The organism is Ruegeria sp. Ofav3-42, from assembly GCF_022347725.1.
Taxonomy (GTDB): Bacteria; Pseudomonadota; Alphaproteobacteria; order Rhodobacterales; family Rhodobacteraceae; genus Ruegeria.
Genome location: NZ_JAKRGB010000011.1, coordinates 112,175 through 167,827 on the forward strand (window position 1 = coordinate 112,175; position 55,653 = coordinate 167,827).

The window sequence follows — 55,653 nt, forward strand, 5'->3', positions numbered from 1 at the left end:
ATCGCCGCCTGCGCCCAGCCTGCCGGGCCAACGCCCTGCACCGTTCTGTCGGCCAGCACATAAGCGCGCCACTCCTCGGGCGGCCCCTGCACCTGCGCGCCGACCACCACGATCCCGCAGGCATCCGCATTCGCCCCGGCCGTCACCGCCGGGTCCAGCGCCACCACAATCCGATCCAATTCAGGCACAGTCTCAACCCGCGCCGCGTCCAGCATAGACCCGGTCCACAGCGCCCCTTCGGCGTCCGACAGCAGCACACCATCCAGCTCCTGCCGCCCCAGCCGTGTGCCGGCATAGCGCGCGCGCACCTCCTCTAGGAAGGACGCGGCCAGATTGGCGCGGTTGGCCTCGGTCGGCGCATGGGTCTGCACGGTCGAGGGGGACGCCAGCAAGTCTTTCAGAACCTTCACATTGCGCGGCGTGGTCGTCACGCAGACACGTGGACGATCCCCCAACCGCAACGCAAATTGCAGCATATCCCAGGTTTCCCCGGCCTTTTTCCACTTGGCCAGCTCATCCACCCAGGCTGCATCGAACTGCGGCCCGCGCAGCCCCTCGGGATCATGTGCCGAAAACGCCTGCGCCTCGGCCCCGTTGGGCCAGATCAGTTTGCGTTCAGATGCTTTCCACTGCGGTCGCCGATCCGGCGGCGAGCATTGCAATATTCCGCTATCTCCAAAGATCATCACGTCGCGCACCTGATCAAAGGTCTCTCCGACCAGTGCAACCCGGCTGGCCTCGCCCCTGTCCAAAGGCTTGGCCCCTTCGACCACCTGTCGCACCCATTCGGACCCCGCGCGTGTTTTGCCAGCCCCACGCCCGCCCATGATCACCCAGGATCGCCAGTCTCCCTCTGGAGGCAACTGATGCGGCAACGCCCAAAACTCAAACAGGAAAGGGAGGGCACACAGCCCTCCCTCCCCGATCTCACTCAGAAATCTCTCCCGAACCGCAGCATCTGCGGAGGCGAGCCAGCCTGCACCCGATTTCAAATCGAGCGCGCTCAAGGTCGAGCGCATACCCCCCTTGGGCAATTCCGGCTTGTCTGTGATGTTGTTCGACAAAGCTTGTCTCCACTTTCTGACAACTTCGGATCAGCCCCTCTAACTGCCCGAGTTGCTTGGCTGAACCAGCAAGATCTGCATCCTCCCCGGTTCCGATCTGCCTGCGCAGTTCTTCCGCTGCCTGGCGCAAACCGCGAATGGATGTCTCAAGCGACTGCAAAAGTTCCGCCGTCTGGGACATCCGCTCTTCCGGGGTAATCAAAGTCATGTTTGCCTGTGACCTCATGCGTGAGTTTTCTCCGCACGAAAGAAACGAAAAACGGCCACCGGGTCGCCCCGGGGCCGTTGCCCACCTCTTCTAGCATGACACAACTTATACGAGAGGCGGCACGCAAAGTCAATGTTTTGCGCAACAGGCACGCAACGGGCAACGTTCGCAAAACACTAAAACTTCATTAGAAAATCAGGGGGTGCCCGGCAACTACGTGTTTCGCATCGTACCACGTCACAACGCAAGCCCACAAATTTCGATTGATGCCGATACCAACTTGGTGACCGTCTAACCATCAAAGTCAGAGCTTACCAATCTTCGATAAGGTAATCGTGAATAAGTGCGAAAGTACCCGGGCTGTTGTGCTTGACGAGCAAGTCCACCGCTGTTTCTGAAAGGGCCTTCGGGTATTGAGATGGAATTTCACGCGCAAGGCTCCAGCGGATGACCCAATCCCTAACATATTGATCCTCCAGGCCTTCAACTTCACTCATTACGGTGATTGCTTTGTCAGCTACTCGCAAGTCATCTTGCCATTCAGTAAAATGTCCCCCGGCTTCCCAGTTCTTTCTCAGAGATTCGATATCAGGAACCTTGCCTCGCCAAGATTGGCGATATTCCTCGGTAAATTTGTAGCTCTTTGGGTCTGCAGGTGGAAAGGGCGCTATGACTTGATCGAGTATTAGATTAGGGTCTTCCAAATCCAACGAGGGTAAAATTTCAAGAATGATCGCTTTCCGGTCTGGGTCAGCGGCCTCAAACGCGCGTGCGATATCCGCCTGGTATATTCCGACTTCCTGATAAGATTTGTCTTCAGAGTAGTTACCCCATCTCTTCAGCCGGTTGCGAAGTGTCCGAAATTTCTGATCATTACTTATACTTGCAGCTGCATGTCTGGCGAGCTGGTGCCGTCCCGAAGAAAAAACAGTCATCAGGATGCCGGCGTTTTCAACCCCAAGTGGACGACCATCCGTAAGCAATCCCAGTATCAATCCCTGGCGTTCTTCCACGGCCACATTGGCGTTCAATTGATCAATAAACTCAGAAACCCAAAGCAGTTCATCGCTAGAATACCGCGGTCTGATATCATCAGACATCGGTTGTTCCAGAATGCGACCGATGGCCGTGTCCACGATGTGGGGTGAGTTCAGGGTGGGTGATGCAAGCTCGACCGAAATCTGCAGACCGAGTTCACTGAGGTCGCTCGCCAAACTCCGCGTAGGATCAGCGGCTACCTCAGCCCGTTCAGTACGTCGAAGCGACAATGACGTTTCTCCGGACATGTTCATATCAAGAAATAGATGTGCGGTATCCGAAACGCCATTCATGCTGGCCGAAAAGTTTCGCGCCACTATCCGGTTCAGGCGCGTATCTTCAATAACGTATCCCTGCGGGCGGTCAGACAAAGCCCAAACTGAGAAAAATAATGGCGGTGGCACTGCCGCACCTTCATTATAGTCAGACACGATCAAATCAGCAGGACGACCGCTATCAGGTTTCAGGGCCAGACCATCCGGTCCACGTACGTAGAGTTTTGTTTTACCCCGCGCAGGACGCAGCCGAACCCAATCCAAATTGGAATCCTGCAAGACCCTCAGGCACAGATCCAAACACGGCAGATGGGCTTTGCGTCTGATACTCTTAACCGTCAGGTCAACCGATTTCGGTGACGCATAGGCAGTTGCGGACAGCGGTGGTTGCAAGAAATACTGCTTCTGTTTGGAAATCTCGCGCAGATACCCTGGACCGAAAACGGCTAGCGCCACCAAAGCGACGCCCATCGCAACGGCAGCAGGTATTGATATTCTGCCAAGCCAAACAACGGGTATGAGAACGATCAGAATTACTAATAAATTGACCAGCATCTGCGCCCCAATGAACGCCAATCCGAAAGTCAGAAAGCTTGCCATAAGCAGAAGGCCGGGCAGCATAAGAACCAGCACAAGCGCGCCAATTACAGCAACAGAAATCAAGTAAATTCGCACTGAAACTCTCAAATACTCGAGGATAAATCAGCGAACACTGAGCAAATAATTGTGGCGAAAACGAGAAACGCACGACCGCCCGGGCAGGAAAATCAATAAACGGCACCAGAAACGTGTCTCCAAAAGGGCTCTGTGAACAACATCAGCCACAAGCATTAACTTGACAAACTCGTCTTGACCCCTCATGTGCCGCCAGAAAGCGCTGAAGCGTGAGCATTGGCGGGTCCTACAGACCCCACGGCGCACCACATCACTCCAGTTCCCATTCACGCAGGGTTCTTGTTGCGACGGCCGGATGCCGCAGGACTCGCCTGCACGTCCCGAGGTCTCGCGGAAACCCGGCCGGTCACGCGCTGCGTGGCCTGACATGACTCGTCCGCGTGGGAGTGTCCCCGTGGATCGCAAAGGATAGTTGTTTGTTCGACTTTGATATGCTTGGCCTTGCGCCAGCCCTGAACGACGCGCTGAAACGCGCCAATTTCTCACAACCCACCCCAATCCAGAACCAGGCCATCCCGTTGGCCCTGAACGGGAACGATATTCTGGGCCTCGCGCAGACCGGCACCGGCAAGACGTTGGCCTTTGGCCTGCCGCTGATCGATCACCTGCTGGCGCAACCGGGCAAGCCAGCACCCAAAACAGCCAAAGCGCTGATCCTCGCCCCCACCCGCGAACTGGTCAACCAGATCGCCGAAAGTCTGCGCAACCTGACTCAGAAGACCAAACTGCGCGTCGCCACCGTTGTCGGGGGGCAGTCCATCGGCAAACAGATCTCGTTCCTATCGCGCGGAACTGACATTCTGGTCGCCACGCCCGGTCGCCTGATCGACCTGATGGAACGCGAGGCGGTTGACCTCAGTTCGGTGCGCCATCTGGTTCTGGACGAGGCGGACCAGATGCTTGACATGGGTTTCATCCACGCGCTGCGCAAAATTGCACCCAAACTGGGCACACCGCGCCAGACCATGCTGTTTTCGGCAACGATGCCGAAACAGATGGAAGAGATCAGCCAGGCCTACCTGAACAACCCGCAACGAGTGCAGGTTTCGCCTCCGGGCAAGGCGGCGGACAAGATCGCTCAATCCGTGCACTTCCTGAGCCGGGCTGAGAAACCCGCAAAACTGCGCGAAATCCTTTCTGCGGACATGGGCGCGCTGACTTTGGTTTTTGCACGTACCAAACACGGTGCGGAACGCCTGATGAAAGACCTCGTCAAAGACGGTTTCAACGCCGCTTCAATTCACGGCAATAAAAGCCAGGGGCAACGCGACCGCGCCATCAAAGCGTTTCGTGCCGGAGAGATCAACGTGCTGGTTGCCACCGATGTCGCCGCGCGCGGCATCGACATTCCGGGTGTCGCTTATGTGATCAACTATGACCTGCCCGAGGTGCCGGACAACTATGTTCACCGCATTGGCCGAACGGCCCGTGCCGGGCGCGAAGGCGAAGGAATAGCGTTCTGCGCCCCCGATGAGCTGGACCAGTTCCGTCAGATTCAGAAACTGATGAAAATCGAAATCCCGGTGGCGAGCGGCACGATGCCGGAAGTCGCTGAACCCAAAAAACCTCGCGGACGTGGCGGTTTCCGAGGCCGCGGGTTCAAACCAAAAGCTGCGAACGCGGCGTCCAAGCCTGCGCCGTCCAAGCGTCGCCGGCCACGTCGACGCCCCGCTGCTTAAGCCAAATATAACAGGGCACGTTTGCAACCAAGCCTCTTACCGGGAGTGTTGCAAACTCAAAAACAACCCAAGGTGCAACGGGCTCTTACAAGGAAAACACCCTCGCAGAAATCTGCGAGGGTGTTTTGGCTTCAAGCGTCGGTTGTGCGGATTTAAAGCGGACCTTTGCGCCCCGTCAATTTATCCACTTTGAGCAAAAAACAGGTGTCGTGAATATGTTTCAAACAACTAAGTATGAGAACCCGTAAGGTCTTCCTTCGTAATTCTTAGCATTGGCCCAGCAGTTTTAGGGTCCCATCCCATCTGAACTGCCATTGAAATCCAACGGGTGATATCGGCGGGTGTGACGGGTTCAACCTTAAGCGTACCCCAGTCTTTAGGGTGCGGGCGGTCTGTTTCAATGTGAAGTTTAGCGCCTTTTACCGTGGCATTTTCAATCGCAATGTGAATTTTTCCGGATCCATAGTCCGTTTGGGAAAAGGTCGCCTTTCTCCTTACCAACCAGCGAAAATCTTCGCCCTCAACTGTTATCGTACGAGTTCCTTTTCTTGGTATCGCCATCAGGGTTCTCGATCCGTCACTATAAGGTCCCGGCCATAGTGCCCCCCACGATACACGGCCTCAAATCGATTGAAAGGGCTAGATATGGCGCTGGCTGAGACTCCCATTCCAGATTTTTAGGGCCGCATTCGCGGGGCGTTTTGCGCTCCGAATCTGACACTAAGGTGCCACTGATCGCGCAACCGCTGTCACGTGATCAGCAACTCTTCTGGCAAGAGGCTTAGTTTCCGACTCCGCTCTTACCTTAATTGCCCGAACTTTGCCGCTCGGCCTCAATCTCGCGCCACTTGGCGACGTTACGATTGTGTTCTTGCAGGGTTTCCGCAAACGCGTGCCCACCTGTTCCATCCGCAACGAAGAAGACGAAATTGGTGTCTTCGGGCGCGACGGCTGCCTCAAGGCTGGCCAGTCCCGGGTTTGCAATCGGTGTCGGTGGCAAGCCATCGATCACGTAGGTATTCCAGGGCGTTGCTCGGCGCAGCTCACTGCGACGAAGACCACGGCCCAGCGTGCCCTGCCCCTTGGTGACGCCGTAGATGACCGTCGGGTCCGTTTGCAGCTTCATACCCTGTTCAAGGCGGTTCACAAAGACACTGGCAACCTGGCCGCGCTCATGCGGGACGCCGGTTTCCTTTTCGATGATTGACGCAAGGATCAGCATCTCTTCCGGGCTGCTGATGGGCAAATCGTCCTGACGGCTTTCCCAAACAGCGTTGACGCGCAGTTGTTGTTTGTCCTGCATCGCCTGCAAGATTGCGGCTCGGTCGTCCCCGGGGGCCAGTTCATAACTATCCGGGGCCAACATGCCCTCGGCTGGGATTTCCCCGATTTCGCCGGTCAGCGTGTCAATTCCTTTAAGCCCTTCAGCCACCTGCCAGGATGTCACACCCTCGGCCACCGATACGCGATACCGGGTGTCGGCGTCGCCGCGCTTTTCGGTGTATTCGGCGGGAATATCCTCGTCAGTCGCATCAAACGAGGCGATTTCGACAAACTCCAGCGTCGCAGGATCCAGTTCGCGCACGCGGGTCTGGATGCGGGTTACGCCGATACGGTACTCGATCTCGGACCCACAGGTGCTGGCACCGCTGCTGGTGATTTCGTCGATGATCTGCTCCATCGACGCACCTTCACGAACCAGAAAGCTGCCAGCCTTCAGTTGCTGGGCTTTGTCGGTGTAGTCCGCACCCATCCGGAAAATCGTCGCGTTGCTGATTGCGCCCTGATCTTCCAGTTCACGGCTCACCTTTGTCATGTTCGAACCGCTTTTGACCTGCAGGCACATCGCGGTTTCCAGCGGGCCCTCGGCCTTATATTGCGACTGGCCCCACAGGATCAGCCCGCCCATCAGGAACAGACCGACGATCAGCAGGGTCAACGCATTCGAAGCAAGAGCCCGGAACATTTAGCTGACCTTTCCGAAGATCACGCTGGCGTTGGTGCCGCCAAAGCCGAACGAATTTGACAGAGCCACATTGATCTCACGTTCGCGTTTTGCATTCGGCGCAAGATCGATCGGCGTTTCAACCGCAGGGTTGTCCAGATTGATCGTCGGAGGCGCAACCTGATCGCGGATTGCGAGGATCGAGAAGATCGCCTCAATCGCACCAGCCGCACCCAGAAGGTGGCCGGTGGCCGATTTGGTCGACGTCATGGTCGCCTTGCTGGCGTGATCGCCAAGCAGGCGTTCCACAGCGCCCAGCTCAATCGTGTCGGCCATGGTCGAGGTGCCATGCGCGTTGATGTAATCCAGATCCTTCGGCTCCAGACCGGCGCTGCGCAGCGCGGCTTTCATCGAACGTTCTGCGCCATCGCCATCTTCGGACGGAGCGGTGATGTGGTAAGCGTCGCCGGACATGCCGTAACCCAGAACCTCGGCATAGATCTTCGCGCCGCGCGCTTTGGCATGCTCGTAGTCTTCCAGAACAACGATTCCTGCGCCCTCACCCATGACAAATCCGTCACGGTCCACATCATATGGGCGGCTCGCTTTCTTCGGATCGTCAGCATATTTGGTCGACAGCGCCTTACAGGCGTTGAAACCAGCGATGCCGATCTCGCAGATGCAGCCTTCACCGCCACCCGCAACCATGACGTCCGCGTCACCAGCGCGGATGATGCGGCTCGCGTCGCCAATGGCGTGCGCGCCCGTGGAACACGCGGTCACGACCGAGTGGTTCGGCCCCTTGAACCCATGACGGATCGAAACCTGACCGGATGCCAGGTTGATTAGCGCGCCAGGGATAAAGAAGGGCGACACGCGACGCGGACCCTTGTCCCGGATCAGGTTCGCGGTTTCCGCAATGGATCCCAGACCTCCGATGCCAGATCCGATCAGGACACCTGTACGCAGGCGGTCCTCTTCATCCTCCGGCAGCCAGTCCGCATCCTTGCAGGCCATCTCGGCAGCCGCGATGGAATACAGAATGAAATCTTCGATCTTGCGCTGCTCTTTTGGTGGCAACCAATCGTCGGGGTTAAATGTTCCATTGGTCCCATCGCCACGCGGAACTTCGCAGGCATAGGTCGTGGTGACACCGCTTGCTTCGGCATCAAACTGCGTGATCGGGCCCGCACCGGATTCTCCCTCCAGCAGCCGCGACCAAGATTCCTCGACCCCGCTGGCCAAAGGAGTGACCAATCCCAGACCGGTTACAACGACTCTGCGCATGAAATGCCTCTTGCCTGCTTCCTATTTGAGAACCGCTCATACCCCGGCCCGGGGTCCGGGGGCAAGAGCAACGGCACATTCCGCACCGGCACCATTTCGCCGGAAGTTTCTGCAGACGGCTTTGTGCCGGAACGAAAAGCCCCGCCCCTTCCACGGATTTGAAAGGGACGGGGCGCGATAATCAGTCTTGATTTTACTGGAACTCGGCAACCGGCTCGTGGGCATGCGCTGCGACTTCGAGCGCATCCGACAATTCGATTGTCTTGCGGAACAAAGCCCGCCCGACCAGAGCACCCGAGATATTGTGCACATAGGCCAGACGCGAGATGTCATCTGCGGTCCGAACGACACCGCTGGCGATCACGGGGGTCCGGGATGCCGCTGCCAGACCAGAAATCAGACCCAGCTGCGCGTCGACGTCCTCGATATCGCTGTCGATGTCAGTGACCAGAATCGCCGCGAACGGTGTTCCTTCAAAGGCTTCGATGAACGCTTCGGGTGTAAACGCGCTCTGGCTGCGCCAGCCCTCAGTCATCACCTGGCCCTGCCAAACGTCAACGGCCAGCACGATCTGGTCCGGGTACAGCTTGGCCAGTTCCTTGACCAAATTGGGATCCCAGGCCGCCAGAGTACCGATCACGATCCGTCCGACACCTTTGTCGATCCAGTACTCAACCTGTTCCCGTGTCCGCATACCACCGGCCAGTTGAACCGACATTTCGGACGTACGGATAATTTCCTCGACCAACTCGGTGTTGGTATCGCGGCCTTCGATCGCATCGAAATCCGTCAGGTGCATCCAAGTGGCACCGGCGGCCGACCAACTGCGTGCCGTTTCCGTCGGATTCACATGCCAGATCATCGCGTCGTCCAGACGGCCCTTGTCCAGCGTGACGCACCGGCCGTTCTGCAATTCCATTGTGGGGTAAATCCTCATGAGCATTCTCCTCCGCTCAATCGCTTTGCCAATCCAGAGTACCATACACGCGGAAGATCAGCGCGATTTTACCAAGATCGGCAAACTACGGCCAGTTTGCGGCATCACGAAGTCTCAAATTGTCAGTGACGGGCGGGCGGTCCGTTGCGGCGAAGCAGCGTGACTTCGCTGCCGTTGAACTCACATTCCCGCAATGGGATGTATCCCAGCTTGTCCGCCAGCTTTTGCGAAGCCGTATTTGCCGAGTTCACCATCGCGACAAGCGGACCCGGCATGATCCTGTCAAACCAGTCATGCGCGGCCTGCGCGGCCTCCAACCCCAGCCCCTGTCCTTGGGCTTCGGGCACCAGAATCCATCCGGCCTCGGGGAAGCTGTCGAAATCCTCGCCGATCGAACGATTGCCGTAGAAAAACCCGGCCTGACCGATCATTTGCCGATTCGACTGCTGGACAACGGCCCATTGGCCAAACCCGGCCATCTGCCAGTGACCCGCATTGCGAAGAAAAGAATCCCACGCCTCTCCACGAGATCGCGGCATGCCGCCTATATGGCGCACGATGCATGGGTTGCGCCAAATCTCGGCGAACCGATTGAAATCTTCTGGCCGCATGGCGCACAACGTCAGGCGTGCCGTGTTTATCATCGGGGTGGATCGTATCATGCCCTGCCCGCTTGGAATTTTGTGCCTCACGTAAATGGTTGCGAACGATTGACGCACCTTGCAAGCCCGAATTCCGTGCAGGCAATAAAAAACGGCGCCTCCGTTGCCCGGAAGCGCCGCTTTAAACGACTTAGAAGCTCTTAGGAGGCTTCCGAGATGAATTTGACGGCGTCGCCAAACGTCTGGATGGTCTCGGCTGCGTCATCGGGGATCTCGATGCCGAACTCTTCTTCGAAGGCCATAACCAGCTCAACAGTGTCCAGGCTGTCTGCGCCCAGATCGTCGATGAAGGACGCGTTTTCGGTCACTTTGTCTTCTTCAACACCCAGGTGCTCAACAACGATCTTTTTAACGCGATCTGCGACGTCGCTCATGTCTATTCCTCATTCCGTTTTCAGGGCCTATTGCCCGGTTCTGCCCTTGCCCGCTCAGGCTGGCTTTGATTTGCCCGGTGCGGGCGGTTGGGTCCCGGATGACCGGGAAAGTAGAAGGCCGACCGTTTGGTCGACCTCAGCATTTATGCGCCGCCTATAGCATAGACAACGCGCGAGGCAAACGCTTTCGCATCTGCCCCTGTCCGCGCTCACAACATGGCCATACCGCCGTTAACATGCAAGGTGGTTCCGGTAACATATCCGGCTTCGGGGCTTGCAAGATACAAAACTGCGGCAGCAATTTCTGATGCATCGCCCATGCGCCCTGCCGGAACCTGCCCCAAAATGCCTGCTTTCTGATCGTCGGTCAGCTTGTCGGTCATGGCCGTGGTGATGAAGCCTGGCGCAACCGCATTGGCAGTGATCCCGCGGCTGGCGACCTCGTAGGCCAGCGATTTGGTCATGCCGACCATACCCGCCTTGGATGCCGCATAGTTCGCCTGACCGGGGTTGCCGGTGGCGCCAACCACGGACGAGATATTGATGATCCGGCCCCAACGCGCCTTCATCATGCCCCGCAAGACGCCTTTGCACAGCCGGGCAGTCGAGGTCATGTTCACGTCGATCACGCTCTGCCACTCGTCGTCCGACATACGCATGAACAGGTTGTCGCGCGTGATCCCAGCGTTGTTGACCAGAATATCAACCGATCCCATCGCCTCGGCCGCCTGTTTCGGCAGCGCGGCCACGGCTTCGCCGTCGCTCAGGTTGCATGGCAGGACATGAGCCCGGTCGCCCAACTCAGCCGCCAGCGCCTCCAGCGGCTCAACGCGCGTTCCGGACAGCGCAACCGTGGCACCAGCGCCATGCAGAGCGCGTGCAATCTCACCACCAATCCCGCCGGACGCACCGGTGATCAGCGCATTCTTACCTGTCAAATCAAACATTCGATCTTCCTTTTACAGCGCAACTTGCGTCGCACATTGTCCTTACGATTCGCTCTGAACCACATTCTGCACGTCATCTGGCGTACCAACAGCTTTACCGGCAATCGAACGGTCGATCTTTCGGATCATGCCCGACAGCGCCTTGCCCGCGCCAATCTCCCACGTCTCAGTGACGCCCTGCGCGGCCATGTACTGAACGCTCTCGCGCCAGCGCACGGAACCGGTGACCTGCTCGATCAGCAACTGGCGGATCAGGTCGGGGTCATTCACGGCCTCGGCGCGAACGTTCGCCACCAGCGGCACCGCCGGAGCTTGGATTTCCACCGCAGCAAGCGCCTCGGCCATCACATCCGCGGCAGGCTGCATCAATGCACAATGGAACGGAGCACTAACGGGCAGCATAACGGCGCGCTTAGCGCCTTTTTCTTTGGCAATCTCCGCAGCGCGTTCCACAGCGGCTTTTGCGCCCGAAACAACAACCTGCGTTGGGTCGTTGTCGTTCGCGGCCTGACAGACCTCACCCTGCGCGGCCTCGTCTGCAACCGCGCGCACGGCCTCAAGATCCAACCCGAGGATCGCAGCCATCGCGCCCTCTCCAACGGGTACTGCGCTTTGCATCGCTTGACCACGGGTACGTAACAAACGGGCCGTATCAGCAACGGTCAGCGCACCGGCGGCGGCCAATGCCGAGTACTCACCCAGCGAGTGACCGGCGACAAATGCCGCATCCGTGATCGAAACGCCTTCAGCCTCCAACGCGCGCATCGCGGCCATCGAAGTTGCCATCAGGGCAGGCTGCGCGTTCTGCGTCAGCGTCAGTTCGGCAATGTCACCATCCCAGATCAGGCTGCTCAGCTTTTCGCCCAACGCTTCGTCGACCTCATCGAAAATGGCCTGAGCGGCCGGATAGGCCTCGGCCATTGCTTTGCCCATACCGATGGTTTGGGCGCCCTGCCCCGGGAAAACGAACGCGCGTGTCATTGCAACCTCTTGGATGACGTTAGGTTGCGATGGGGTGTAAACCGAGTGAACCAGCGGCACAAGCTTTGCATCCTGACACGCATTCTGTGCGCTAGACGCTATTGTGTCCGCGTTCTGTGCAATTAGGGTGGCACCAGCAAACAGACCGGAGCTTTTTTAATGTCCCTTGCCAACACCGCCCAAAGTTATGGGGGCGTTACCAAAACCTTTCACTGGCTGACCGCCTTGTTGATTCTGGCGGCCTTCCCGGTAGGTTGGTTCGCAAACCGGCTGGCACATGCCATTGAAGACCCGGCCATTGCCACCACGCCGGAAGACCTGCAGCAAGCCGCGCAGCTATTCTCGCTGCACAAGACAATCGGTGTTACGGTCTTCATCGTTGCCCTTGCGCGCATTCTGTGGGCGCTGAGCCAACCCAAGCCTGGTCTGCTGAACGCCGAAAACAAACCCGAAGCCTTTGCAGCAGAAACCGTGCATTGGCTGCTTTACGGTTCGCTGGTTCTGGTCCCTCTGACCGGCTGGATTCACCATGCCGCCACCGAAGGATTCGCCCCGATCCTCTGGCCGTTTGGGCAAAACCTGCCCTTCGTTCCCAAATCCCCCGAAGCGGCCGAAGTGACCGGCGGCTTACACAAAGTACTGATGCTGGTTTTGCTGGGTGCCTTGGTGCTGCACATCGCTGGTGCCCTCAAGCACCACGTGATCGACAAAGACAGCACGCTACGCCGCATGCTGCCGGGTCGCATCGAGTTGCCGGAACCACCGCAGCAATGGCACTCCACCGCCCCTGCATTCGCCGCAATTGTGATCTGGGGCGCGGCGCTGGCCATCGGTTGGTTTGACGGAGCCTATTCTGCGCACCCCACCGCAGATCACGCGTCAACCGAACTGGAAGCGGTGCAATCCGACTGGCAGGTGCAGGAAGGCACGCTGGGCATCACGATCACTCAGTTGGGCAGCCCCGTAAATGGCGGATTTTCCGAATGGACCGCCGCAATCACCTTTGACGATCCGGTTGAACCCGGGCCTGCAGGGTCCGTCGACGTGACAGTCGCAATCGGCTCTCTGAGTATTGGCACTGTGACAGATCAGGCATTGGGAACCGATTTCTTTGACAGCAGTCAGTTCCCCACCGCGCAATTCACAGCCGACCTTTTCAAGACCGACCTGGCCTATGAGGCGCGCGGCACATTGAACATCCGGGACAAATCCATGGACGTCGTGCTGCCGTTTGAACTGGACCTGCTGGACGGCACAGCCAAAATGCAAGGCGAACTCGAGCTGAACCGGCTGGACTTTGACATCGGAAAGTCACAATCGACCGAAGACTCTCTGGCATTTGGCGTCAAAGTAACGGTCGCACTTACCGCAACACAGGCAGAGTAAAGACGACCAAACGAAAAAACGCCGGGGATAAATACCCCGGCGTTTTCATTTTAATGGTTAGACCTGACTTATTCAGCCTGCCGGGCCTTCAGCCTTCTGTGCTTCGATCGAAATCCGAATCTGGACCTCATCGCTAACGAATGGGGCGAACTGGCCCAGATCGAAATCACTGCGGATCAGAGTGGTGGTCGCATCGAAACCGGCCCACGGCTTGCCGGCCATGGGGTGCTCGCCAACCTGGTTCAGTTTTGCATCCAGAACGACGGATTTGGTCACACCGTTCATGGTCAGATCGCCAGTGATGTTGGCGGTGTTCTCACCAGTCACCTCGATAGCTGTCGACGTGAAAGTCACCAGATCACCTTCTGTCACACCGAAGAAATCTTCGGTCATGAAGTGATCATCGCGCGGCTTCCAACCAGTGATCATTTCGACCACAGGCATAGACACGGTCACGCTGGATGCGGCGGGATCTTCCTGATCGAACATGATTTCGCCCTCAAATCCCGAGAACATGCCGGTTGTGGTCGAATAGCCCAGGTGGTTGTAGGTGAAGACAACCTGGCTGTGGCTGGGGTCCAAAACGTATTTCTCGGCGCTGGCAAATGCCGACGTCGCCGACACGGCAAGAGCAGCAGCAAGAAGAGTGGATTTCATGACAATCTCCGCATTGTGTTTGAGTGTGCTTATGAGCAACCCGTTTGGTTTGCTCATAAGTAAATGTGCCGTGTGCCTGCAGCACACAAGTCCACTTGAGACACAATCTCTGTTCTTTTTTGAACAGAAGCGTAACTTGGCAATATTGTTGCGCTTTGACTCAATTAGGCACTAACGCGCAACAGGAATCCGCCGAAGATTGAGGCAACACAAAAAGACAACTGCCCTCAACGTTAAACGAACTCGTTTAGTACTCCGTGAAACATGCCGCACACAGAGGCGAGAACCGGACTCGATTACTGAGCCTTTAGTTCCGCGTTTATAACAATTTCAAGCTCATCGCCATTGGGAGGAAAGAATGCGCCCATCTCCCAATCCGAGGCTTTGATCATTGTGGTCGCTGTGATCCCCAGCCACTGCCCCTTGTAGTAATCGAGAAACTGCCCAACCGGATGATCGCCGTATCCATTGACCGTAACTTCGAAAGTTGCCGGTTTCGAAATATCCTTGATTGTCAGATCACCAACGACATTAAGCGTATTGTCGCCTGTCTGCTCTACCGAAGTGGAGGCGAACTGAACAATAGGGAAGTTCGCCTCATTGAACAGTGCCTCGCCCACTATGTCCGAATTGAACTGATCGTTCCCTGTTACAACGCTGCTTACCGGAATGCTGAAATTGGCTTTCGCGTCAGCAACTGCACCTTCCGAAAATTCCAGTTCACCTTCAACGGCACCAAACTCGATGGATTGCCGTGAAAAACCGGCATGGGAGTAATAAACCCGAACTTCAGTGTGACCCGGATCTACCTTCCAAGTTTCTGCTGACACCGTTGAAGCCATGGCCGCAGCTGCGAATAGCGTAGTAGCAAGAACTTTAGTTTTCATGACAATCTCCGCAATTTTGTAAATGCATTCCAATTGGAATGCTCGGTAACGAAAATGTGCCGCCCAAGGGCGGCACACAAGACTTAATCTCTCACATTTTCTGTTCTTAAATGAACAGAATGGAAATCAGGCAAAGATTGTTACACTTCCGCTGAGTTGCCCCTTCAACGCTCGGCTGACATCCGCCGATTCCAGCGGCAGTTTCATCAGCAGGCTGCCATCGACGTCGTACAGTTCGACCTGGTCATCCGCAAACCGAGCACCGCCCAGGGTGTCATAGCTGCGACGCAACACCGTCTGAGGGCGTCCGTTTTCATTCTTTTGCAGTACCCGAACCTCGCGCCGGATCGGATCGAAATAGGCGTCAGGGCGCGGATCCAGAACCTGAATGGTCAGCAGGCTGACGCCAACAAGAAGGAACATGAGCGACGCGGCCAGCTTGATCGGCCAGACCTCGGTTGCCATCACCGCACCGGACATCAGCCACATCGAGAATGCAACTACGATCAGAAACGCGCCTGCGACACGCGCAAGAATAATCCTGGCCGGCCAGTTTGGCGCGAATGCTATAAGAACTGGCACTGATTGTTCATAGGTCCCGGTGGTCGCGGACTTGTCGAAGGTGTTCGTGTTCATCGCGGTCATTTCACTGTACCCTGTTTCAGGTTGCCGTCTTTGGTTCTGTCTGTCCGGCTAGTCCCCGGTATGCAAAACAACTTTGAGCCGAAAAGCGTCAGGAATTGGGCGGCGCAGTGGAAATAGCACGACTTCACCAAGGCATATGTGTCGGCCCTTGCTCCCTGCGCGTAATCGTGTATATGGGGCCATCCTTCGCAAGAGTTATGAATCGCGCAGCCTCTCGTGGCAGGGTCGCGAAGGACCGGACAGCCCCGCCTTTGAAATGCGCCTTGATATAAACAGGAGTGCACATGCCACTGTATGAGCATGTAATGATCGCGCGTCAGGACCTGTCCAACGCGCAGGCAGAAAGCCTCGTCGAACATTTCGGCACCGTTCTGGCTGACAACGGCGGCAACGTCGTCGAAAGCGAGTACTGGGGCGTCAAGACGATGGCCTACAAGATCAACAAAAACCGCAAAGGCCACTATGCCTTCCTGAAAACCGACGCCCCCGCTGGCGCCGTTCAGGAAATGGAGCGTCTGATGCGCCTGCATGACGACGTTATGCGCGTTCTGACCATCAAGGTAGACGAGCACAACGAGGGCCCCTCGGTCCAGATGCAGAAGCGCGACGAGCGCGAAGGCCGCCGCGAGCGCCGCTGATCAACGCCTGACGAAAGGACATTTACCATGGCCGCAAAACCATTTTTCCGCCGCCGCAAGGTTTGCCCGTTCTCGGGCGACAACGCGCCGAAGATCGACTACAAAGACACCCGTCTGCTGCAGCGCTATATCTCTGAGCGTGGCAAGATCGTTCCTTCGCGCATCACTGCCGTTTCGGCGAAAAAGCAGCGTGAACTGGCCCGTGCTATCAAGCGCGCCCGTTTCCTCGCCCTGCTGCCCTATGCCGTGAAGTAAGGAGAGACTGACATGCAAGTTATCCTTCTGGAACGCGTTGCGAAACTGGGTCAGATGGGCGACGTCGTTGACGTCAAGCCCGGCTACGCCCGCAACTTCCTGCTGCCCCAGGGCAAAGCGCTGAGCGCATCGAGCGCCAACATTGCGTCATTCGAAGCCCAGAAAGCGCAGCTTGAGGCGCGCAACCTGGAAACGAAGAAAGAAGCTGAAGCACTGGCTGAAAAGCTGGACGGTCAGCAGTTCGTCGTAATCCGTTCGGCATCGGATGCTGGCGCTCTGTACGGCTCGGTCACCCCGCGTGACGCCGCAGACGCCGCGACCGAAGCTGGTTTCACCGTCGACAAGAAACAGATCGCCCTGATCGCACCGATCAAGGAACTGGGTCTGCACTCGCTGGCGGTCAAACTGCACCCCGAGGTCGAAGTCGAGATCAAAATGAACGTTGCCCGTTCGGAAGAAGAAGCCGAACTGCAGGCTTCGGGCAAATCGATCCAGGAACTGGCTGCTGAAGAAGAAGCTGCCGCTGAATTCGAAATCGCCGAACTGTTTGACGATATCGGTTCCGCAGCTTCCGACGACGAAGATCTGGTTGCCGAAGAAGCCCCGGCAGAAGAAGACGAAGCCAAAGCCTGATCCGCTTGCTGGAATCAGGAAAAGGCCGCGCGTTTCGTGCGGCCTTTTTTCATGCACGTGCAGAACGGCAAAATTCAGCCAGATTGTTAACGTATGCTTGCAGCCAGATCGTCATTTCCTATCATCGCGGCCTGATACTCGGAGTTCCCTGATGAAACATCTCTTGCGCCGCGGCTTTATGGTCATGTTGCTTGCCGCACCTCTTGCTGCGTGTGGTGGCCCGGACATTTCCACCGGCGATACATTCAATCCCCCTCTGTACCCCAATGAGACGCCGGAGCTGCGCGCATCAATCAACAAGTGGGCCGACCACTACGAGTTGCCGCGTGAGTTGGTCCACAAACTGGCCATCCGCGAAAGCACGCATCGGCCTTGGGCGGTGAACCGCCCTTATTACGGCCTGTTGCAGATCCTTCCGGCAACCGCGCGTTCCATGGGATATAAGGGGAACGCAAAGGGCTTGCTGGACGCGGACACCAATCTGGAATTCGCCGGAAAATACCTTCGCGGCGCGTGGCTCTTGTCGGATGGCGACCAGCAACGCGCGATCTTTCTGTATGCCAAGGGCTATTACCCCGAAGCAAAAGCCCGCGGCATGCTGGTTGAAACTGGACTAAGATCGGAGTGACGCTAGGTTAACCTCTGACTTGAAAAAAGCGGAGAGAACCTAATAATGACTTAGGCATTCGCTCGGGTACTATGTTGCCATAACCACGCAATATGCCTAAGCGTTTTGCACAATTAGCTTGCGTCAGATGATAAAGTTGACGCAACGTATGCAATGAAATGGACAGATTTGGCACTTCTTTGGGGAAAGATTTGCCGCCGTAAGGGTTGGACAGGTGAAACTCATAGACTTGGCCGCTATCGACCACGAGGAGAAGTCGGCAGCCGACATTATCAACGCTGTCTGCGAGGAACTCGGCTTTGACTATGCGTCTTATGCCACCTTCAATCCCGTGAAAGGTGACGTCCAAGGCTATGCAAACTACCCGGACGAATGGAAAATTCACTATGGAAGTCAAGGCTTTCACCATTTCGACCCGACCCTCTACCAATCTGTTCTCAGCATCGCTCCGGTTGATTGGGGGCGCTTCAACCACGACGAAAAATTCCACTCGGTTTTCCGGGACGCGCATGATTTTGGCATAACTCCGAGGGGTTTGACCGTACCTGTACGCGGCCCCTACGGAGAGTGTGGCCTGCTGAATGTGACACGCGATTGCACGGATTCAGAGTGGGAAAAGCTCAAAAAACATGTCATGGGGGACCTGCAGATGGCGGCAGTTCAGGCGCATGATACTGTGATGCAGTCTGGCCTGCTGGCCAAGGCGCTGTATCTTCCGGCCCTTTCGACACGGGAAAAAGAGATCCTGCAATGGGTCGCTGACGGCAAATCTCAGCAAGATATTGGCGACATCCTGTCGATTTCTCACCGAACTGTCGAAGTTCACATGCGGTCCGGGCGGGAAAAACTCGGTGCCCTGACCACGCCTCAGGCTATCGGACGGGCCATCGGACTGGGCTTAATTGCCCCAGGATAATCAAAAAAAACAAAAAATACGGGAAACCCCCAATAGTCTCAGCTCAAAACTTAGTTAACTTATTCTCTACGGTAACCAGACTGTAGGGGGATGGAAATGATCATCGTAATTGATGGTATCAACCAACATAAGTTTAATGACGTCTTGGACGAGATGTTCAAACTGCGCGCACGCGTTTTTGGAGACCGTCTTGGCTGGGAAGTCAACATCGTTGATGGGCGCGAGCGCGACCATTTTGACGATCTGCATCCTGCACACGTAGTCAGCATCAACGACGAGGGGGACGTTGTTGGGTGCATGAGACTGCTGCAAACGACTGGACCGCACATGCTGTCCGACGTCTTCCATTCAATACTGGACGATGAACCGCCGATCCGAAGTGCTCAGGTCTGGGAAGCGACCCGGTTCTGCGTCGACACCAAAAAGCTTGGCCGCGGACGCGGAGAAAACTCGGTATCCTATGTCACCAGCGAGGTTATGATCGGTTCGTTCGAATACGCCAAAACAGCGGGCGTTTTGGACTCGATCGCCGTGATCGATCCGGTGATGAACCGTGTTCTGCAACGGTCAGGCAACGCGCCGTATGACTATCTTGGATCCGCCAAGCCGATGGGCAAGGTGGTCGCGATGGCCGCTCTTATGGACTGCTCGGATGAGAGAATTTCGGGAATTCGGGATTATGCTGGCATTGAGCATGATGTCTTTCTGACCGACGAACAGGCTCTGGAGCGCTTCGAAGGCGCGAAGGCAAATCCAAGTGCCGCGAATTACGACCATCAGCCGCTAACGCAGCTGGAAAAATACTTTGTCGAACAGATGAATTCGGCAACATCGAAGGCCGAAGTAGATTCAGTGTTGAAACTGATCGAAGCGCTTTCGGACCGTTTTACGCCAGAGCAGAAGACCGCTCTGCTACGCACCCCCCGTGCTTTTGCTCATGAGGCCTGACCCCCTCACCTCATAAGTTGAAGCCACCCACACGGAGCCGTCTAATTTCAGACGGCTCCGTTTTTTTTGCCCATGGGGATGGGCGGAAGAGGATTACTCCTCTTCCAGTGCCTCTACGGCTTTCTGCAGGTCGTCCTTGCTGACTTCTTTGTCCGCAACCTGCGCCAGTTCGAATACGTAGTCGACGACCTTGTCTTCGAAGATCGGCGCACGTAGCTGCTGCTGCATCTGCGCGTTCTGCTGAACGAACTCAAAGAACTGACGTTCCTGACCCGGGTACTGACGCGCCTGGTTCATGATCGCTTGTGTCATCTCAGAGTCGGTCACTTCGACCTCGGCCTTCTGACCCAGCTCAGCCAGCAGCAGGCCCAGACGCACGCGGCGTTCGGCCAGCTTGTTGTGCTCGTCGGTGGGCTCGATCTCGGCGTGGTCGTGGCCTTCCACTTCCGGGTTTTCCTCGTGCCACAGCTGGTGTGCGATCTGCTTGGCTTCGGCTTCAACCAGCGACGGCGGCAGGTCGAACGACACTTTCTCGTCCAGCGCATCCAGCAGGCCACGCTTCATGACAGCGCGCGACGCACCGGCATATTCCGCTTCCAGACGCTCAGCGATCTGACCCTTCAGCGCTTCCAGGTCTTCCGCACCGAACTTGGTGGCCAGCTCGTCATTGACCTCGGCAGCAACAGGCTCTTTGACTTCTTTGACGGTGCAGGTGAAGACAGCGTCTTTACCGGCCAGATGCTCGGCGCCGTATTCCTCGGGGAACTTCACCTCGACGTCTTTTACCTCTTCGGCTTTCACGCCAACCAGCTGCTCTTCGAAGCCGGGGATGAAGCTGTTCGAGCCCAGAACCAACGGATAGTCTTCGGCGGAACCGCCTTCGAACTCTTCGCCGTCCACTTTACCAACGAAGTCGATCACAACCTGATCGCCATCCTTGGCTTTCGAACCCTTGCGGCGCGCTTTGAAGTCCTGAGCGGTTTCGGCCAGATTGTTCAGCGCTTCTTCGATGGCCGCGTCGTCTGCTTTGACAACCAGCTTTTCCAGTTCAACCGATTTCAAGTCAACTTCTGGGATCTCGGGCAGCGCCTCATAGGACATTGCGACTTCTACATCGTCGCCCTCTTTCCAGTCCTCATTGGTCATTTTGACCTCGGGCTGCAGCGCAGGGCGCTCGCCACTGTCTTCAAAGTGCTGGTTCATTGCGCCGTCGATGCTTTCCTGCATCGCTTCGCCCAACAGGCGCTGGCCGAACTGCTTTTTCAGCAGCGCCATCGGCACTTTGCCTTTGCGGAAACCCTTCATCTCGATTTCCGGCTGCGCTTCGACCAGTTTCTCGTTCACTTTGTCGTCCAGCTCAGCCGCGGATACGACGATGTTGTAACCGCGTTTCAGACCTTCGTTCAGCGTCTCGGTAACCTGCATTATGGTAGTCCCCATAGGATTCGGGGCGCGCAAAACGGCGCGCCGGGCAAATTTGACGCCTTCTATTTGCCCTGCCGCCCGCGTGCAAGGGGCAATGCCCAAGTCAGCCTTGTTTTGCCGCCGATTTGAACAAAAAAACGCCCCGAACCAAGTCGGGGCGCGTCCAGTTCACGGGGAAGGTCGTCAGAACTTCCAGAGCGCACCCAGCACCCAGGCTTCGTTCTTGTCAAAGTCGACCGTATCGTCGAAATCGTGGTTACGGTATTTCAGGTAGGCATCCGTGTTGATCGCATCGATCCGCTGAACAACTGCGATACCCCAGGACTTGGTGCTGGACCCCTGATTTTCGAAATCCGAACCGTCGAAATAGTCGATACCAACACCGGTTTTACCCCACGACACCCAATCGCCTTCGTAGGCAAGCTTGGTGTACCAGTAGTCCGGATCGCTTGCCCCGGCCGAGGTATCGTCCCGCGTCCCCAGAGCCGCGGTGAAGCTAAAGCCGCTTGGCAACAAGACCGAGGCCGACCCGATAGTATCCTTGCGCTCACCGGGTTGGCCGTCGAAATCGCGCACCGCGTAGGCGATACTCGCGGCAAACTCGACGCCGTTTGTAAAGGTGTTCCGGTACCGGACCGCGATGTCGTAGTAATCGTCATCATCGCTGCTGGACAGGATGTTCTGGCCGTAAGCGATCGCGGCAGAGAAACCGTTAAAATCAGGCGTATCGTAGCGCACCCTACCCCGGCGAGCTCCATCAAAGTTGCTGGCCGAGTCACCAACGGTGATGTCACTTAGAATTCCATCGGGTGCACGGTAGAAGAATGCGCCGTTTTCGTCGTTCGTGAACGAATACAATGCGGTCCCGACGTAAGACAGATCCGTTTCGGCGGCTCCGTCCGACGCCATGCTTCCCTGACCGGCGGAAAACTTGCCGTATCCACCCTTGAGCGAGAAATCGACGTGGCGAATGTCCTCGCGGGTCCAACCGTTGGTGTTGGTGCCGTCCTGGTTGGCCGTCCCGGTACTTGGCAGACCCAGACCCGTCTCGAAGCGGAACATGAACTCGTTGCTGCCATAAGGCTGCATCACGCGCAGGCCCACGCGGCTGTTGGACAGGTCATTGTCCAGCAATCGGGTCTCGGTCTCCTGGCCGTCATCGACCGACACGATCACCGGGTCAAACTGGCCATACAGCAGCACATAACCGCCACTGTTGTTGTCGTACTTCAACTCGGCTGCGGCGGGAATTGCCGTGGTAACGGCCAGAACTCCGGCAATTGAAAGGATGCTTAATTTCACTGTCATTTCTTTCACCATGAACGTTTATTTTCTGGATACTGCCTGTGGGCTAATCTCATGTGACAGATCCATCACGCGTAGAACCGGCTTTTCTGACTCTGAGGTTCCGCCTTACGGCTCTAAATCGGCAGAAACTAAATGGCAAATATATCAACATGTTGTTCGCGCACCCTCAAGAAGTTCAGGGCTCCTGTGTCAAGTCTGCCACTCCGCCACCCGTCTTTCAAAAGAATGACATGCAATGATGCAGATGCTTGCGGCCAATTCTTGCCGAAAGCCGCGGAAAGCGGCCAGATTCCGCGCATGCGTCAACTGGACATTTGCTGAAACACCTGAGGCAACTGCTCGGGCAAATCCTCGGCGATCAGACCCGGACCGAAAGAGCGCGCGCATTCCACATGTAGCCAAGCCGCAGTTTCCGCAGCCGGCATGGGATCAAAGCCCCGCGCCATCAAGCCGGTGATGAACCCCGCCAAAACATCGCCGGAACCCGCCGTTGCCAGCCACGGTGCGGAACGTTCGTAATGGGCCGAGTTGACTGCGCAGCGCCCATCCGGCGCGGCAATCACCGTATTCGGCCCCTTGAACAGCACGACGCACCCTGCTCTTTTGGCAGCATCACGGGTCGCGTCGACCTTTGAATAGGCCGGGCCCTTGATCAGAACAGCTTTCAGCTTTTCAGAGATATCCGGAAATAGTCTTGCGAACTCACCCCCATGGGGTGTCAAAACGCAATTCTCGTGCAGCATGTCAAACAGCACCGATGGATCGTCTGCAAAAGCCGTCAGCGCGTCCGCATCCAGCACGGTTGACCGACCAACGGCCAGAGCAACCGGCACCAGATCACGCGCTCTGTCCAACCCTAAACCGGGGCCAAGACATAGGGCATTCAAACGCTCATCCTTAAGGGTTTCCGTCAGTACGTCACCATCCTCAAGCCGCCGCAACATGATGGCTGTGACTTCCGTCGCAGCTTCCAGCTGGGCCGCCGGAGGAACGCCGAGCGTCACCAACCCTGCCCCGATGCGCAAAGCGCCCCGGGCAGCCAAACGCGCTGCTCCGGTCTTGCCCGAGCCCCCCGACAAGATCAGCGCGTGTCCGTGAGAGTACTTGTGATCCATCGTGGCCTTGGTCCACGGAACAACTCTATCGGAAACAAGCTGAACCACTTCTTTTGATGTTTGACGTTGAAGCCCGATTGGCTTGGTTCGAACCAGTCCGCAGGTTTCGGGGCCAACGCCAATCAAATGACCGACCTTTTGGCCATGAAACGTAACCGTTAGATCAGCCGTTATCACATTCCCAAGAACTCGGCCGCTATCGGCGCATAAGCCGCTGGGAACATCGATTGCCACGACACGCGCGCCGTGTTGCCGCATCAGGCACCTTGCATCTTCAGACGCCAAGAGTGTGAATATCCCTTGGAAAGGACGCGTCAGCCCAGTTCCGAACAACCCATCAATAAGAAGGTCAAATTTTGGCGGAAACTTAAGGTAGTCATCGACCAACGGAGGTGGATTGATCTTAAGAACATTGACTTCGTATTTCCCCTTCCATCGCTCATAGTTCGTTCGCGCGTCAGGCGGCAGTTTTTTCGGGTCGCCATACAAGTATACCTCAACCTCCCAACCCCACTCCTTCAGCAACCGCGCGACGACAAACCCGTCACCGCCATTGTTGCCGGGGCCGCACAAAACCACGGCCGTTCCGGACGTTTTTGACAGTTCGGGCCACTCCTCGAAAACGGCCTCGACGACCCCTCGACCGGCGCGCTCCATCAGCTCCAGGCCGGTGACCTGACCGGACTCGATGGCGGCCTGTTCTACCGCCCGCATTTGCGCCGCTGTCAGTAATTCTGCCATCTCAAATCCCCTGACGATTCAATTTCGATTACTTTTTGTGCAAGTCGATCAAAAAATGACCTGCCGCCTGATTTATCAGCGCCCAACCCGGACCATTTTCGCAATCACATTGCCGACCGATTTTAGACGTGGTCAGTGCCTCAGTGACAAGAGTTAAAAGGAGCCCGGGATGAAGAAGATCGAAGCGATCATCAAGCCGTTCAAACTCGATGAAGTTAAAGAAGCGCTGCAGGACGTCGGCGTCCAGGGTCTCAGCGTGATCGAGGTTAAGGGTTTTGGCCGTCAGAAAGGCCACACCGAACTGTATCGCGGCGCGGAATACGTCGTTGATTTCCTGCCCAAGGTGAAGGTCGAGGTTGTGCTGGACGACGATCAGGTCGATGCGGCCATCGACGCCATCGTTGCGGCAGCCAAAACCGACAAAATCGGCGACGGCAAAATTTTTGTCTCGCCCGTAGAACAAGCCATTCGCATCCGGACCGGCGAAACCGGCCCGGAAGCCCTGTAACAGAACAATCTCAAAGCAGAGGAATAATAAGCTATGAGCAAGGACGCAGTTCTTCAGCTGATCAAGGACGAGGACGCCGAATACGTCGACGTTCGCTTTACCGACCCGCGCGGCAAACTTCAGCACGTGACGCTGATGGCAGATCAGGTTGACGAAGACTTTCTGGAAGAAGGCTTCATGTTCGACGGTTCGTCCATCGCGGGCTGGAAGTCGATCGAAGCATCGGACATGAAGCTGATGGTCGACACCGAAAGCGCTTATGTCGATCCGTTCTACGCGGAAAAAACCATCTGCGTGCACTGCTCGGTTGTCGAGCCCGACACCGGCGAAGCCTACGAGCGTGACCCGCGTGGCACTGCCCAGAAGGCCGAGGCCTACCTGAAAGCATCGGGTATCGGCGATGTTGCCTATATGGGCCCCGAAGCCGAATTCTTCCTGTTTGACGATGTTCGTTTCTCAAACAGTATCAACAAGGTATCGTACGAAGTTGATGCAACTGACGCGTCGTGGAACACCGACACCGAGTACGAGATGGGCAACATGGGCCACCGTCCGGGTGTCAAGGGCGGTTACTTCCCGGTGAACCCGATCGACGAAGCGCAGGACCTGCGTTCGGAAATGCTGTCGACCATGAAGCGTCTGGGCATGAAGGTCGACAAGCACCACCACGAGGTTGCGTCGTGCCAGCACGAGCTGGGCCTGATCTTTGACAGCCTGACCAAGCAGGCGGACGAGCTGCAGAAGTACAAGTACGTCATCCACAACGTTGCACACGCTTACGGCAAATCGGCCACTTTCATGCCGAAGCCGATCGCAGGTGACAACGGCACCGGTATGCACGTGAACATGTCGATCTGGAAAGACGGCAAGCCGCTGTTCGCGGGCGACAAATACGCCGACCTGTCAGACGAGGCCCTGTGGTTCATCGGCGGTGTTCTGAAGCACGCCAAGACTCTGAACGCCTTCACCAACCCGTCGACCAACAGCTACAAGCGCCTGATTCCAGGCTTTGAAGCACCTGTTCTGCGCGCCTATTCGGCACGTAACCGCTCGGGTTGTGTTCGTATTCCTTGGACCGAAAGCCCGAAAGCCAAGCGCGTCGAGGCCCGTTTCCCCGATCCGGCCGCAAACCCGTACCTGGCGTTTGCCGCCTTGTTGATGGCCGGTCTGGACGGCATCAAGAACAAGATCGATCCGGGCGAAGCCATGGACAAGAACCTGTACGACTTGCCCGCCGAAGAACTGGCCGACATCCCGACCGTCTGCGGCAGCCTGCGTGAAGCTCTGGAAGCTCTGGCATCCGATCACGACTTCCTGCTGCAGGGCGACGTGTTCACCAAAGACCAGATCGACGGCTACATCGCACTGAAGATGGAAGAGGTGGAAACCTACGAGCACACTCCGCATCCGGTTGAATACGGCATGTACTACAGCTGCTAAACCAAGGGTTAGCGGAACGACTAAACAAAAGGGCGCCTGTTAGGCGCCCTTTTGTCATTCCGGACATCCGCATCACAAGCGTCTTGACTGACAGTTGGTATCGTCAGAGCCTGCTCTGAAGTATTGGCTTAATCACTTTGGGAGGAAACGATGCGCCTGATGTTGAAGTTCACGATACCTGTTGAGAAAGGTAATCAGGCCGAGCGGGACGGCACACTTGGAGCAGCGATTGACGCTCTGGTAAAAGAAGTGAACGCAGAGGCCGCATATTTCGCGCTGGAGCACGGCAAACGGATGGGGATCGTCATATTTGAGGAAACCGATCAGGCCCGCATGCCCGCGATCAACGAACCGCTGTTTGCGGCGCTGAATGCCAACATAGAAATCCAACCCGTCTTGACCTCCGAAGACCTGCAGCGTGCGCTGTAAATGATCGCAACTGCTTAGATTGAACCGATTGAGGGAATGAAAACCATGCGGCGCCTCGCCATTTTGATTGCTTTCACAGTATCCATGCCCGCGCTGGCGGCAGCCGCCCCCTGCGGCAATACTGGCAGTGGATTTGAGGCGTGGAAAAGTGACTTTGCCAGACAGGCCAAACGCGCCGGCGTGAAAAAGAAGGGTCTGCAAGCACTGGCGCAGTCGCAATATGCCACGCGCACAATCGCGGCGGATCGTAATCAAAAGAGCTTTAAGTACTCCCTGGAAAAGTTCATGCGCGTGCGCGGCGCGGACACCATCGTAGCACAGGGCCGCAAACGCAAAGCGCGAAACCCGCAATTCTACGCGGCACTTGAGCGCCAATATGGCGTGCCCGCCGGCGTCTTGATCGCCATACACGGCATGGAAACAGGCTTTGGCAATTTCATGGGTGACAGTCAGGTTGTTTCCGCGATCACAACACTGGCCTACGATTGTCGCCGGTCCGAGTTCTTCATCCCTCACGCCATCGGGGCACTGAAACTGGTCGATCAAGGCAGCATTACGACGGCCACAAAGGGCGCGAAACATGGTGAACTTGGGCACACTCAATTCCTGCCCGGCAATGCCATGACATACGGTGTCGATGCCACCGGCGATGGTCGCGTTGATTTCTACAATATGACGGATGCACTGGCCTCAACCGCCAATTTTCTACGTAAGAAAGGATGGAGACCGGGGCGCGGCTATCAGCAGGGCCAGCCAAATTTTGCGGTCATTCAACAGTGGAACGCCGCTTCGGTATACCAGCAGTCCATTGCGATCATGGCCGCCCGAATCGACGGCTGAATGTGGTCGGGAATTCGGACCAATGCACCAAATTTCAGCCACATTATCGCCACAGAAATGAAACGGCCCTTAAAATGCCTAGGTTTCCATAGCGTAATCAATCCACGCGATTTTTCATTTTTTTCCATTTTCGCCCAAATCTGCCCCAGATCGCTTGCTAGATTGTTTCCAACGACAGGATGCGACAAAGGACAGCGCAGTGACTCCGAAGCACAGCTATCACGGTGGTCTGCAATTCAACGGTAAGGCCGAAGGCGCGATTGAGCGGTTTGGAAAAATCGTTGCGACGACGCTTCAGGACTATGGTCACCTGGTCGAACGCAGGGCCCTTCTGAGCGCCACCGAAGCCAGTATTGTTTCCAGCCAGTACCTGGTGCGCCTGACTCTGGACACTCAGGCGGCCGAGACTGAAGACCGGTTCGGGCGTCTGGACCGCGCAGCAGGTCTGAAAACAATTCCCAGACCGATTGTGAGCAAGCCGCAAAACCGGCTGACAATCTCGGTTTCCCCGGTTTCGCCGCTGCTGGACGACAGCGAAGTTTCCGAGCTGATGCTGGTGGTGATCCTTTACAGGATGGTCGACATCTGCGCGACGCAGAGGATTGAATGGCTATCCCCCAATACCGTTCTGACGCTCGAACAATTCATGAGCGCGTTTGACTCCCTGACCCCCGGAAAAACGCGGAACAGAAAGCAGATATTCGAGGCAGTAACAGGCCCGTTTGCAGGGCTGAACATTCCTGACGCAGAAGACCTGGATGAGCCAGAAAAATCGGCGCTGAAACCAGCAGCCCGGCCGATCCAGCTGTCCGATGAGCAGTTGCTCAGCATCGCTTTTCGGACAGAAGAACCTATCGAGCAGCCTACCGATCGGGACGACACGCCCCCCCTCGACCACGAAAAACCCAGCGATATCCTGCGACTGACCAGTTGGGGATTGACGGGTGCCGTGGCAAGCGTGTCGGTCCCGATTGCGGCCTCATTGGCCGCTGTAAACCTGATCAAGGGCGAAGACTTTCGCCTTAATACTCAGGTGCTGGCCTATTCCGTTGCGATCTCCGCTCTCAGCACAAGCGGTGCATTCGCGGGCGTAGCCAGCGCGTTGGGCATGTAGTCCAGCATCAAGTGACCCTCCTTGGAGGCCCCGCCATTAGGCGGGGTTTTCCATTTTGGCCACCTGATGCGCCGCAAGCACATATGTATGGATCGAGAAGATGACGGCCCGCGTTTCCGGCAGGCGCAAAAGTGTCTGCCGTTCACTTCGCAGGAAACTTGCTGATCCCGGATCCGTTATGTCACGGGGCTCGCCTGCGCTGCGGGGTTGATGAAGCTCGGCGTCCTCATACCACAGCGCGTTGAACCGCCACAGCGGGCGCCCCGGCTGTATCCCGTCGAACAATCGCTGAACGCGACGGGCGACGTTTTCGTCATAGCTGTCCACAGGAACATGAATGCCGACGAGGGGACGCATGAATTTCTCGGACAACCGCCAACTGGCGGGAAAGCACAGGATAGCTCCGGTCAGAACGTGTTCATCCCCTTGCTTTTGCAGAATGCAGAAATCTTCCTGCACCAACTGGCATAGCGTGTCCAATGGACGATCCCGATCAACCTGCACCCCCTGCCCGTCGGGCCGGATCACATGGTCCGTGCTTCCCGGATGGGTATATTGCACAACCAGCTCCAGCAATTCCTGTGCGGCAGGCATCGCGGCCGGGTCCAGCGCAAGCACATCCGAGCGCCGTTCCGCCAACAGCGTTGCTCGTCTTTTCATTTGGGCCGCGAACGCGTCATCGCAGTGCAACCAGTCATCCATGCTGGCTGGCTGAATACCCGGCAAGGGACGTTGGTCCAGCGGATTGTATGGGATAGAAGTTTGAAGAATGGTCGTCATGGTTCTGACCTACCATCGGAATTTTCGCTTGTCGGTCAAAAAGCGACGAACGCGCCGTCGCAAATTTTCAAGACGCTGGACGATTGATTCTTCACGTTCGAAAAATAGGCAGGGAGACCCACCATGAATCAGCACTATCGCGACAACCGCAAGATCGACCCGACCAAAGGTGCGACCCTTGGTGATGGCACCCCGAACGAGAATGACCGGATCGAAATCGGCCCGACGCAGCTTGCATTCTCGGAATGGGAACAGGCCGGCCTTGTTCTGCCCGACCTGACCCGGATGCGGGAACACCGGTGGAAGCGTTTGACCCAAGCCATCGTCGATCGAGGCTATGGTGGGCTGTTGATGTTCGACCCGCTCAACATCCGCTATGCCACCGACAGCACCAATATGCAGTTGTGGAACACCCATAACCCCTTCCGGGCCGTTCTGTTGTGCGCCGATGGGTATATGGTGATCTGGGACTACAAGAACTCTCCCTTCCTTTCGACGTTCAACCCGCTTGTGCGTGAGCAACGATCCGGTGCGGATCTGTTCTATTTCGACCGGGGCGACAAGGTGGATGTGGCCGCAGACGTGTTTTCGAATGAGGTGCGCGTTCTGATCGACGAGCATGGCGGCGGCAACAAGCGCCTGGCCGTGGACAAGATCATGCTACACGGCCTGCGCGCGCTTGAGGCGCAAGGTTTCGAAATCATGGAAGGTGAGGAAGTCACCGAAAAAACCCGCGCCATCAAGGGCCCGGACGAAATCCTTGCCATGCGCTGTGCCAACAACGCCTGCGAAACGGCCGTGGCCGAGATGGAGAAATTCGCGCGCGCCAATGTAGGCAATGGCAAAACCTCGGAAGATGACATCTGGGCGGTCCTACATGCCGAAAACATCCGGCGCGGTGGCGAGTGGATCGAAACCCGTCTGCTGGCCTCGGGTCAGCGCACCAATCCGTGGTTTCAGGAATGCGGCCCGCGGATCACCCAAAAGAACGAGATTATCGCTTTTGATACTGACTTAATCGGCTCGTACGGCATCTGCATCGACATCTCGCGCACATGGTGGATCGGGGACGAAAAACCCCGTCCCGACATGGTTTATGCCATGCAGCACGCGCATGAGCACATCATGACCAATATGGAGATGCTGAAACCCGGTGTGATGATCCCGGAACTGACCGCCAATGCGCATAAGCTGGACGACAAGTTTCAGGCGCAGAAATACGGCTGTCTGATGCATGGCGTCGGCTTGTGTGATGAATGGCCGCTGGTCGCTTACCCGGATAAGGCGGTGGCGGGCTCGTACGACTATCCGCTCGAGCCCGGCATGGTGTTGTGCGTTGAAGCAGCTGTTGGCGAGGTCGGTGGCGATTTCTCGATCAAGCTGGAGGATCAGGTTCTGATCACCGAAGACGGGTATGAGAACCTGACCACCTATCCCTTTGATCCTCAGCTGATGGGTCTGAGCTAAGGCCTCAGTTCGACCAGTAAGACCGCCTGACATTGCCGTGCCAGTCTTCTGTGACGGGTGCGGCAGTTTCCATTGTGCCCGAAGAAACCAGCGGCCAATTCTGACCGAGTGAAAAACCGATCACACCGGTCAGTGCGATCACTATCACAATATCCGGGCGCAATATCACGCCACTGGATTCAGATACGCTATGTGCCATTTGAGCCTCCTGAGCTGAAAAGTTCTGTGACCGCAACATGGGGGCGTTAAATAAATTATTAAAACGAATATTTTTTACCTTAAGTATCACGTATCGTGATAAATAAAAATTCTCGAGGGCTTCGGTGCAAACCTGTATCCAAACCTCACCTTCCCGTGACGCGTCTTACAATGGGGTTGAGCGGCCTGATGGAAGCACACACTATTGGTTCATCCCGACACACAAGGAACTGCCATGCCCACCGAACGCATTACCTTTGCCGGTCACGACGGCAACCAATTGGCCGCGCGCCTTGATCTGCCAGACGGGCCGGTCCTGGCAACGGCGCTGTTTGCACATTGTTTTACCTGCTCAAAAGACATCCCTGCTGCACGCCGAATTGCGGCGCGACTTGCGGCGATGGGTATTGCCGTTCTGCGTTTCGACTTCACCGGGCTGGGACATTCCGGCGGAGAATTCGCCAATACGACCTTCACCTCGAATGTCGAAGACCTGATCGCTGCTTCGCACTACCTCGCCGGTCGCAACATGGCGCCAGCGCTCCTGATTGGCCATTCGCTGGGCGGAGCCGCGGTCCTGCGCGCACGTTCGGGCATTCCCAGCGTCAAAGCCGTGGTCACGCTGGGTGCACCCGCTGATCCGGGCCATGTCGCTCATCACTTTGAAGACGCTTTACCGGAGATCACGCGGGAAGGTGCGGCTGACGTGATGTTGGGTGGGCGCCCTTTCCGCATTGGCAAGGCATTCGTTGACGACATCTCTGAGACTGCCCTTCTGCCAGCAGTTGCCGACCTGAAAGCCGCGTTGTTAGTCTTGCACGCACCACGGGACGAAACCGTAAGCATCGACAATGCGAGCACAATTTTCCTTGCGGCCAAACACCCCAAAAGCTTTGTGACCCTCGATGATGCTGACCATCTGATCACACGTGCAGCGGACGCGGAGTACGCAGCGGACGTAATCGCCGCATGGGTGACGCGCTATGTCAAACTCTGCCCGCCTGCTCCGCCTCCGGGTGCGCCCGAAGGTGTTGTGCGCGTAACCGAGGCCGACCCGTCCGGGTTTCTGCAGGATATCCAATCCGGCCCCCGACACCACGCGGTTGCAGACGAACCGGCCTCATACGGCGGCACCGACAGGGGGATGTCCCCCTATGGGTTCGTGTCGTCCGGTTTGGGGGCATGCACATCGATGACCATCCGCATGTACGCCCGCCGTAAACGCTGGCCGCTGAACGGCGTCACGGTCGATGTCTGCCACAACAAGGTGCACGCTCAGGACGCGGGCTTGGCCAACGAAGGGAAGGTCGACCAGTTCCGACGTAAAATCCGCCTGGAAGGTCCGTTAACGCTAGAGCAGCGCGCCCGTTTGATGGAAATCGCGGACAAGTGCCCGGTGCACAGAACGCTGGAAGGGTCAGCCCAGATCACGACGGAATTGCTGGACTGACCCGATGCGTTATCGCCGCCCTGCGGGGCGGTGAATGGGCGGTCGGGCGGCTGGAGGACGCGCGGCGGGTGGACGCGGCCTGTTTGGCGGTCGCGACACCGGCGGTCTGTTCGGCGGCTTGGCGATGGGTGGAACCGGGCGCGCCGGGGGGCGCGTCCCCGGACGCCCCGGTCGATCCGGCCGGTCGATATCAATATCCACGTCAACGTCGTGGTAGTAGTCATTCCACAGCATCGAGTCATAAAACGGATCGTATCCATATCCGACGCCTACGGTCACACCGTCACAGGCCGACAGGGTCAGGCTTGCTACGCCCATCCCCAAGGCGAGGGTTACGCGTTTGATCAGTTTGCGGGTCATCGGCGCCTCCTCACTGCTCAGACTTGAACGACGCGAAAACGGCGTTCAGGTCGTCAACATAGGCCGGGTCGGCGCCATTGCGCAGGATCGCCACAACAACTGCAACCCGATCCTGCGGCAGGTCGATAACGGTCGCGGTAAAATTCACGCCGCGCCCGTCGCGGTTACCGGTCCCCCGAATAATGCGCGCTGGCAACCCACCGATGCGCGTCGAGGTGGTCTCGGACACAGTTGGGTCCTTGACCAAAAACTTGTCGATGTCCTCAAGGTATCGAAGACCACCGTCGATTGAGGCAACTCCCGACGGTGAAACAAACCCTATCCAGACATTATCATCCGTGACCGGTCGCAATCCCATGACACGCGCTACCGCTCGGGTATCACCCAGCTCGGTATCCTCAATCTCGCGCGGGCCACCCGTACGCAGCGCCCAGTAATCGGGGACCGAGAAGCTGAATAGCGCTCGACCGTTGTCAGTATAGGTGACGGGGGTATCAGCCGAAGCGGTTCCCCCACTCAGCCAAAGTGCAGCGCAAACGGCGAGTGTCGAGGCAAATTGAATACGCATATCTCAATAACCTGATGATTTCGTTGAACGCAGAATGACCGGCAGGGACACGTTTTGTCCAGCATCACATTGTGCCGGAAAGAAAAAACCGCGCCGGGATACCTCCGGGCGCGGTTCCGTAAAGGCGATTTCGGTGGAGATCAGGTGCGGGCGTCGCCCACCAGTTTCCACAGGCCGGGGATCAGTACTGCAGCCAGCACCAGCTTGATCGCATCACCCACCAGGAAGGGCGTCAGGCCCCATTCCAGAATCGGCTTGTCCCAGCCGTACAGTTGACCCAGCCACAACAGGCCCGGCGCGTAAATCACGACATTGGCCAGAACCAGCGCCAGTGCCATCTTGCCAAACGAGCGATCCCAGCCGCGCGCGGCCAGAGCACCCAGCAGAACAGTTGCCAGCAGGTAACCAACCAGATAGCCGCCTGTGCCACCCATCATGTAGGTCAGACCGTACTTCTCGGCCGAAGAACTCGCGAAGACGTCAAAGCCGAGCGCTCCGACCAGCAGGTAGCCCAGCATGGTGATCAGGCCCAATCGGGTTCCATAGGCGGTGCCGATGGTCAGCACAGCAAAGGTGCCCATGGTGATCGGAACAGGCCACATCGGGACTTTGATTTTGGCGGCAATCGCTAGCGCAAGGATGCCCAGCGCGACCAGAGCAACCTGTTTGACACGCAGCGCTGTCCCTTCACGTGGGCCAATCGCATTGGCCAGAACATTCGCATTCATTTTCATATCTCCACATTCGGACTTATATGCAGGCGCAGCATTGCCTGGTCTACAGGCTGGCCGCAAGATGATTACGCTATCTTATCTGATATTTGGTGTTCATTTCATAGGATTTTCGCGGACCATTCACGATCCAGCGGACAGACCAGCGCGGCCAGTCAAAAAAATCGTACTCGGCGTCGTAACTGTCGGGTGGGCAATCGTGGTGGTCGTTGGCTCGTGCAGTGCCAAATTTCAGTGTGTGGAAATACCGCCCGTCATCGAAGTGTACCGACACGCCCTGCCCGCTATTACGCCAAAGGTATTTGCGCGTCCCTTTCATCCCGGGTTGGCCGGGGAGATGCAGCGTGACTTCTTCATCATAGATCAAACCGTCCGCAACCCGGTGCAAGTTTGCCTGTCCATCCGCCTGCACGATCTGGGCAGCCCGCGCGTCCCGGATCGTTCGGGTCAAATCCCAGCAGCCTTCAAAGTCGGACAGGCTTGTCGGCAAGTTCATTCGGCGAAGGTCCCCTCCGTCGTGCCGCCGTTGTCGTCCACGAACCGGATGACCCTGCCGCTTTTCTGAACGTCATAGCAGGCCCACAGATCCGACGGCGGCCAGAGCGAGCAATACCGATCCTCACGCACCGCCCAGCGCCCCGAGCTGGGTCCGCCTGAAAAGTACTGTGTCAGCATCGTATCGTCGAAAGTCTGCCAGATACCTTGCCCGTAATCGAGCTTGTGCCCTGTCAGCGCCGTCAGAATCTCATCCCCGTTCAAAGTCCGAAACTCTTCCGCCTGCAGCAAACCGGGCCAAAGGGCCAAAATCAGGGCAAACCGTCTCATTTATGCACTCGCGCCTTGTTCCTTTGCCTGCACGGGTTTAAACCCCGCCGCATCGCCTCCTGCCAAATCACAATAAGGTGCCGCTGCCAATGATTCCACGCTATTCCCGCCCCGACATGGTCGCCATCTGGTCGCCCGAAACCAAGTTCCGTATCTGGTATGAGATTGAGGCACATGCCTGCGACGCCATGGCGGATCTGGGGGTCATCCCGCGCGAGAATGCCGAGGCGGTGTGGAAAGCCAAGGATGTGGAATTCGACGTGGCCCGTATTGATGAGATCGAGGCCGTAACCAAGCACGACGTCATCGCGTTCCTGACTCATTTGGCCGAGCATGTTGGCAGCGAAGAAGCGCGTTTTGTGCATCAGGGCATGACCAGCTCGGACGTGCTGGACACCTGCCTCAATGTGCAGCTTACCCGTGCCGCAGACCTGTTGATTGCTGACCTCGAAGGTCTTCTGGCCGCTCTGAAGCGCCGTGCCATCGAACACAAGAATACCGTCCGCATCGGTCGCAGCCACGGCATCCACGCCGAACCGACGACGATGGGTCTGACTTTTGCCCGTTTCTATGCCGAGATGGATCGCAACCTGTCGCGGATGCGCGATGCCCGCGCAGAAATCGCAACCGGCGCGATCAGCGGTGCGGTCGGCACCTTCGCTAATATCGACCCGCGCGTCGAAGAGCATGTCTGCGACAAGCTGGGTCTGGTCCCGGAACCGATCAGCACTCAAGTCATCCCGCGCGACCGCCATGCGGCGTTCTTCGCGACACTTGGTGTGATTGCCAGCAGCATCGAAAACATCGCAATCGAAATCCGCCACATGCAACGGACCGAGGTGCTGGAAGGTGCCGAGTTCTTTTCGATGGGTCAAAAAGGCTCCTCGGCCATGCCGCACAAGAAAAACCCGGTGCTGACCGAGAACCTGACTGGTCTGGCGCGCATGGTGCGCGCGGCCGTGATCCCGGCGATGGAGAACGTTGCGCTCTGGCACGAGCGCGATATCTCGCATTCCTCGGTCGAACGCATGATCGGACCGGACGCCACAATCACACTGGATTTCGCATTGGCGCGACTGACTGGCGTAATCGACAAGATGCTGATCTTCCCCGAGAACATGCTTGAGAACATGAACAAGTTCCCCGGCCTGGTGATGAGCCAGCGGGTTCTGCTGGCGCTGACCCAGGCCGGCGTCAGCCGTGAGGATGCCTATGCCATGGTTCAGCGCAATGCGCTGAAAGTCTGGGAACACCGCACCGATTTCAAGGAAGAACTGCTGGCAGACCCCGACGTCACCGCCGCGCTGAGCCCCGAAGAAATCGAAGAGAAATTTGACCTCGGCTATCACACCAAGCACGTGGACACGATTTTCGCCCGCGTATTCGGCGAATAATCCAAGCCGATCAAGCAGTTCAAAAGGCCCGGTTCGCACGATGCGAGCCGGGCTTTGTTCCTTTGCCAGACGGCATCAAATCGGTTATCCTAAGCGCGTATTTCCGAACAGGAGAAACATGATGGTCCGAACTCTTATCTGCGCTTTGATCCTAAGTTGTTCAGCGTCTGTCGCACTGGCTTGCAGTGGTCATTCCAAGCAAACCCAGTCTTGCGCGCCGGGGACATTTTGGGATTCCGAAGCCCAAACTTGCGCCAAAATTGTGAACAGCTGAGAAAAAATTTTCCTACTCGTGAATAAATGCGAGCCTTGGGTTGTTAGCTTTTTTGAAGATCGCACTATGCTTTCTCAAAGCAGCCCTGACAACGGAGTAGGAAAATGCGCCTTGTATTAGCTTCAGCCATCGCCCTTCAGGCCTTTGCATTCGCACCGGTTGCGCTTGCTGCGGGCGGTGACAGCAGTCCGCCAAAGCCGACCAATACGACCAAGAAATGCCTGTTTGGCCGCGTTTACGACAAGGACGCCGGGCGCTGCGTGAAGCCGAACAAAAGTAATTTCACAGACGACCAACTTTACGATGCCGTGCGCGAACTGGCCTATGACGGACAGTTCGAGAATGCTCAGGACATCCTGCGCATCATGGATCAGAACGATGATCGCGTCCTGACCTACTGGGGTTTTACCTATCGCAAAATGGGCGAGCGTGAGCTGGCAAATGCCTTCTACAACAACGCTATTGAGGCCAACCCCGACAACATTCTGGCCCGCAGCTATATGGGTCAGGGATTTGTGGCCGAAGGAAAAACCGATCTGGCCATCCAGCAGTGGCGCGAAATCAAGGCGCGCGGTGGTGAAGGCACATGGGCCGAAGCGTCGCTGCGCGAGGCGATCCGCACCGGGCTGACATATAGCTACTAGGCTTCAGCCTTTCTTTACCCGACTCTCCGTAATCTGCCTGTGGAACAGAATTTTGGCACCGCAGGCAGATGCAGGATACAAACTCTTTGGTACAAGTGGCGCCGGGGGCCTCAACACCCGTCACAAACGCTCAGGACGACGCGCCCCGTGTTGTGCCCAGGGCGCTGAGCAGTCGGCAGAAAGCTGCGGTCGTGGTGCGGCTTTTGCTGAATGAGGGTGCAGACATCCCGCTCGAAGAGCTTCCCGATGATCTACAGGAAAAGCTGACGCATCAGTTGGGGCAGATGGGGCTTGTGGACCGGGTCACTCTGGACTCCGTCGCGCAAGAGTTTGCAGAGGCGCTGGATGGTATCGGCCTGTCTTTTCCGCATGGGTTGGCGGGTGCTTTGGACGCAGTCAGCGACAAGATCGCCCCGGCAACCGCAGCCCGATTGCGAAAAGAAGCCGGGGTGCGTCAGGTCGGCGACCCGTGGCAAAGACTTCGCGAAATCCCGACCGAAGATCTGGCAGAAATGGCGCAGGCCGAAAGCACCGAGATTGCAGCCGTCATGCTGTCCAAGCTTGAAACACCAAAGGCCGCGCAGCTTTTGGGGCACCTGCCCGGCCCGGTCGCTCGGCGCATCACTTACGCCGTGTCGAAGACAGCAAATGTCACGCCCGAGGCGGTCGAGCGGATCGGCTGGTCGCTGGCCGCCCAGTTGGATCGGCGTCCAGCAACAGCCTTCTCGGACGGTCCTGGGGCCAGGGTCGGCGCAATTCTGAACCAGTCAGCTGCGTCAACGCGCGACGGCCTATTGACTGCTCTGGACGAAGAGGACACCGATTTCGCAGCCATCGTACGTCAGTCGATTTTCACCTTCGCCCATATCCCGGCCCGCATTCTTCCTCGCGATGTGCCCGCAATTCTGCGCAGCGTGGATCAGGCAGACCTCGTCACCGCTCTGGCGGGCGCTGCGGGTGACGATGACAAGGCCGCGGTCACGTTCCTGTTGTCAAACATGTCGACTCGCATGGCCGACAACCTGCGCGATGAAGTAGGCGAGCGGGGCAAGGTGAAGCTACCCGAAACCGAAGAAGCCATGACACAGATCGTTGGCGCAATTCGCGCCCTGGTCGACGAAGGGGCAATATCCTTGATCGAAGAAGATAGCGAAGAGTGACAGACAAGCGCATTCCGGCGTGCCGGTACAAAGGGTTGTTTTGCAACGCTTGTGGTTGCGGTTTCTGCCTTGTATGTCTTGCCCGGCAAATCGCAACAAGCCGGTGAGACTTCACTATGCCCGTCGAAAAGTCGGAATTAAGCCGCGGAGAGCTTAGAAAATACTATTTCACCGGACTGTTCATGAAAGGTGTCATCGGGGCCATGCGTTTGCTGCCCTATGAAACCCGTCTGGCCACCATGGCTGCGCTCTCGCGCGGCCTGTCTCCGTTGATTGGATTTACCAATCGGGTGCGCAGCAATCTGAGACTGACTTGCCCGGACCTGCCCGAGGACGAGGTCAAACAGATTTGCCGCGCGGTTCCCGACAATGCCGGTCGCGCGATCATGGAGCATTTTTCGCCCGAGGGGTTCACCGAGCGTCAACGCAACGCCAAGGTCAGCGGTTCCGGTGTGGCCGCCTTTGACGCCGCCGTGGCCGAGGGTCGCCCGATCATGATGATCACCGCTCATTTCGGCCACTACCTGGCTGCCCGCATCGCCCTGCAAGAGCGCAGCGGTCAACCGATCGGATGCCTGTACCGTCGCATGGCGAACCCGTATTTCAATGAAATGTATGTCGAAGCGTTCTACAAAACCGGCGCGCCGATGTTCGAGCAGGGGCGTCGCGGGATGGTCGAGATGGTCCGCTCTCTCAAAAAAAGCGGGATCATCGCGATCGTGTCCGACTTGCACGCCCATGGCGGGGAGGAGCTTACATTTTTTGGCAAGCCCGCGGTGACCTCGGTGCTGAATGCGGAACTGGCGATGAAGTACAACGCCGTTCTGATCCCCTGCTATGCGGTCCGTCAGCCCAACGGCATCGATTTCGAGATCGTTCTGCACGACCCGGTGCCGCACACTGATCCCAAGACCATGACTCAGTTTACCAATGATGATCTTGAGGCGATGGTTAAGAAACACATGGGGCAGTGGTTCTGGATTCACCGGCGCTGGAAAACATGGAACGGTCTTGGCGTTCAACCCGAGGATATGCCCTGATTACTTGACCCGCGTCGCCGCAACGATCGGTCCGTGCCCTGCTCTTTGGATCAGCACTACGGCGGGCAGGTCCGAGTTCAGGGGTACGGAAAACTCCTGAGGCGAGGTGCCATCCCACTGACCGGCCAAATGCCAGGAATCGACGACGTTTGCGTAGTCCAGCTCATGTCCAGCCAGTTCGCCACGTCGGATCGAAGCATGCCGCATGGGGGCGTACTGGATGACACGCACGTCATAGGTTTCTCCGGCAGGAAGCTCGACGGGCGTTACATCAACCGTTACGTCATCGCCGGACCGGGTTGCCGTCACCGAAGCTTCGGGCGCAGCCTTGAGGTGCGCATTGATCAAACGGTCCAATTCCCTCGACTGCGCGCCGACAACATCTTGCTGGCCATTTACCACCATCTGAGGCGTATAGATCATTGATCGCCCACCCTGACGCGCATAAGAACGCTGCCGCAGCGTGTGATCTGGATCCGCATACTCATCCTTCCACCCGATGTAGTCCCAGTAATCCACATGCAGCGCGAGGCCGATGACATCATCGCGTTTGGCCAGATCGTGCATGATCCGATCTGCGGGCGGGCAGGACGAACACCCTTGCGACGTAAACAATTCGACCACGACCGGGTCACTTTCGGCCACGGCTGCCGTGGCCAGGAACAAGGAAACAAGTGCGGTTGCACGAACTGATCTGAACATTTTGGATCTCGGACTTCTTTCGGGGTGCCCAGCCGGTTTTAAACGGAACTTCGCTCAACCTCCAATCAACGTTTCTTGAGAGTTACGACCGCCTGGGCCCTTAAATTCAGTGTGCAATGGTATACATTTCATGGTGCCCCCATCGCCTAAGTCCTTGAACCGAAGGCTTTGGTGATGCAGATAACTATTAGCGAATCCCGAGACCTAAGTCATTTCAGAGGGAGGCCACAGATGCCCATCAAAGTTGGACAGGATACCGCCAAGACACGCCGCAGCCTGAGCGTGAATGGTAAATCCATTTCTTTTTATTCGATCCCCGCCGCGCAAGAGGCCGGTCTGGGTGATTTTTCAAAACTGCCCGCCGCGCTGAAGGTTGTTCTGGAGAACATGCTGCGGTTCGAGGATGATGGTTTTTCGGTCTCGGTCGATGACATCAAAGCCTTCGGAGAATGGGCCACCAACGGCGGCAAGAACCCGCGCGAGATCGCCTACCGCCCTGCCCGCGTTCTGATGCAGGACTTTACGGGTGTTCCCGCCGTGGTCGATCTGGCCGCGATGCGCGACGGCATCAAAGCGCTGGGTGGTGACGCGCAAAAGATCAACCCGCTGAACCCGGTTGATCTGGTCATCGACCACTCGGTCATGATTGATGAATTCGGCAACCCGCGTGCGTTCCAGATGAACGTAGACCGCGAATATGAACGGAATATGGAACGGTATCAGTTCCTGAAATGGGGCCAGTCGGCTTTTAACAATTTCCGCGTGGTGCCACCCGGAACCGGCATCTGCCATCAAGTGAACCTTGAATATCTGGCGCAGACCGTCTGGACAGACACCGACCAAAACGGGGAAGAGGTCGCATACCCCGACACACTGGTCGGCACCGACAGCCACACCACCATGGTCAACGGCATGGCCGTTCTGGGCTGGGGTGTTGGCGGGATCGAGGCCGAGGCTGCAATGCTGGGTCAGCCGATCTCGATGCTGATCCCCGAAGTCATCGGGTTTGAACTGACAGGCGAACTGGTCGAAGGCACGACCGGCACCGATCTGGTTCTGAAAGTGGTCGAGATGCTTCGCGAAAAGGGTGTGGTCGGCAAATTTGTCGAGTTTTTCGGCGAAGGCCTGGACCGTCTACCGCTGGCCGACCGCGCCACCATCGCTAACATGGCCCCCGAGTACGGCGCGACCTGCGGCTTCTTCCCGATCGACAACGAGACGCTGCGCTACATGCGCAATACCGGTCGTGACGAGGACCGTCTGGCGCTGGTCGAAGCCTACGCCAAGGAAAACGGTTTCTGGCGTGACGAGAATTACGCCCCGATCTACACCGACACCCTGTCTCTGGATATGGGCACGATCGTTCCCGCGATCTCGGGCCCGAAACGCCCCCAGGACTATGTCGCGCTGACTGATGCCAAAGCCGCATTCACCCGGGAAATGGCCGAAACCTTCAAACGCCCGATGGGCAAACAGGTCGAGGTCAAAGGTGAAGAATACGGCATGGAGTCTGGCAAGGTCGTGATCGCCTCGATCACCTCCTGCACGAACACTTCGAATCCTTACGTGATGATCGGCGCCGGTCTGGTGGCGAAAAAGGCGCATGAGTTGGGCCTGAATCGCAAGCCCTGGGTCAAAACCTCGCTGGCCCCCGGTTCGCAGGTTGTGTCGGAGTACCTTGAGGCCGCCGGTCTGCAAGAGCATCTGGACGCCATCGGTTTCAATCTTGTCGGCTATGGCTGCACCACCTGCATCGGCAACTCGGGACCGATCCGAAGGGAAATCTCTGAGGCGATCTCCGAAGGTGATCTGGTGGCCACATCGGTGCTATCAGGGAACCGGAACTTCGAAGGCCGGATTTCACCCGACGTGCGCGCCAACTATCTGGCCTCTCCGCCGCTGGTTGTCGTCTATGCACTGGCCGGGACGATGGACATTGACCTGACATCCGAGCCGATTGGACAGGACAAGGACGGCAATGACGTCTTCATGAAAGATCTCTGGCCGACCCAGCATGAAATTGCGGAACTGGTTCAGCAGACGGTCACGCGCGAGGCGTTCCAGTCCAAATACGCGGACGTGTTCAAGGGCGATGAAAAATGGCAATCAGTCGAGGTTCCACAACAGGAAACCTATGACTGGCCCCCAACCTCGACCTACATCCAGAACCCGCCCTATTTCCTGGGTATGAGCCCCGAACCCGGCACGATCTCGAATATCGATGGTGCAAAGGTTCTGCTGATCCTGGGCGACATGATCACCACTGACCACATCTCGCCCGCCGGGTCCTTCGCTACGACAACTCCGGCCGGCAAGTATCTGACCGACCGACAGGTTCAACCGCGCGAATTTAACTCCTACGGCTCGCGCCGCGGCAACCACGAGGTCATGATGCGCGGCACTTTTGCCAATATTCGCGTCAAAAACGAGATGCTGGACGGCGTCGAAGGCGGCTACACCAAGGGTCCGGACGGTCAGCAAACTTCGGTTTACGAGGCGTCGATGGCCTATCAGGCCGAAGGCGTCCCATTGGTCGTGTTCGGTGGCGAGCAATACGGCGCCGGGTCTTCGCGCGACTGGGCCGCGAAGGGCACCGCTCTGCTGGGCGTCAAGGCCGTTGTCGCCGAAAGCTTCGAGCGTATCCACCGCTCAAATCTGGTTGGCATGGGCGTCATCCCGTTCGAATTCACCGGCGGTGATAACCGCAAATCGCTGGGTCTGAAGGGGGATGAAACCGTCTCGATCGATGGGTTGGAAAACATCGAACCGTTGCAAGAAGTGCCCTGCACTATCGTCTATGGCGACGGAACCGAGAAAACCATTACCCTGAAATGCCGTATCGATACCGCACCCGAGATCGAATACATCGAAAACGGTGGCGTTCTGCAATATGTTCTGCGGAACCTGGCGAAAGCCGGCTAAAACAGCAAAGCCCCGGACAATGGCCGGGGCTTTCATTTTTCAGGCGTCGCAGCCGCAGGCACCCAAAAAGGATAGAGCGCGTGCCGCAGGCACGCTCCGTTTCGCAGAAGCCCGAATTACTGGCTGGCTTTTTCCAATGCAGGACGAATCCTGCTTTCGATCACGCGCTGAGTAATCGGCCCGGCAAAGCGCAGGATGATCGTCCCCTCGCCATCGATCACATAGGTTTCCGGTACACCATACAAGCCCCAGTCCAGCGCCATACGCCCCTGTTCATCTCGTCCGATGGCCGCGTATGGATCGCCCAACTCGGCCAAGAAGGCCTCTGCATTTCCTAACTGATCCTTGTAGTTGATGCCGTAGACCGGAATACCTTCTTCGGACAGCGCCTCAAGGTTCGGGTGCTCTGCACGACAGGGCGCACACCAGCTGGCCCAGTAATTCACCAGCTTGACCTCGCCGTCACGCAGCGTAGCGTCGTCAAAAATCTGTTTGCCCGGAAACTCGGTCAGGACAACCGGTGGTGCGGGCTGGCCTTCACGGGCCGAGGGCAGCGCATTTGGGTCCTCACGGAACATTCCGATCCCCGCCAGAACGGCAAAAGCGCCGAAAATCAGGGGCGGCGCGATCATCAGGGGCGAGATTTTAGCCATTGCGCGTCATCCTGTTCTCGACTTTCTCCATCTCCGCCCGAACTTTGCGTCCGCGCATCACGCTGACGACAATCAGAGCGGCGAGCAAACCCAACGAGGCCGCATAGGACCACAAGACAGTATCGGCGTATTTTCCAAGATCAGGGATCATCCGTTTACCCTCTCTCGCGCCAGCAGTGCCTTGATCCGGCGCGCGCGAATTTCCGTGCCCGTGCGATACAGCACCAAAGCAATGAACAGCAGCACAAACCCGATGATGCACAGTAGCAGCGGATAGAAATAGATATTGCTGACTTTTTCTTCGGTATCCGCACCGGTCACGGCGGCCGCACGCATCACCGACGCCCCCTGATGAAGCCCCTGGTTCCAGAAGTTCACCGCATAGCGGCTAAGAATCGCAAAAACCGAGCCCACAAGACACAGGACCGAAGTCAGATCAGCCGCAGTATCGGGGTCCTCGATAGCCTCCCACAGGGCGACGTAGCCCAGGTAGAACAGGAACAGGATCAGGAATGATGTCAGACGCGGATCCCAGGCCCACCACGTGCCCCACATCGGTTGACCCCAGATCGCTCCGGTCGCCAACGCGATCAGGGTCATCACGATCCCGATCGGAGCCGCAGCACGTGCGGCCAATGCGCTGACGTGGTGCCGCCGAACCAGCCATACCAGCGACGTCGCCAACATCATCAGCCAACAATTGATCGCCATCAGCGCCGCAGGCACGTGCAGGTAGATGATCTTGACGGTCGACCCCTGCTTGTAGTCGTCCGGCGTGAAAAAGAATCCCCAGGTCAGCCCGACGACCAGGCAGACGGCGGACGTAATCCAGAAAAACGGCAGAACCCGCTCGCTGGTCGCGAGGAACTTGCGCGGGTTGGCGTATTCCCAAAGGGCGTTGGCTTTGGCTGCGATAGACATGGGCCTTATCTAGTCCGAGTCGGGGTGGTACTCAATTGACATCGGTCAAAGTGCGACCGTGTCACCGAAGGTTGATGCGCAGCACCGCAGAGCTGGCAAAGGGTAGCAGGGCGATTGTGGCCGCAGTCACGCCGGCCAACATCAGCAGTGGTGTCTGGGTTTCCATTCCTGTTGCTCCGCGACGGGCGACCTCTGCGCCGAAGATCAGGGTCGGGACATACAGCGGCAGGACCAACAGCGACAACAGCAATCCGCCACGTTTCAGACCCACCGTCAAAGCGGCACCGAACGTGCCGATGACACTCATGGCCGGGGTTCCGATCAGCAGTGAGATCACCAGCCAGGAAAAGCCGGGTGTCGGCAGGTTCAGCAACACACCCAGAAACGGCGCCGCCAGAACCAGTGGCAACCCGGTGGTCAGCCAGTGGGCCAGCGCCTTGATCGACACGACCGCTTCAAGCGGCAAGGGTGCGGTGGCGAGCAGATCGAGCGAGCCATCTTCCCAATCCAGCGCCAACAGCCGGTCCAGCGACAACAGGCAGGCCAGAAGCGCGCCCAGCCACAGCACACCCGGCGCAATGGTCGACAGCAAAGAGGATTGCGGGCCGACCGAAAAAGGCACCAGAACGGTTACGATCAGGAAGAACGCAAGGCCAAGGCCAAAGCCTCCACCCGCGCGGAAGGCCAGTTTCAGGTCGCGCAGAAGCAGGGCGATCACAGGAAGCCTCCGTCAAAGTCATCAATGGGTTTTGGCTTGGCTTTATTGGGGCCGACGTCCAGCACCTCTCCGTCCAGACCGAGGTCGATATGGGTCGCGATCAGGGCCGAGCCCCCCTGCCCCAGATGCGCCCGCACCGCATCGGCAAACATCTGAACAGCGTTGCGGTCCAGCGAAACGGTTGGTTCATCCAGCATCCAGATTGGTCGCCCGGTCACAAGCATCCGCGCCAGTCCCAGCCGCCGTTTCTGTCCGGCGGACAGGTTGCCTGCGTGCCGGTCGGACAGTTCGTTCAGCGCAAAAGCGTCCAGAGCGGACTGGATATCATCTGTGCCAAAGACCGAGGCCCAGAAGTTCAGGTTTTCCAGTACCGTCAGAGTCGGCTTCAATCCATCCGAATGCGAGGCATAGGCGATCTGATCCTCAGCACCGTCGATACGACCAGACAATGGTGGCTGAAGCCCGGCAAGCGTGCGCAGCAACGTGGTCTTGCCGATCCCGTTCGGGCCGCGCAGGATCAGGGCCCGTCCGGGCGGTAGTGAAAAATTCAGCCCTTCCAGCACGGGAATCCCCCCGCGGGTAATGGCAAGATCGGTTACGGTCAAAGTCATGAAACCCCGCTTAGCCCATTGCGGTCAGGGGCAAAAGGCGGGATTTGCCGCAGGGTGCCGACCCGCCCGTTAGCGGGGGATCGTCGAAGCGAGGGGCCAGCCCCTCGCGCTCCCCGAGATATTTTTGGCCAGATGAATGGGATCCCGTCAGGTCGGGAGCAAAGCCAGCGCGACGCGGCGGCCTTCGGACAGGAGAATATTGTAGGTGCGGCACGCGGCGGGTGAGTTCATGATCTCAACCCCCAAACCTGCTTGTTCAAGCGAGGCGCGCAGATCGGCGGGAATATGGGCAAGTTCCGCCCCTGTTCCGATCAACAGGACATCTACGTGTTCGGATAGCGCAAGCAAGGGCGACTGGTCCGAGTAGCCCCCCCAACCGGCGGTTCCACCCGGTCCGGTCAGAATGGCGTCTTCAAAGACCTGACCACCAACGCGAAAGAAACCGGGCCCGTAGCCGTCTACGGGCGTCGCATTGTTATATGTGATCTCATTCAACCGCATGGGCGTCTTCTATGCCCCAAAGTGGCAATCCCGACAAGGCGGCAAGCGCAATCGCGACGTATGCGGCTGTACGATACAGCTTTTCCCGCTCGGGGTGGAACAGCCAGCCCCCCAGCCAATTTCCCAAAAGATTGGGTATCGACAGCGCCAGCCCCAGAATGACGGAATCAAATGTCACACGTCCCATGCCGGACAGGAATCCGAAGATGAGGAAATCGAAGCCAAACAGAAACAGCAGGATCGTGGCTCGTATGACCTCAACCGGCAGGGGGCGGGACATGTAGAACAGGATCACCGCAGGGCCCGGCAGGCCCGCAACGCCGCCCAGAAATCCCGCAGCACCGCCGATCGCGGCCACCATCGCGCGCCGAACCCGTCCCTGATACCGCAACCCCAGAATCAGGATCGCGAGCATGAACAGGGCCAGGAAACTGACGGCGTATCGGAAGACCTTTGGGTCGACCTGCGTCAGGACCCACAAGCCGACAGGCAGAACCAGCGCACAGCCCAGCAGCAGACGTGCCAGATCGCCCCGATCCACAACGCGCCATGCGCGGCGCAGGTTGGGTAGCGGTCCGAAGATATCCATGATCGTCAGACCGATCAGTGCCCCAAACGGACCCAGGAACGGGGTTGCCAAAGGCAGAAAGACCAGCGCGGTTCCAAAGCCGGAAAACCCGCGTACGATCCCGCCCAGAGTGGCTGCAAAAAAGATAACGGCCAGTCCCGTTGGGGACTGGCCGAACAGATCAGGCATCCACATTTGCGAACTGGTTACCCGCGTTGTTCGACGGTTTCGACCAGTCGCGTTTTACACCCAGCCACAGCAAAATTGTCGAGGCCACAAAGACCGAGGAGTACGTCCCGATGATAACGCCCCAGATCATCGCGAAGACAAAGCCGCGGATCACGTCTCCGCCCAGCACATAGAGCGAGATCAGAGCCAACAGAGTGGTGACCGAGGTCATCACCGTCCTGCTGAGCGTTTCGTTGATCGAGATGTTCAGGACTTCTTTCAGATCCTTCTTCTTGTACTTCCGCAGGTTCTCGCGCACGCGGTCGAACACGACCACGGTGTCGTTCAACGAATACCCGACTATGGTCAGAAGCGCCGCGATGATGGCCAGATCGAACCGAATCTGCAGTTCCGAGAAGATACCGATGGTCAGGATCACGTCATGAACTAGTGCGGCCACAGCACCCAAAGCAAACTGCCATTCGAAGCGCAACCAGATGTAGACAAGCACCGCGCCGATGGCCAAGGCCACCGCGATAACGGCGGTCTGGATCAGCTCGCCCGAAACTTTGGGTCCGACGGATTCGACGGAGACAAACTGAATGTCCGGTGCGGCGGTTTTCAGGGCCTCTTGAACCGCTGTGACAGTCGCGGCCGATACGGCCTCGGCCTCGGCCTGCGCCTGAATGCGGATCATCGCGACGTTTTCATCGTCAGCAAACGTGGGATCGAAAATCTCGGTGATCGTCACATCGCCCAATTCCAGCGGAGCAATAGCCCCACGGTAAGCCCCCACATCCACAACTTCTGCGCTTTGGGTCCGGATCGTGGTCCCTCCGCGGAAGTCGATACCGAAATTCAGCCCCTGCAGCAGGAAGGAGGTGAACGCTACAATCATCATCAGGGCCGAGATGCCCAGCCAGATTTTCCAACGGCTGAAGAAATCGAACGAGGTGTTCTGGGGTACGAGTTTAAGTCTCATGTCAAACCTCGATCATTTTCGGACGGCGGCGTTCGAACCAGGTGACGATCATCAGACGCGTCACGAAGATCGCAGTGAAGACCGAGGTCAGGATGCCCAGGCCGAGAGTAATTGCGAAACCGCGTACCGGACCGCTGCCCATCGCAAACAGGATGGTCGCTGTGATGAATGTGGTGACGTTCGCGTCCAGAATGGCCGAAAGCGCCTTTTCATAGCCAAGCTCGATGGCACGCGCCGGACCTCTGGCCGATTTCAGTTCCTCTCGGATGCGTTCGAAGATCAGCACGTTGGCATCCACCGCCATACCGACGGTCAACACGATGCCAGCGATACCCGGCAGGGTCAGCGTCGCCCCGATCAGCGACAGCAAGCCGAAAAGAAGCCCGACGTTGATGATCAGCGCGATGTTGGCGAAGATTCCAAACAGACCATAGCTGAGCGCCATGAAGGTCAGAACTGCGACGAAGGCCACGATGGTCGCCACCTTACCGGCGTCGATGCTGTCTTGACCCAACTCGGGGCCAATGGTGCGTTCTTCAAGGAATTCCAGCCCGGCAGGCAGCGCACCTGCGCGCAGAAGAACGGCAAGGTTCGTGCTTTCCTCAACAGTAAAGTTACCAGTGATGATACCAGAACCGCCCGGAATATGGCTTTGGATCACGGGGGCCGAGATCACTTCGTCATCCAGAACGATGGCAAAGGGCTGGCCGATATTTTCCAGTGTGTAGTCGCCGAACTTACGAGCGCCTGACGTGTTGAACCGGAAGCTCACCGCAGGACGTCCATTCTGGTCGAAGGACGGTTGTGCATCCACCAGCTCTTCACCGGTTACGACCGGTGCCGCTTCGACTGTGTAGAAAATGCCGTTTTCGTCGATGGATGGAATGATCTTTTCGCCGATTCCCGGAACCGCATCCGGGTTGGTGCCGCGCCCCACTACAGGGTTGAAGGTCAACTGTGCAGTCGTGCCGATGATGTCCTTCAACTCTCCCGCACTACCGATACCCGGCACCTGGATCAGGATACGGTCAGCACCCTGGCGCTGGATAGTCGGCTCACGTGTGCCAACCTCGTCGATCCGGCGGCGCACAATCTCAAGCGACTGGCGAACCGTGCGGTCGTCAGAGGCCAGCTTTTCCGCTTCGGACAGTTGAACGACAATCGTGTCGCCATCCGCCCGCGCTTCGATATCCGTAGCACCTACCCCTGTCAGCGTCTGCACCTGACGGGCCAGTCCGCGCACAACCTCAAGCGCGCGGGGCATGCCCTCGGGCTGGCTGATCTTTACGCGGATCTCGTCCGGGGCCGAATCCTGTTTGCGGATAGTACCCACGGTGGCGCGCTCATCCCGCAGAGCGTCACGGATTTCCGGCCACATCGCCTCCATCCGGGATTCGTAGACATCGTCGACCTGAACTTCGGCCAGCAGATGCGCCCCGCCGCGCAGATCCAGGCCCAGATTGACCAGAGACGACGGCAGCCAGTTTGGCCACTGCGCCGCTTCGGCCTGCATTTCGGGGGTGTCAATGCCAAGCTCAATAGCGGCTTTGGCATCGTTCGATTGCTCGACGCGCGTGTAGAACGCATTCGGCAGGGCCATCAGCAAGCCGATCACGCAGACCGACCAGATCAGAACCCGCTTCCAGGTATCAATTTGCAGCATTACCCTGCCTTTTCAAGGAATTGTCGCGCGAATTTACTTCGCAGGCTCGGTCTTGTTCAGAACCTGCGCAATAGTCGATTTGACTACGCGAACCTTGACGTTTTCGGCGATTTCGACCTCAATCTCGTTGTCGCCTTCCTTGACCTTCGAAACCTTGCCGATCAGACCACCTTGGGTGACGACTTGATCGCCGCGGCGCACAGCCTCGACCATGGCCTGATGTTGCTTCATCTTTTTCTGCTGCGGGCGGATCAGCAGGAAATACATGATCGCGAAGATCAGGATCAGCGGGAGAAACTGGGCGATTGCGCCACCTTCCATGGGATATTCCTTTGTTTTTGGTGTTGCGGAAACGCTCCGCAAATTTGGCGAGAACCTATTCTTTGAAATGCCTGTTTGCAAGGAAAGGTCGTACAGGTTTTTTCAAGGATTGGCTCATAATGAACACAGTCCCGGCCAGAAGGTGCGGATATGCCCTAGGAACCACCGCCGGCTTGGATATAGTCAGGTGTCAGGAGGGGGCAATGACGCAAATTATCCAAGCTCTTGGCATACTTAGCCGTCTGATGCTGGCAGCACTCTGGATTGCCCTGTGCGCCCCGTCCGTTTTGGCGCAAGAATCGCCTATTGAACCTCAGGATTCCGAAACGACGGAATCCGAGATTTTCAAAGCGCCCGTGATCGTCGACGGTGACACGCTGTTCTTCCTGCGCGGTTCCAGCGCTTTACCGGCACCGGAACGCGCCGAGCGCGTTCAGAACAGCATTATCGAGGTCGCCGAAGCCTCGGAAAGCCCGACCGTTGATATCGCGTTCGAGGAAACCGAACTTGGGATTCGCATCCGGGCCGATGGTGTCATCATTTCGATTGTCACCGTGGCCGACGCTGAGCTGGACCAGATGGAGCTTGACGTTCTGAGTTTCCTGCATGGCGATGCAATCGAAGAAGCGATCATCACCTACCGCGCCAACCGAACCGAACAGGCGCGCGTGTCAGGTGCGATTGAGGCGGTGGCTTGGACCTTTGGTTTTGCCGTCTTCATTGTCGCAATCCTGTGGCTGCACCGCCGGATCAGGCGGCGCACCCTGGCGTTTGTGCAGGGTTATCTGGAGGACGTCGAGACCGCCACAGCCAAAAGCGTTCAGGCCGAAGCGATAGCAGCGCTGGTGCGATATGGCTTGAACTTCATCCTTTTGGTCATCTTCTTTCTGGGGTTCTACTATTACCTATCGTTTGTTCTGCTGGCCTTTGCTGAAACCCGGTACTTTGCGCAGCTTCTGCTGACTTATCTAACCGAACCGGTGCTGCTGATCTTCAAGGGGATCATCAGCTATATCCCCAACCTGATCATGCTGGCCCTGATTTCATGGGTCACCATGTACATCATCAAGGGTATGCGTGTGTTCTTTGACGCGGTCGAGGCTGGCACCTTCGACATGGGGGATTTTGAAAAGCACTGGGTCAACCCGACCTTCAATATTGCCCGCGTCGTGGTGATCCTGATCGCTCTGGTCTTTGCCGTCCCCTATATCCCCGGCTCGGACTCGGCCGCGTTTCAGGGACTGACAATCCTTGTCGGTGCGATGCTTTCGCTGGGTGCAAATTCCGTGGTCAGCAATATGCTGGCCGGTCTGTTCGTGATCTATCGCCGCTCGACCTCAATCGGGGATCGAATTCAGATTGGCGACCACATCGGTGACGTGGTGCAGATCAAGCTGATGGAGACGCATCTGAAATCCATCAAGAACGAGCTGATCTCGATCCCCAATGCGCAGCTAATGAACTCGGACGTCGTGAATTTCTCAAAAAAAACCGACGGCAGCGGGTTGTTGCTGCACACCACGGTTGGCATCGGATACGAAGAGCCGCCAGAAAAAATCGAAGCGATGCTGATTGAGGCTGCCAATCGCACCAAAGGGATCAAGGCCAAGCCCGAACCCTTTGTTTTGTGGACGGCATTGGCGGATTACGCGATCAACTATCAGATCAACGGGTATTCGACGCGCGGCAGCATAATCCCAAAAATCAAATCGGATCTGCACCGCAACATCGTGGCTGTGTTCAATGAGAACAACGTCCAGATCATGACGCCTTCCTACATGGCCGATCCGCCCGAACCGAAGATCCCTGCCGAGCATTGGGATGGCCATCTGGCGCATGAAACACACGAGGACGCGGATAAGTCGTAACCGGCGCTACACCCCGCCTTTCAGATGGTGCATAAGCGGTTTCAGTGATTCACGCATTTAAGGATCTGAACCATGCACGACATCCGCGCCATTCGCGAAAACCCAGCCGCCTTCGACGCCGCTCTTGCGCGCCGTGGGGACGCGCCGGTGTCGTCAGATTTGCTGAGGCTGGACGAAAGCCGCCGCGCCAAGATTCTCGCCGCTGAAACCGCGCAGGCCGAACAGAACAAGGCCAGCAAAGAAGTCGGTGCTGCCAAGGCACGAGGCGACGAGGATGAGTTCCAGCGCCTGCGCGCTCTGGTCTCTGAAAAGAAAGCCGAGATTGCCCAGATGCAGACTGAGGCAAAAGACTTGGACGCCCTGCTGACCGACCAACTGATCCGCATCGCAAACCTTCCGGCCGAGGACGTGCCTGAAGGGGCTGATGAGAACGACAATGTTGAGGTCAACCGCTGGGGCACTCCGCGCGCGTTGGATTTTGCGCCGAAAGAGCATTTCGAAATCGAAGCTGTTCAGACCGGCATGGATTTCGAAACGGCTGCAAAACTCTCCGGCTCGCGTTTCGTGCTGCTGTCCGGCAGTGTCGCCCGCATTCACCGTGCGCTGGCACAGTTCATGCTGGACACGCACATCAACGAGAACGAACTGACCGAGGTGAACGCCCCGGTTCTGGTTCTATCCGAAATGATGCAGGGCACTGGCCAATTGCCGAAATTCGGCGAAGACAGCTATCAGACTCGCGAAGGTTGGTGGCTGATCCCGACGTCCGAGGTTTCGCTGACCAACATCGTCAACGACACAATGATCGAAGAGAGCTACCTGCCGCGTCGCTACACGGCACATTCGCTGTGCTTCCGCTCCGAGGCCGGATCGGCGGGCAAGGACACCCGTGGCATGCTGCGCCAGCACCAGTTCGAAAAAGTCGAGATGGTCTCGGTCACGCATCCGGACAAATCGGATGACGAACAAAAGCGCATGTTGCGCTGCGCCGAGGGTATTCTGGAAAAACTGGGCATCCCCTATCGCACTGTAATCCTGTGCACCGGCGACATGGGTTTTGGCGCGCGCCGAACCTTTGACATCGAAGCGTGGCTGCCCGGTCAGGATACCTATCGCGAGATCAGCTCGGTTTCGACCTGTGGTGACTTCCAGGCGCGCCGTATGAACGCGCGGTTCCGCCCCGAAGTTGGCGGCAAACCGGAATACGTTCATACCCTGAATGGATCTGGTCTGGCCGTCGGACGTTGCTTGATTGCCGTGCTGGAAAACGGCCAGAACGCAGACGGCACCGTCACTTTGCCCGAGGTTCTGGCCCCTTATCTGGGCGGCAAACTGACGCTGCAGCTGGACGGCACACTGGCGTAAAAAAAAACGGCGCCGAAAATCGGCGCCGGGTTCGAAAGACAGAAAGGTGAAGAAGGTTACTTCTTCGCCTTTTTCTTATCCTTCTTCTTGTCTTTCTTTTTGTCGGCTTTTTTCTTGTCGTCTTTTTTGTCAGACTTTTTCTTGTCGTCCTTCTTGGACTTTTTGTCTTTCTTTGCCTTGGCCTTCACCTTGTCCTTGGCCTTGGTGAACACGGCCTCCATCTCTTGCAGCTTTTTGGCGGCTTTCTGAGCTTTGGCCTTGGCCTTTGCCTTCTTCCTGGCTTTCGCCTCTGCCAACTCGGCTGCAGCCTTTTCTTCGGCCGCTTTACGCGCTGCCTCTTCGGCCCGCTTTTCAGCAGCGGCGGCTGCAACGGTTTTGCGGGCTGCCGTTCGTCGCGTCGCTGGCTTTCTGGCAGGAGCCCGGCGTGCAGCTGGTTTGGCGGTGGTACGTTTAGCTGCGGCTGGTTTCGCAGCAGCGCGTTTCGGTGCGGCTGTTTTCGCCGCAGCCCGCTTTGCGGTCGCTGGTTTTGCGGCAATGGCTTCTTTTGCAGCGGCGATCAAAACGGCCGCGCGGGCTTCACCTATTCGGGGAACTTTGACCAGATCGGCGGGGGTTGCCTTGGCAATGGCTTCTGCGGTCTTGAAACCGTTGGCAGCCAAAGACTTTCCAAGCGTCTCACCTACACCTTTTACATCGGTCACTGCGGTCATTATCTGTCCTTTCTGTTTCTCCCTGCACTCCCGTATATACACTGGATATACAGGCCCGCAAGTCTATGTCCGGGCCAGCAGGTTATTTGTGTCAGTTATTGTGCGCCAGATCGCCAGATCGATCCTTTCCGGGAAATGGAACGAGGCGCTTTGCGTCTTCGTCCCAGAGTTTCAGGTTCAGAGCAGCGACGGCTTCGGGAAACTTGATCCGGCGCGGAGTGTATTCGGGCGGCAAGTTGTAATGGCACGCCCGCAGCCGATACGACGGTATCCGCGCGTTGAAGTGATGGATATCGTGCAGCGTAATGCAGGCCACCGCGTTATCGAACCACCAGCCGAAATCCAGCGCCGACGACCCCTGCAGGGCCGCCAGCTTGGGATCAAGATCCGGGCGCCGATCCCAATATGTATCCTCGAAATTGTGCTGCAGATAGACAAGGAATACTCCCAACATTCCACCCAGCAATGAGAACACCAGCCAGACGAGAATACCCGTTATCCCGGCGATCAGGTAAAGAAGTCCAAGGAACACAACAATCGACAAATTGTGCAAAACCACACCGGTTACACCGAACCGAACGGTGTTCTTTGGCCAACGGTAGCGGATGAAGTAGGTGAACAACGCGCCAACGGGCACCAGGATGAACGGATTACGATAGAGGCGATAGAACTGGCGAGCTTTCCAATCGGCTCTGTTCCATTCCCGCAGGGTCATCGTATGAATTTCGCCGGTCTCGCGATGCTCAAGATTGCCGATGCCCGCGTGATGCAGGTTGTGGTTTTGTTTCATCACCTCGAATGGCGCGAAGGTAAATGGTGACAGCCCGTGCCCGGCCCATTCATTTTGCGTGCGGGTTTCAAACAGCGAGTGATGCCCGCAATCGTGCTGAAGCACGTAAAGGCGCACCGCCGAAAAGGCAAAAACGATCCCGGCCGGGATCATGACATACCACCGATCCACGTAGACAATCGCCAGCGCCAGCGATGTGAAATACACCGCGAAAGTTCCAAAGTAGCTCAATGCGGCCAATCTATTGTCCTGAACCGCGTATTGCCTTGTATATTCCCTCAGATCCATCCAGCCGCTCCCCACGATGGTCAGGTCCAATGGTGTTTCAAAAACTGGTGCGGAAATTCCGCATGAAAAAGCGCGTGCAAGAACAGATGCACGCAAACGAATGCTAGCGCGGGGAAACGGGACTGTCACGCCCCTCAACCAAAAATGCTGAAAATTGGCGCAGTTACGCGCGACCCTTGAGATGTTTGGCCAAAGCGCCCGCGTTTTTCTTGCGGCGTCCCTTGTACGGGTTCTTGTCGCCCTGCCCGCGCAATGTCAGGCGGATCGGAGTACCCGGCATGTCAAAATCTTCGCGCAGACCATTGACCAGATACCGGGTATAGCTGGCAGGCATTTTGTCCGGGTGCGAGCACATGACCACGAAGCCCGGCGGGCGGGTTTTAGCCTGAGTCATGTAGCGCAGTTTGATCCGGCGGCCCTGCGGCG

Annotated in this window: 59 protein-coding genes (2 of these 59 only partly in view); 22 read left to right on the forward strand and 37 right to left on the reverse strand. The window is 57.4% G+C overall.

Annotation, left to right across the window (positions count from 1 at the left end):
* Positions 1 to 875: the 5' portion of a DNA-packaging protein gene (locus tag MHN28_RS16550; RefSeq protein ID WP_239343769.1), read on the reverse strand. The gene continues 352 nt to the left of window position 1, outside the view; only the first 875 of its 1,227 coding nucleotides appear in the window; its start codon is at positions 873 to 875; the stop codon falls past the left edge of the window.
* 708 nt (positions 876 to 1,583) lie between these two features.
* On the reverse strand, positions 1,584 to 3,260 hold the full coding sequence (locus tag MHN28_RS16555; protein ID WP_239343684.1) for a hypothetical protein: 1,677 nt from the start codon (positions 3,258 to 3,260) through the stop codon (positions 1,584 to 1,586).
* A 416-nt stretch (positions 3,261 to 3,676) separates the two neighbouring features.
* On the opposite strand from MHN28_RS16555, the gene MHN28_RS16560 reads away from it, so the two are divergent.
* The gene (locus MHN28_RS16560; RefSeq protein ID WP_239343685.1) at positions 3,677 to 4,939 is read left to right on the forward strand and encodes a DEAD/DEAH box helicase; all 1,263 of its coding nucleotides are present in this window, start codon (positions 3,677 to 3,679) and stop codon (positions 4,937 to 4,939) included.
* Positions 4,940 to 5,167: 228 nt separating this feature from the next.
* On the opposite strand, the gene MHN28_RS16565 is transcribed toward MHN28_RS16560, so the two are convergent.
* The 8 genes from MHN28_RS16565 to fabD form a co-directional block, all read right to left on the reverse strand.
* Complete coding sequence (locus tag MHN28_RS16565) at positions 5,168 to 5,500, reverse strand: hypothetical protein (protein WP_239343686.1); 333 nt, start codon at positions 5,498 to 5,500, stop codon at positions 5,168 to 5,170.
* A 244-nt stretch (positions 5,501 to 5,744) separates the two neighbouring features.
* A complete protein-coding gene (mltG, locus tag MHN28_RS16570; protein WP_239343687.1) occupies positions 5,745 to 6,905 on the reverse strand; it encodes an endolytic transglycosylase MltG in 1,161 nt (386 codons plus the stop codon).
* Positions 6,906 to 8,171 (reverse strand): beta-ketoacyl-ACP synthase II, encoded by a 1,266-nt coding sequence (gene fabF / locus MHN28_RS16575; RefSeq protein WP_239343688.1) that lies wholly within the window; start codon positions 8,169 to 8,171, stop codon positions 6,906 to 6,908.
* A 193-nt stretch (positions 8,172 to 8,364) separates the two neighbouring features.
* Complete coding sequence (locus MHN28_RS16580) at positions 8,365 to 9,108, reverse strand: HisA/HisF-related TIM barrel protein (RefSeq protein WP_239343689.1); 744 nt, start codon at positions 9,106 to 9,108, stop codon at positions 8,365 to 8,367.
* Between the two features lie 122 nt (positions 9,109 to 9,230).
* Positions 9,231 to 9,770, reverse strand: coding sequence for a GNAT family N-acetyltransferase (locus MHN28_RS16585; protein ID WP_239343690.1), 540 nt, complete (start codon positions 9,768 to 9,770; stop codon positions 9,231 to 9,233).
* Between the two features lie 140 nt (positions 9,771 to 9,910).
* A complete protein-coding gene (locus MHN28_RS16590) occupies positions 9,911 to 10,144 on the reverse strand; it encodes an acyl carrier protein (protein ID WP_005982462.1) in 234 nt (77 codons plus the stop codon).
* Between the two features lie 209 nt (positions 10,145 to 10,353).
* Positions 10,354 to 11,091, reverse strand: a complete 738-nt coding sequence (gene fabG / locus MHN28_RS16595) for a 3-oxoacyl-[acyl-carrier-protein] reductase (protein ID WP_239343691.1) — start codon at positions 11,089 to 11,091, stop codon at positions 10,354 to 10,356.
* A 42-nt stretch (positions 11,092 to 11,133) separates the two neighbouring features.
* Positions 11,134 to 12,072, reverse strand: a complete 939-nt coding sequence (fabD, locus tag MHN28_RS16600; RefSeq protein ID WP_239343692.1) for an ACP S-malonyltransferase — start codon at positions 12,070 to 12,072, stop codon at positions 11,134 to 11,136.
* A gap of 159 nt (positions 12,073 to 12,231) precedes the next feature.
* Here fabD and MHN28_RS16605 point away from each other — a divergent pair, with 159 nt between their 5' ends.
* A complete protein-coding gene (locus tag MHN28_RS16605; RefSeq protein WP_239343693.1) occupies positions 12,232 to 13,458 on the forward strand; it encodes a cytochrome b/b6 domain-containing protein in 1,227 nt (408 codons plus the stop codon).
* 72 nt (positions 13,459 to 13,530) lie between these two features.
* Here the strand turns inward: MHN28_RS16605 and MHN28_RS16610 are convergent, their stop codons facing one another.
* From MHN28_RS16610 to MHN28_RS16620, 3 genes are all read right to left on the reverse strand, one after another.
* Entirely contained in the window at positions 13,531 to 14,115 is a 585-nt protein-coding gene (locus MHN28_RS16610) for a YceI family protein (RefSeq protein ID WP_239343694.1), read from the reverse strand.
* Positions 14,116 to 14,411: 296 nt separating this feature from the next.
* A complete protein-coding gene (locus MHN28_RS16615; RefSeq protein WP_239343695.1) occupies positions 14,412 to 15,002 on the reverse strand; it encodes a YceI family protein in 591 nt (196 codons plus the stop codon).
* A gap of 126 nt (positions 15,003 to 15,128) precedes the next feature.
* On the reverse strand, positions 15,129 to 15,647 hold the full coding sequence (locus tag MHN28_RS16620; RefSeq protein ID WP_239343696.1) for a hypothetical protein: 519 nt from the start codon (positions 15,645 to 15,647) through the stop codon (positions 15,129 to 15,131).
* Between the two features lie 284 nt (positions 15,648 to 15,931).
* Here MHN28_RS16620 and rpsF point away from each other — a divergent pair, with 284 nt between their 5' ends.
* The 6 genes from rpsF to MHN28_RS16650 all read left to right on the forward strand — a co-directional run bounded on the left by rpsF (position 15,932) and on the right by MHN28_RS16650 (position 19,665).
* The gene (rpsF, locus tag MHN28_RS16625; RefSeq protein ID WP_170564617.1) at positions 15,932 to 16,285 is read left to right on the forward strand and encodes a 30S ribosomal protein S6; all 354 of its coding nucleotides are present in this window, start codon (positions 15,932 to 15,934) and stop codon (positions 16,283 to 16,285) included.
* 27 nt (positions 16,286 to 16,312) lie between these two features.
* A complete protein-coding gene (rpsR, locus tag MHN28_RS16630; protein ID WP_005982441.1) occupies positions 16,313 to 16,540 on the forward strand; it encodes a 30S ribosomal protein S18 in 228 nt (75 codons plus the stop codon).
* Between the two features lie 12 nt (positions 16,541 to 16,552).
* Positions 16,553 to 17,173 carry a 50S ribosomal protein L9 gene (rplI, locus tag MHN28_RS16635; RefSeq protein WP_239343697.1) on the forward strand — a complete coding sequence of 207 codons (621 nt, stop codon included), beginning with the start codon at positions 16,553 to 16,555 and terminating at the stop codon, positions 17,171 to 17,173.
* Between the two features lie 151 nt (positions 17,174 to 17,324).
* Positions 17,325 to 17,801 carry a transglycosylase SLT domain-containing protein gene (locus tag MHN28_RS16640; protein ID WP_370645737.1) on the forward strand — a complete coding sequence of 159 codons (477 nt, stop codon included), beginning with the start codon at positions 17,325 to 17,327 and terminating at the stop codon, positions 17,799 to 17,801.
* 214 nt (positions 17,802 to 18,015) lie between these two features.
* A complete protein-coding gene (locus MHN28_RS16645; RefSeq protein ID WP_239343698.1) occupies positions 18,016 to 18,717 on the forward strand; it encodes a LuxR family transcriptional regulator in 702 nt (233 codons plus the stop codon).
* Between the two features lie 96 nt (positions 18,718 to 18,813).
* Positions 18,814 to 19,665, forward strand: coding sequence for an acyl-homoserine-lactone synthase (locus MHN28_RS16650; RefSeq protein WP_239343699.1), 852 nt, complete (start codon positions 18,814 to 18,816; stop codon positions 19,663 to 19,665).
* A gap of 93 nt (positions 19,666 to 19,758) precedes the next feature.
* On the opposite strand, the gene tig is transcribed toward MHN28_RS16650, so the two are convergent.
* The 3 genes from tig to MHN28_RS16665 all read right to left on the reverse strand — a co-directional run bounded on the left by tig (position 19,759) and on the right by MHN28_RS16665 (position 24,254).
* A complete protein-coding gene (gene tig / locus MHN28_RS16655; RefSeq protein WP_239343700.1) occupies positions 19,759 to 21,090 on the reverse strand; it encodes a trigger factor in 1,332 nt (443 codons plus the stop codon).
* A gap of 183 nt (positions 21,091 to 21,273) precedes the next feature.
* Positions 21,274 to 22,398, reverse strand: coding sequence for a porin (locus MHN28_RS16660; protein ID WP_239343701.1), 1,125 nt, complete (start codon positions 22,396 to 22,398; stop codon positions 21,274 to 21,276).
* 302 nt (positions 22,399 to 22,700) lie between these two features.
* Positions 22,701 to 24,254 carry an NAD(P)H-hydrate dehydratase gene (locus tag MHN28_RS16665; protein ID WP_239343702.1) on the reverse strand — a complete coding sequence of 518 codons (1,554 nt, stop codon included), beginning with the start codon at positions 24,252 to 24,254 and terminating at the stop codon, positions 22,701 to 22,703.
* A 169-nt stretch (positions 24,255 to 24,423) separates the two neighbouring features.
* On the opposite strand from MHN28_RS16665, the gene MHN28_RS16670 reads away from it, so the two are divergent.
* The 5 genes from MHN28_RS16670 (at position 24,424) to MHN28_RS16690 (ending at position 28,585) form a co-directional block, all read left to right on the forward strand.
* On the forward strand, positions 24,424 to 24,762 hold the full coding sequence (locus MHN28_RS16670; protein ID WP_058274017.1) for a P-II family nitrogen regulator: 339 nt from the start codon (positions 24,424 to 24,426) through the stop codon (positions 24,760 to 24,762).
* A gap of 33 nt (positions 24,763 to 24,795) precedes the next feature.
* The gene (gene glnA / locus MHN28_RS16675; protein ID WP_239343703.1) at positions 24,796 to 26,202 is read left to right on the forward strand and encodes a type I glutamate--ammonia ligase; all 1,407 of its coding nucleotides are present in this window, start codon (positions 24,796 to 24,798) and stop codon (positions 26,200 to 26,202) included.
* A 150-nt stretch (positions 26,203 to 26,352) separates the two neighbouring features.
* The gene (locus tag MHN28_RS16680; protein WP_239343704.1) at positions 26,353 to 26,631 is read left to right on the forward strand and encodes a hypothetical protein; all 279 of its coding nucleotides are present in this window, start codon (positions 26,353 to 26,355) and stop codon (positions 26,629 to 26,631) included.
* 45 nt (positions 26,632 to 26,676) lie between these two features.
* Positions 26,677 to 27,471 carry a lytic transglycosylase domain-containing protein gene (locus tag MHN28_RS16685; protein ID WP_239343705.1) on the forward strand — a complete coding sequence of 265 codons (795 nt, stop codon included), beginning with the start codon at positions 26,677 to 26,679 and terminating at the stop codon, positions 27,469 to 27,471.
* Between the two features lie 199 nt (positions 27,472 to 27,670).
* Entirely contained in the window at positions 27,671 to 28,585 is a 915-nt protein-coding gene (locus tag MHN28_RS16690; RefSeq protein ID WP_239343706.1) for a hypothetical protein, read from the forward strand.
* Positions 28,586 to 28,621: 36 nt separating this feature from the next.
* On the opposite strand, the gene MHN28_RS16695 is transcribed toward MHN28_RS16690, so the two are convergent.
* Positions 28,622 to 29,365, reverse strand: a complete 744-nt coding sequence (locus tag MHN28_RS16695; protein WP_239343707.1) for a DUF3445 domain-containing protein — start codon at positions 29,363 to 29,365, stop codon at positions 28,622 to 28,624.
* A 123-nt stretch (positions 29,366 to 29,488) separates the two neighbouring features.
* Here MHN28_RS16695 and dddP point away from each other — a divergent pair, with 123 nt between their 5' ends.
* Positions 29,489 to 30,832 (forward strand): dimethylsulfonioproprionate lyase DddP, encoded by a 1,344-nt coding sequence (dddP, locus tag MHN28_RS16700; RefSeq protein ID WP_239343708.1) that lies wholly within the window; start codon positions 29,489 to 29,491, stop codon positions 30,830 to 30,832.
* Positions 30,833 to 30,836: 4 nt separating this feature from the next.
* Here the strand turns inward: dddP and MHN28_RS16705 are convergent, their stop codons facing one another.
* Entirely contained in the window at positions 30,837 to 31,031 is a 195-nt protein-coding gene (locus MHN28_RS16705; RefSeq protein WP_239343709.1) for a hypothetical protein, read from the reverse strand.
* 234 nt (positions 31,032 to 31,265) lie between these two features.
* On the opposite strand from MHN28_RS16705, the gene MHN28_RS16710 reads away from it, so the two are divergent.
* Positions 31,266 to 32,480, forward strand: coding sequence for a bifunctional alpha/beta hydrolase/OsmC family protein (locus MHN28_RS16710; RefSeq protein WP_239343710.1), 1,215 nt, complete (start codon positions 31,266 to 31,268; stop codon positions 32,478 to 32,480).
* A gap of 9 nt (positions 32,481 to 32,489) precedes the next feature.
* Here the strand turns inward: MHN28_RS16710 and MHN28_RS16715 are convergent, their stop codons facing one another.
* From MHN28_RS16715 to MHN28_RS16735, 5 genes are all read right to left on the reverse strand, one after another.
* The gene (locus MHN28_RS16715) at positions 32,490 to 32,840 is read right to left on the reverse strand and encodes a hypothetical protein (RefSeq protein ID WP_239343711.1); all 351 of its coding nucleotides are present in this window, start codon (positions 32,838 to 32,840) and stop codon (positions 32,490 to 32,492) included.
* A gap of 10 nt (positions 32,841 to 32,850) precedes the next feature.
* Positions 32,851 to 33,408 (reverse strand): hypothetical protein, encoded by a 558-nt coding sequence (locus MHN28_RS16720; protein ID WP_239343712.1) that lies wholly within the window; start codon positions 33,406 to 33,408, stop codon positions 32,851 to 32,853.
* Positions 33,409 to 33,548: 140 nt separating this feature from the next.
* Positions 33,549 to 34,136 (reverse strand): biotin transporter BioY, encoded by a 588-nt coding sequence (locus tag MHN28_RS16725; RefSeq protein ID WP_239343713.1) that lies wholly within the window; start codon positions 34,134 to 34,136, stop codon positions 33,549 to 33,551.
* A 76-nt stretch (positions 34,137 to 34,212) separates the two neighbouring features.
* Positions 34,213 to 34,635, reverse strand: coding sequence for a DUF6314 family protein (locus MHN28_RS16730; RefSeq protein ID WP_239343714.1), 423 nt, complete (start codon positions 34,633 to 34,635; stop codon positions 34,213 to 34,215).
* A complete protein-coding gene (locus MHN28_RS16735; protein ID WP_239343715.1) occupies positions 34,632 to 34,964 on the reverse strand; it encodes a hypothetical protein in 333 nt (110 codons plus the stop codon). Before MHN28_RS16735 ends, MHN28_RS16730 begins: the two co-directional genes overlap by 4 nt.
* A gap of 89 nt (positions 34,965 to 35,053) precedes the next feature.
* Here MHN28_RS16735 and purB point away from each other — a divergent pair, with 89 nt between their 5' ends.
* From purB to MHN28_RS16755, 4 genes are all read left to right on the forward strand, one after another.
* Complete coding sequence (purB, locus tag MHN28_RS16740; RefSeq protein ID WP_239343716.1) at positions 35,054 to 36,358, forward strand: adenylosuccinate lyase; 1,305 nt, start codon at positions 35,054 to 35,056, stop codon at positions 36,356 to 36,358.
* Positions 36,359 to 36,736: 378 nt separating this feature from the next.
* Positions 36,737 to 37,276, forward strand: a complete 540-nt coding sequence (locus tag MHN28_RS16745) for a hypothetical protein (RefSeq protein ID WP_239343717.1) — start codon at positions 36,737 to 36,739, stop codon at positions 37,274 to 37,276.
* Positions 37,277 to 37,344: 68 nt separating this feature from the next.
* A complete protein-coding gene (locus MHN28_RS16750) occupies positions 37,345 to 38,436 on the forward strand; it encodes a flagellar motor switch protein FliG (RefSeq protein ID WP_239343718.1) in 1,092 nt (363 codons plus the stop codon).
* A 116-nt stretch (positions 38,437 to 38,552) separates the two neighbouring features.
* Complete coding sequence (locus MHN28_RS16755; RefSeq protein ID WP_239343719.1) at positions 38,553 to 39,476, forward strand: lysophospholipid acyltransferase family protein; 924 nt, start codon at positions 38,553 to 38,555, stop codon at positions 39,474 to 39,476.
* On the opposite strand, the gene MHN28_RS16760 is transcribed toward MHN28_RS16755, so the two are convergent.
* On the reverse strand, positions 39,477 to 40,178 hold the full coding sequence (locus tag MHN28_RS16760) for a thioredoxin family protein (protein ID WP_239343720.1): 702 nt from the start codon (positions 40,176 to 40,178) through the stop codon (positions 39,477 to 39,479). It abuts the gene before it with no gap.
* Positions 40,179 to 40,409: 231 nt separating this feature from the next.
* On the opposite strand from MHN28_RS16760, the gene acnA reads away from it, so the two are divergent.
* Positions 40,410 to 43,100: an aconitate hydratase AcnA gene (gene acnA / locus MHN28_RS16765; RefSeq protein ID WP_239343721.1), complete on the forward strand. Its 2,691-nt coding sequence runs from the start codon at positions 40,410 to 40,412 to the stop codon at positions 43,098 to 43,100.
* A gap of 116 nt (positions 43,101 to 43,216) precedes the next feature.
* On the opposite strand, the gene MHN28_RS16770 is transcribed toward acnA, so the two are convergent.
* The 10 genes from MHN28_RS16770 to yajC all read right to left on the reverse strand — a co-directional run bounded on the left by MHN28_RS16770 (position 43,217) and on the right by yajC (position 50,206).
* Entirely contained in the window at positions 43,217 to 43,753 is a 537-nt protein-coding gene (locus MHN28_RS16770) for a DsbE family thiol:disulfide interchange protein (protein ID WP_239343722.1), read from the reverse strand.
* Positions 43,746 to 43,904, reverse strand: coding sequence for a heme exporter protein CcmD (gene ccmD / locus MHN28_RS16775; protein WP_239343723.1), 159 nt, complete (start codon positions 43,902 to 43,904; stop codon positions 43,746 to 43,748). The genes MHN28_RS16770 and ccmD overlap by 8 nt, the downstream gene beginning before the upstream one ends.
* Complete coding sequence (locus tag MHN28_RS16780) at positions 43,901 to 44,674, reverse strand: heme ABC transporter permease (RefSeq protein ID WP_239343724.1); 774 nt, start codon at positions 44,672 to 44,674, stop codon at positions 43,901 to 43,903. Before MHN28_RS16780 ends, ccmD begins: the two co-directional genes overlap by 4 nt.
* A gap of 61 nt (positions 44,675 to 44,735) precedes the next feature.
* On the reverse strand, positions 44,736 to 45,392 hold the full coding sequence (gene ccmB / locus MHN28_RS16785) for a heme exporter protein CcmB (protein ID WP_239343725.1): 657 nt from the start codon (positions 45,390 to 45,392) through the stop codon (positions 44,736 to 44,738).
* On the reverse strand, positions 45,389 to 46,003 hold the full coding sequence (ccmA, locus tag MHN28_RS16790; RefSeq protein WP_239343726.1) for a heme ABC exporter ATP-binding protein CcmA: 615 nt from the start codon (positions 46,001 to 46,003) through the stop codon (positions 45,389 to 45,391). The genes ccmB and ccmA overlap by 4 nt, the downstream gene beginning before the upstream one ends.
* A gap of 147 nt (positions 46,004 to 46,150) precedes the next feature.
* Entirely contained in the window at positions 46,151 to 46,504 is a 354-nt protein-coding gene (locus MHN28_RS16795; protein WP_239343727.1) for an Mth938-like domain-containing protein, read from the reverse strand.
* On the reverse strand, positions 46,491 to 47,261 hold the full coding sequence (locus MHN28_RS16800; protein WP_239343728.1) for a sulfite exporter TauE/SafE family protein: 771 nt from the start codon (positions 47,259 to 47,261) through the stop codon (positions 46,491 to 46,493). The genes MHN28_RS16795 and MHN28_RS16800 overlap by 14 nt, the downstream gene beginning before the upstream one ends.
* Positions 47,254 to 48,222 carry a protein translocase subunit SecF gene (gene secF / locus MHN28_RS16805; RefSeq protein WP_239343729.1) on the reverse strand — a complete coding sequence of 323 codons (969 nt, stop codon included), beginning with the start codon at positions 48,220 to 48,222 and terminating at the stop codon, positions 47,254 to 47,256. The genes MHN28_RS16800 and secF overlap by 8 nt, the downstream gene beginning before the upstream one ends.
* Position 48,223: 1 nt before the next feature.
* A complete protein-coding gene (secD, locus tag MHN28_RS16810; RefSeq protein ID WP_239343730.1) occupies positions 48,224 to 49,885 on the reverse strand; it encodes a protein translocase subunit SecD in 1,662 nt (553 codons plus the stop codon).
* A 33-nt stretch (positions 49,886 to 49,918) separates the two neighbouring features.
* Positions 49,919 to 50,206: a preprotein translocase subunit YajC gene (gene yajC, locus MHN28_RS16815; protein WP_170382681.1), complete on the reverse strand. Its 288-nt coding sequence runs from the start codon at positions 50,204 to 50,206 to the stop codon at positions 49,919 to 49,921.
* A gap of 203 nt (positions 50,207 to 50,409) precedes the next feature.
* Here yajC and MHN28_RS16820 point away from each other — a divergent pair, with 203 nt between their 5' ends.
* Positions 50,410 to 52,074, forward strand: a complete 1,665-nt coding sequence (locus tag MHN28_RS16820) for a mechanosensitive ion channel family protein (protein WP_239343731.1) — start codon at positions 50,410 to 50,412, stop codon at positions 52,072 to 52,074.
* Between the two features lie 72 nt (positions 52,075 to 52,146).
* The gene (serS, locus tag MHN28_RS16825; RefSeq protein ID WP_239343732.1) at positions 52,147 to 53,439 is read left to right on the forward strand and encodes a serine--tRNA ligase; all 1,293 of its coding nucleotides are present in this window, start codon (positions 52,147 to 52,149) and stop codon (positions 53,437 to 53,439) included.
* A gap of 56 nt (positions 53,440 to 53,495) precedes the next feature.
* Here serS and MHN28_RS16830 read toward each other — a convergent pair whose 3' ends face one another.
* The 3 genes from MHN28_RS16830 to der all read right to left on the reverse strand — a co-directional run.
* The gene (locus MHN28_RS16830) at positions 53,496 to 54,149 is read right to left on the reverse strand and encodes a helix-hairpin-helix domain-containing protein (RefSeq protein ID WP_239343733.1); all 654 of its coding nucleotides are present in this window, start codon (positions 54,147 to 54,149) and stop codon (positions 53,496 to 53,498) included.
* Positions 54,150 to 54,240: 91 nt separating this feature from the next.
* A complete protein-coding gene (locus MHN28_RS16835) occupies positions 54,241 to 55,227 on the reverse strand; it encodes a fatty acid desaturase (protein ID WP_239343734.1) in 987 nt (328 codons plus the stop codon).
* Positions 55,228 to 55,390: 163 nt separating this feature from the next.
* On the reverse strand, positions 55,391 to 55,653 hold the final stretch of the coding sequence (der, locus tag MHN28_RS16840; protein WP_239343735.1) for a ribosome biogenesis GTPase Der. Its footprint extends 1,201 nt past the window's final position; 263 of the gene's 1,464 nt are visible here — the last part of the coding sequence; its start codon lies off the right edge, out of view; the stop codon is at positions 55,391 to 55,393.

What these genes read in the sequence shown, in the direction of transcription:
- MHN28_RS16565 (WP_239343686.1), bottom strand. Translation starts at nt 5,500, where the DNA reads ATGGCGATACCAAGAAAAGGAACTCGTACGATAACAGTTGAGGGCGAA.
- mltG (WP_239343687.1), bottom strand. Translation starts at nt 6,905, where the DNA reads ATGTTCCGGGCTCTTGCTTCGAATGCGTTGACCCTGCTGATCGTCGGT.
- fabF (WP_239343688.1), bottom strand. Translation starts at nt 8,171, where the DNA reads ATGCGCAGAGTCGTTGTAACCGGTCTGGGATTGGTCACTCCTTTGGCC.
- MHN28_RS16580 (WP_239343689.1), bottom strand. Translation starts at nt 9,108, where the DNA reads ATGAGGATTTACCCCACAATGGAATTGCAGAACGGCCGGTGCGTCACG.
- MHN28_RS16585 (WP_239343690.1), bottom strand. Translation starts at nt 9,770, where the DNA reads ATGATACGATCCACCCCGATGATAAACACGGCACGCCTGACGTTGTGC.
- MHN28_RS16590 (WP_005982462.1), bottom strand. Translation starts at nt 10,144, where the DNA reads ATGAGCGACGTCGCAGATCGCGTTAAAAAGATCGTTGTTGAGCACCTG.
- fabG (WP_239343691.1), bottom strand. Translation starts at nt 11,091, where the DNA reads ATGTTTGATTTGACAGGTAAGAATGCGCTGATCACCGGTGCGTCCGGC.
- fabD (WP_239343692.1), bottom strand. Translation starts at nt 12,072, where the DNA reads ATGACACGCGCGTTCGTTTTCCCGGGGCAGGGCGCCCAAACCATCGGT.
- MHN28_RS16605 (WP_239343693.1), top strand. Translation starts at nt 12,232, where the DNA reads ATGTCCCTTGCCAACACCGCCCAAAGTTATGGGGGCGTTACCAAAACC.
- MHN28_RS16610 (WP_239343694.1), bottom strand. Translation starts at nt 14,115, where the DNA reads ATGAAATCCACTCTTCTTGCTGCTGCTCTTGCCGTGTCGGCGACGTCG.
- MHN28_RS16615 (WP_239343695.1), bottom strand. Translation starts at nt 15,002, where the DNA reads ATGAAAACTAAAGTTCTTGCTACTACGCTATTCGCAGCTGCGGCCATG.
- MHN28_RS16620 (WP_239343696.1), bottom strand. Translation starts at nt 15,647, where the DNA reads ATGACCGCGATGAACACGAACACCTTCGACAAGTCCGCGACCACCGGG.
- rpsF (WP_170564617.1), top strand. Translation starts at nt 15,932, where the DNA reads ATGCCACTGTATGAGCATGTAATGATCGCGCGTCAGGACCTGTCCAAC.
- rpsR (WP_005982441.1), top strand. Translation starts at nt 16,313, where the DNA reads ATGGCCGCAAAACCATTTTTCCGCCGCCGCAAGGTTTGCCCGTTCTCG.
- rplI (WP_239343697.1), top strand. Translation starts at nt 16,553, where the DNA reads ATGCAAGTTATCCTTCTGGAACGCGTTGCGAAACTGGGTCAGATGGGC.
- MHN28_RS16640 (WP_370645737.1), top strand. Translation starts at nt 17,325, where the DNA reads ATGAAACATCTCTTGCGCCGCGGCTTTATGGTCATGTTGCTTGCCGCA.
- MHN28_RS16650 (WP_239343699.1), top strand. Translation starts at nt 18,814, where the DNA reads ATGATCATCGTAATTGATGGTATCAACCAACATAAGTTTAATGACGTC.
- tig (WP_239343700.1), bottom strand. Translation starts at nt 21,090, where the DNA reads ATGCAGGTTACCGAGACGCTGAACGAAGGTCTGAAACGCGGTTACAAC.
- MHN28_RS16660 (WP_239343701.1), bottom strand. Translation starts at nt 22,398, where the DNA reads ATGACAGTGAAATTAAGCATCCTTTCAATTGCCGGAGTTCTGGCCGTT.
- MHN28_RS16665 (WP_239343702.1), bottom strand. Translation starts at nt 24,254, where the DNA reads ATGGCAGAATTACTGACAGCGGCGCAAATGCGGGCGGTAGAACAGGCC.
- MHN28_RS16670 (WP_058274017.1), top strand. Translation starts at nt 24,424, where the DNA reads ATGAAGAAGATCGAAGCGATCATCAAGCCGTTCAAACTCGATGAAGTT.
- glnA (WP_239343703.1), top strand. Translation starts at nt 24,796, where the DNA reads ATGAGCAAGGACGCAGTTCTTCAGCTGATCAAGGACGAGGACGCCGAA.
- MHN28_RS16680 (WP_239343704.1), top strand. Translation starts at nt 26,353, where the DNA reads ATGCGCCTGATGTTGAAGTTCACGATACCTGTTGAGAAAGGTAATCAG.
- MHN28_RS16685 (WP_239343705.1), top strand. Translation starts at nt 26,677, where the DNA reads ATGCGGCGCCTCGCCATTTTGATTGCTTTCACAGTATCCATGCCCGCG.
- MHN28_RS16695 (WP_239343707.1), bottom strand. Translation starts at nt 29,365, where the DNA reads ATGACGACCATTCTTCAAACTTCTATCCCATACAATCCGCTGGACCAA.
- dddP (WP_239343708.1), top strand. Translation starts at nt 29,489, where the DNA reads ATGAATCAGCACTATCGCGACAACCGCAAGATCGACCCGACCAAAGGT.
- MHN28_RS16705 (WP_239343709.1), bottom strand. Translation starts at nt 31,031, where the DNA reads ATGGCACATAGCGTATCTGAATCCAGTGGCGTGATATTGCGCCCGGAT.
- MHN28_RS16710 (WP_239343710.1), top strand. Translation starts at nt 31,266, where the DNA reads ATGCCCACCGAACGCATTACCTTTGCCGGTCACGACGGCAACCAATTG.
- MHN28_RS16715 (WP_239343711.1), bottom strand. Translation starts at nt 32,840, where the DNA reads ATGACCCGCAAACTGATCAAACGCGTAACCCTCGCCTTGGGGATGGGC.
- MHN28_RS16720 (WP_239343712.1), bottom strand. Translation starts at nt 33,408, where the DNA reads ATGCGTATTCAATTTGCCTCGACACTCGCCGTTTGCGCTGCACTTTGG.
- MHN28_RS16725 (WP_239343713.1), bottom strand. Translation starts at nt 34,136, where the DNA reads ATGAATGCGAATGTTCTGGCCAATGCGATTGGCCCACGTGAAGGGACA.
- MHN28_RS16730 (WP_239343714.1), bottom strand. Translation starts at nt 34,635, where the DNA reads ATGAACTTGCCGACAAGCCTGTCCGACTTTGAAGGCTGCTGGGATTTG.
- MHN28_RS16735 (WP_239343715.1), bottom strand. Translation starts at nt 34,964, where the DNA reads ATGAGACGGTTTGCCCTGATTTTGGCCCTTTGGCCCGGTTTGCTGCAG.
- purB (WP_239343716.1), top strand. Translation starts at nt 35,054, where the DNA reads ATGATTCCACGCTATTCCCGCCCCGACATGGTCGCCATCTGGTCGCCC.
- MHN28_RS16745 (WP_239343717.1), top strand. Translation starts at nt 36,737, where the DNA reads ATGCGCCTTGTATTAGCTTCAGCCATCGCCCTTCAGGCCTTTGCATTC.
- MHN28_RS16750 (WP_239343718.1), top strand. Translation starts at nt 37,345, where the DNA reads ATGCAGGATACAAACTCTTTGGTACAAGTGGCGCCGGGGGCCTCAACA.
- MHN28_RS16755 (WP_239343719.1), top strand. Translation starts at nt 38,553, where the DNA reads ATGCCCGTCGAAAAGTCGGAATTAAGCCGCGGAGAGCTTAGAAAATAC.
- MHN28_RS16760 (WP_239343720.1), bottom strand. Translation starts at nt 40,178, where the DNA reads ATGTTCAGATCAGTTCGTGCAACCGCACTTGTTTCCTTGTTCCTGGCC.
- acnA (WP_239343721.1), top strand. Translation starts at nt 40,410, where the DNA reads ATGCCCATCAAAGTTGGACAGGATACCGCCAAGACACGCCGCAGCCTG.
- MHN28_RS16770 (WP_239343722.1), bottom strand. Translation starts at nt 43,753, where the DNA reads ATGGCTAAAATCTCGCCCCTGATGATCGCGCCGCCCCTGATTTTCGGC.
- ccmD (WP_239343723.1), bottom strand. Translation starts at nt 43,904, where the DNA reads ATGATCCCTGATCTTGGAAAATACGCCGATACTGTCTTGTGGTCCTAT.
- MHN28_RS16780 (WP_239343724.1), bottom strand. Translation starts at nt 44,674, where the DNA reads ATGTCTATCGCAGCCAAAGCCAACGCCCTTTGGGAATACGCCAACCCG.
- ccmA (WP_239343726.1), bottom strand. Translation starts at nt 46,003, where the DNA reads ATGACTTTGACCGTAACCGATCTTGCCATTACCCGCGGGGGGATTCCC.
- MHN28_RS16795 (WP_239343727.1), bottom strand. Translation starts at nt 46,504, where the DNA reads ATGCGGTTGAATGAGATCACATATAACAATGCGACGCCCGTAGACGGC.
- MHN28_RS16800 (WP_239343728.1), bottom strand. Translation starts at nt 47,261, where the DNA reads ATGCCTGATCTGTTCGGCCAGTCCCCAACGGGACTGGCCGTTATCTTT.
- secF (WP_239343729.1), bottom strand. Translation starts at nt 48,222, where the DNA reads ATGAGACTTAAACTCGTACCCCAGAACACCTCGTTCGATTTCTTCAGC.
- secD (WP_239343730.1), bottom strand. Translation starts at nt 49,885, where the DNA reads ATGCTGCAAATTGATACCTGGAAGCGGGTTCTGATCTGGTCGGTCTGC.
- yajC (WP_170382681.1), bottom strand. Translation starts at nt 50,206, where the DNA reads ATGGAAGGTGGCGCAATCGCCCAGTTTCTCCCGCTGATCCTGATCTTC.
- MHN28_RS16820 (WP_239343731.1), top strand. Translation starts at nt 50,410, where the DNA reads ATGACGCAAATTATCCAAGCTCTTGGCATACTTAGCCGTCTGATGCTG.
- serS (WP_239343732.1), top strand. Translation starts at nt 52,147, where the DNA reads ATGCACGACATCCGCGCCATTCGCGAAAACCCAGCCGCCTTCGACGCC.
- MHN28_RS16830 (WP_239343733.1), bottom strand. Translation starts at nt 54,149, where the DNA reads ATGACCGCAGTGACCGATGTAAAAGGTGTAGGTGAGACGCTTGGAAAG.
- MHN28_RS16835 (WP_239343734.1), bottom strand. Translation starts at nt 55,227, where the DNA reads ATGGATCTGAGGGAATATACAAGGCAATACGCGGTTCAGGACAATAGA.